Genomic DNA, 54831 nt, shown 5'->3' with positions numbered 1-54831 from the left:
AGGCCGGCACCCACGCCGGCGTGCTTGGCCGACTCCTGCATTTCCTTCTGCGCCAACCGCAGCTCGTCACGAATCAGGCGTGACGTCTGCGAGGACAACTGACCCAACAGCTCCCCGGTGGAGGGCTCGGTCTTCGGTTCCGTCATTTTCGAGGAGTGCCCGCTGCGTCACCGGACAAACCCGGACCCGTACGCCTTCCGGCTCGACGTTTCGGGCCGCCGCCCCGGGGAAGACCGCCGGGATGCAGCAGCAGCTCACGCTACCCCGCCCGCGGCGCAGCCCCGCCGCGTTGGCCGGCGCGTTCCTGGCCGGCCTGGCGACCGGAGCCCTGACGACACGCAAGAGCTCCGACGAGCGGCCGGAGACACCGCGCGCCACCGGTGCCGTGAACGCGACCGGCACCGAACCCGCCGAGCCGCCGCCCGCGCAGACCGTCGAGGACCGGCCCGACGCCGACGATCCCGGCAAGCCCGACTCCCCCACCGAACTGACCCGGCCCTCGCTGCTCTACGTCCTGCGCCAGACCGCCGGCGAATTCACCCGCGACCAGTGCATGGACCTCGCCGCCGCGCTCACCTACTACGCCGTGCTGTCGCTGTTCCCCGCGCTGCTGGTGGTGATGTCGCTGCTGGGCGTCGTCGGCCAGGGCGAGCGCACCGCCGACACCATCCTCGGGATCGTCGACGACGTCAGCCCCGGCGCGGCCGTCGACGTCCTGCGCCAGCCGATCGAGCAGCTCGTCAATGCACCGTCGGCCGGGATCACGCTGGTGGTCGGCATCCTCGGCGCGTTGTGGTCGGCATCGGGTTACGTCGGCGCCTTCGGCCGCGCGATGAACCGCATCTACGAGGTCGAGGAGGGCCGCCCGGCGTGGAAGCTGCGGCTGCAGCAGCTCGCGCTGACCTTCGCCGGGCTGATCGTCGCGGCCATCGCGGCGCTCCTGCTCGCGGTCAGCGGACCGGTCGCGGAGGCGGTGGGCGGCTCCCTCGGCATCGGGGAGACCGGGCTGACGGTGTGGAACATCGCCCGGTGGCCGGTGCTGCTGCTGCTCGTCGTCGTGGGCGTGGCGACGCTGTACTTCACCGGCCCCAACGTCCAGCAGCCGAAGTTCCGCTGGATCAGTGTGGGGGCGGCCATCGCGATCCTCACCTGGATCGTCGCGTCGCTGCTGTTCGGCTTTTACGTCGCCAACTTCGGCGGCTACAACAAGACCTTCGGCACGCTCGCCGGGGTCATCGTGTTCCTGCTGTGGCTGTGGCTGACGAACCTGGCCCTGCTGTTCGGCGCCGAGGTGGACGCCGAACTCGAGCGCGGCCGCCAACTGCAGGCCGGGATCCCCGCCGAGGACGATCTGCAACTGCCGCTGCGCGACACGAAGATGATCGACAAGAACGCCGCCAAGGAGCACACCCAGCGCCAGCGTGGCCGCACGCTGCGGCGCTCCCACGGAAAGCGGGCATGATCGCCCAGGTGAGCGGGTATCCCCGCAGCGGCGCAGGGCCGCACAGGCGTGGGAGGTCACGATGGTCGGGTGGCTGGATCGCTTGCAGCAACGCAGCCGGGCGGCGGGGTTCGCCATCGCCGTGGTCTACAAGTACGTCGACGATCAGGCCGGCTACCTGGCCGCGCTGATCACCTACTACGCGTTCGTCTCGCTGTTCCCGCTGCTGCTGCTGTTGACCACGCTGCTGGGCGTGGTCCTCGCGGGCCGGCCGGAGTGGCGCGAGCAGATCGTCAACGCAGCCATCGACCAGTTCCCGGTGATCAGCGACCAGCTCAGCCGGCCCGAGGCCCTCAGCGGCGGCACCACCGCTGTGATCATCGGTATCGCGGGCGCGCTGTACGGCGGGCTCGGCGTCGGCAACGCCCTGCAGAACGCGATGAACACCGTGTGGGCGGTCCCGCGGTACACGCGACCCGACCCCATCAGAGCGCGCCTGTACAGCCTGGTGCTGCTGATCGTGCTGGGGTCGGCGGTCATCGGGACAACGGTCCTGACCGCCGTCGGCAGGGCCTGGGCCGGCCTGGGATTCCTCGGCACCGTCGGCGTCGTCGTCGCGTCCCTGGCGTTGAACACAGCGGTGTGCGTCGCCGCGTTCCGGGTGACCACCGTGCGTTCGCTGAGCTACCGCGACGTGCTGCCCGGGGCGCTCACGGCCGCCGTGCTCTGGCAGATGCTGCAGTGGTTCGGCGCGGCGTATGTGGCTCACGTGCTGGGCACGGCCAGTGCCACCAACAGTGTGTTCGCGATCGTGCTGGGCCTGCTGGCGTTCCTGTATCTGGTGTCGACGTCGCTGCTGGTCTGCGCCGAGATCAACGCCGTGCGGGTGGACCGGCTGCACCCCCGGGCCCTGTTGACGCCGTTCACCGACAACGTGGAACTGACCGAGGCCGACCGCAAGATGTACGCCGGACAGGCCGAAGCGCAGCAGGCCAAGGGGTTCCAGCGCGTCGACGTCACCTTCCACCAGCCCGAGCCCGACGACGACGCCGGCGTTTGCGGCCCTGACGGCCAGGGTATGGCCGAGGCACATCCACGAAGCGGAGGCCACACTCATGAGCGTCACCACCCGAACGCGGTCGGCGGCCCGCCTGGGCCTGAAGGTCCAACGTAGGGTCGCGCTGGCCCAGATGCTGTTCTGGCCGACGGTGATCACGACGGGCGCGCTGCTCGGCGCGCTCGTGCTCGCGGGACGCCGACGCGGCCGATCGTCGGGTTCTGAGTACGTCCCCGCCGCGGGCGCGGGGGCGGCCGAGGCGCTGCCAGTGCCCGACAGCCCCGCAGCGACGGCGTGATGCGCTAATCCGCGGGTCGCTCGGCCGTCCCCAGTAGGGCGTCGATCATCGCCGGGTCGACCTCCGCGCCGGCCGCCGCGGCGAACACGCCGGCTCGCCCGATCGGGATCCCCTCGAGCATCCGGGCGATGTCGACGCCCTCGGGCATGATCCCCGCGGAGCCGCCGCCGTCCGGCATCGCCGAGGCCATCGCCTCGGCCAGCGCGGGACCGGCCACCGGGTGCGCCATCACCTCGCCGATCGACGACATCCGCGTCAACGGCAGACTCACGTCGTCCCCGGCGACGTCGACGCGCAGCGAGGCGCGCACGTCACGACTCGACGCGGCGACGTCGACGATGTAGGTCCCTTCCTCGACGACCCAGCCGTCGACACGAATGTCCCAGTACGCCAGGTCCTCCCGGCGGATCGTCAAGCTGACCCGGCGCTTCTCACCGGGCTCGAGTGGCACGGAGGCGAACGCCTTGCACTCGCGCGGGGCCCGCGCCACGGCACTGTCACGTAGACCCGTGTAGACCTGCACGATCTCCCGTCCGGCCACCGCACCGGTGTTCGTCACCGACACCTCGACGGTGAGATCGCCGGAATCGTCGACGGTCGCCGACGCGTCGCGGTAGTCGAAGGTGGTGTAGCTCAGCCCGTGGCCGAACGGGAACGCGACATAGAGGTCGCGCGCGTCGTACCACCGGTAGCCGACGAAAAGCCCTTCGCCGTAACGGACATGGCCGTGCTCACCGGGGAAGTCGAGATAGGCCGGGGTGTCCTGCAACCGCAGCGGAATCGTCTCGGTGAGCTTGGCCGACGGATTGACCACACCGAACAGCACGTCGGCGAGGGCGCCGCCGCCGGCCTGGCCGAGCAGCCATCCCTCGAGCAGCGCGGGCACGTCCTCGGCGAACGGCAGCGCCAACACCCCACCGTTGGACAGCACCACCACGGTCCGCGGGTTGGCCGCCAACACCGCGTCGAGGAGCGCCAATTGCTCTGCGGGCAGGTCGATGTCGTCGCGGTCGTATCCCTCGGACTCCGCCGCTTCCGGCAGGCCCAGGAACACGACGGCGACGTCAGCCACCGCAGCGGCGGCGACGGCGTCGTCCTTCGGGTCGCCGGGGTGATAGGTGACCGTTCCGGTGGCCAGGCGACGAATCTCGTCGAGCGCGTTGTCGAGCCGGGTGGGATTGATCTTCGACGAGCCGCCGCCCTGGTAGCGGGGCTCCGCGGCGAAGGCGCCGATGACGGCGACGCTGGTGTCGGAGCGTAGGGGCAACAGGTCACCGTCGTTGCGCAGCAACACGATCGACCGCCCCGCGGCCTCGCGGGCCAGCGCATGGTGGGCGTCGGCGTCCACGGGATCGGCCGATCGGTGGGCCGTCCTCTCGATCAGCTTCAGCACCCGGGCGGCGGCCTCGTCCACCCGCTGCGCGTCGACGGTGCCGGTCTCGACGGCAGCCAGGATCGCCGCATCTCCGGCGCGGGTCGGGCCGGGCATCGCCAGGTCCAGGCCGGCGGCCAGCGACGCCGGGCGGTCGTCGGCAGCGCCCCAGTCCGACACGACGACACCGTCGAACCCCCACTCCTCCCGCAGCACCGTCGTCAGCAGCCACCGATCCTGCGCGGTGTAGACGCCGTTGATGCGGTTGTAGGAGCACATCACCGTCCACGGCCGCGCATCCCGCACGACGTGGGCGAAGGCCCGCAGGTAGATCTCCCGCAGGGGGCGCGGATCGATGTCGGCGCTCACCCGCATCCGGTCGGTCTCCTGGTTGTTGGCAGCGAAGTGCTTCAGCGAGGCACCCACCCCGCGGCTCTGGATGCCGGCGACCATCGCCGCGCTCAGCACGCCCGAGACCACGGGGTCTTCGGAGAAGTACTCGAAGGTGCGCCCGCACAGCGGTGTGCGCTTGATGTTGACGCCGGGACCGAGGAGCACCGCCACGTCCCGCGCGGCGGCTTCGGCACCGAGGGCCGCACCGACCCGCTCCACCAGGACGGGATCCCAGGAGCAGCCGAGTGCGACCGCCGGAGGAAAGCAGGTCGCCGGCTCGCTGTCCCCGATGCCGAGGTGGTCGGCACCGGCGCGTTGCTTGCGTACGCCGTGCGGCCCGTCGGTCAACATGATCGACGGAACCCCAACGCGCGCAATCGCTTCGGTGTACCAGAAGCCGGCGCCACTGGTCAGCGACACCTTCTCTTCGAGCGTGAGGTCGGCCGGGTCCGGCAAGGAGGTCATGCCTCCAGGGTGCCTCAGCCTGATCAGGGGGCGCCGAACTCGATGCGGACGAAGTCGGTGACCACCTCGAAACCGATGCGCTGATAGATCGCGTTCGACACGGGGTTCGCCAGATCGGCGAACAACACCACCTCGCCGGTTCCGCTGCGATGCGCGAGCCCGGCGGCCGCGGCCGTCACCGCGGACCCGAAGCCCTGCCCCCTGGCCGCGATCGGCGTGTACACCGGCCCGATCCGCGAGACGCCCGACGCCGGGGCGCGCAGCATCGCCATGCTCACCGGCTCGTCGTCCCGGGCCCACAGCACGAACCGGTCCCCGATGTCGGCGGCGCGCGCGACGAACCGGGCTCCGGCGGCGTCGTCGCGGGGTTCGTTGAAGGTCTCGACGAAGAAGTTCTCCACCCAGTCGACGAGCACCGCGTGATCGTCTGCGGTCGCGAGACGATCGGCGCCGCGCACACCGGCCGGTGGCGCCAGCGTGCCGAGCCGGTAGAGCCGCTCACCGAGGTCGACGTGCCCGGCCCGGCCGGTGGCCTCCTGCCAGGCCGCGGCAAACCGCGTCGCGGCGCCCCGGACACCGCGGATGCCGTCGAGATCGGGGTGCGTCTCAGCGAGGCGTTCGGCCGCGCACTCTGTCGCAACGCCCCCCAGACCCGTGACCAGTAAGGGATACGGCGGCGTCTGCAGCGCCGCGCCGACCACGGTGTCACCGTCGTGCACCGTCACCATCGTCGACTGGGCGGGTATCCCGGCGCCGAGCGCCGTCAGCTCGATCGTGTGCAGGACGGGATCGCGCCGGTACAGCGGCCCTGCGTGGGCGAGGAACGCCTCGACGTCGTTGTGCAGCTGGACGTCCATCACCTCAGCATGCGGACCGCGCCGGCGGCCGTCGAATGATTAATTCGTGCTCGCTGACCGGTGGGGCGATTACACGCGGGACGGTAGGCGGCAGTCCCACGGTGTCGCGGGCGTCCGCAGATCAGCCTTTGAGTTCCACTTCGACGAAGACCACGGATGCCTCCGAGGAGCTCACGACGTCGTGGTCGGTGCCTGCCGTGCCGCGGTAGGGCGAGGCCGCGTGTTGCGTCATCTCGCGGGTGTCGCCTTCGGCGTCAATGACGGTGAAGGTTCCGCCGGTGACAGGGATGACGACGTAGTCGTATTCGTGTCGGTGAGGGTCGGTGGAATCGCCGGCCTGCTCGAACGTCCATGTCGTGACACGGATGTGTGGGTCGTCGATTGCGACGATTGCTCGCGCGGTGCTCATCGTTGGTCCTCGAGGGTCGGTGTCCCGGGTGCGAACTCTGCGGCGCGGCGCGAGGTCTCGCGCACCATGGCGTCGATGTGACGCTCGTCGGTACCGCAGCAGCCGCCCAGAATGGACAGGTGCGGAAGCCGGTCGAACAGATCGGCCTGCGCCGCGGCGAATTCGCCCGGCGTGCCGTCGTCGCGCGCAATCGCAGCGTCTAGATCCGCGTGGCCGGCGGTGGAGGCGTTCGCGCGGATCCCGGCGATTCGGCGGCTCCAGTCGGCCGGCTCGGAGCCGACTGCACTGGCGATGTGGTTCGGATGCGCGCAGTTGACCAGGAAGTAGTCCGGAGGTGCGGCCTCGTCGACCGCTGTGATCGCCTCCGCCAGGTCGATGCCGCTGAGCAGGCGTCCGTCCGCGTCAACCGTGAACGACACCGCGATCGGCAGTCCCTCGGCCCGGGCGGCGCGCACGATGCCGATGGCCTCGCCGATGTGAGTGATGGTGTAGGCGGTGGCCAGATCGGCAGGACCGGCGGCGAACACGGCCAGCTGCGGTCTGTGATAGTCGAATGCAACGTCCGGGTGCGGCTCCGATGAGGCGGAGTACCCGTCGTGACGCGGCCCGATGGTCCCGCTGACGAGGATGTGGCCGACTGCGTCGACGTGGTCGCGGCGCAGGTCGGCCATGAATTCGATCGCTGCGGAGTTCACCCGCTCGAGATCGCGGGCGTCGTAGCCGAGGAGCCGACCCCAGTCCGGGTTGGCGCGCCAGGTGGGGCTCTCCAGCAGAAGCGGGCGCCCGCTCGCCACCGCGATGGAAACGTATCCCGTGTAGTAATCCCGCAGCGCCGATCGGCCTTCGGCCGTATCCAACAGCACGAACGCCGCGAAGTGCGGCACGTCCACGCCGCGACGGAACATCAGGTCGGTTTCCACGCCGCCGTCGGTGATGCACACCCCCGTGCCCTCGGCCGGACGACCGCTGCGCTGGCCCACCGTGCGCTCCTTCTGCGTTGTCCAATAAGCCCGGCGACGAGGACGGGGTGAGGTCAGGCTATTGAGGGGTGGACCCATCGCCCGGCCGCTCCGTGGGCTCGTAAGAAAAACTAATCCCAGTGAAGAATCATGAGCTGTATTGTTGGCGCCGTCGCTTCTAGCGTAGGTGACATGACCCCCACCGCGCTGATCGTGCTCAGCGGCTTCGCCACCACGATGGCGCTGATCGCGGCGATCGGGGCCCAGAACGCGTTCGTGCTCCGTCAGGGCATCCGGGGCGAGCACGTGCTGCCGGTGGTGGCCGTCTGCACCGTGTCCGACCTGGTGCTCGTCGCCGCCGGCATCGCAGGTTTCGGCGCCCTGGTCAGCGCCCACCCCGACCTCGTGACCGTCGCGACGTACGGCGGCGCCGCGTTCTTACTCGGCTACGGCCTGCTCGCAGCGCGACGGGCGCTGCGGCCGGGCACGCTGACGCCGTCAGACGCGCAACCCGCTCGCCTGGCCGGCGTGCTGGCCACCTGCCTGGCGCTGACGTTTCTCAACCCGCACGTGTACCTCGACACCGTGGTGCTGCTCGGCGCGCTCGCCAACGAGCACCGCGACGGGCGCTGGCTGTTCGGCATCGGTGCGGTGACCGCCAGCGCCGTCTGGTTCACCGGGCTGGGATTCGGCGCCCGACGGTTGCGGCGCTACTTCGAATCGCCGCGAACGTGGCGGCTGCTCGACGGCGGAATCGCGGTGATGATGATCGCGCTGAGTGTGACGCTGGTCCTCACCTGATCCAAACCACGGTTGCCGGCCCTCGACTACGAGACAATCGATGGTATGAAGCCGGGCAACTCCGAAGGGCTCCGGGAACGCAAGAAGCGGCAGACCCGTGAAGCGGTCCGCATCGCTGCGTTTCGGCTCTTCGAGAAGAACGGCTACCCCAACACCACGATCGAGCAGATCGCCGAGGCCGCGGACGTCTCACCGCGCACGTTCTTCCGCTACTTCCCGAACAAGGCCGCGCTGCTGATCCCCGACCAGCTGATGGAACCGATCGTCGCGCTGTTCCTCGCCGCGCCCGCCGAACTGTCTCCGATCGCCGCCTACCGGCACGCCCTCGAGCAGGTCTTCAGCGGGTTCGCCGGCTCGGAGTGGGGCGACGAGATGGCCCGTCAGCGGCTGCTGTACACGCTGCCGGAGGCCGGTGGCGCCCTCTATCACGAGTACATCCACACCATCGAGCTGATCACGAATGCACTCGCCACCCGGCTGGGCCGGCCCGTGGACGATCCGCAGCTGAGGATCACCGCCGGCGCGATGACCGGCGTGATGATGGCTGCGCTGCACGGGACCCCGATGGCTCCCGACGCCCTGTTCGCCGGGCTGGACTTCCTCGACGCCGGCCTGCCGCTCACCGCGGCCGAAAAGTGACGTCCCGCAGCCCGTTTGCGCGCTTCTGTTCGCCCTGATCGCAACCGCTGACATCGGAGCCCGCCGCACCTAGCGTCTGCGGCCATGCCCGAACAGCCCGACGCGCCGCCTCCCGGCCGGCGACTCAACGAGGATTGGCTGGCCGTGATCGTGGGCCTGACCCTGCTGACCCTGGTGCTGATCGGCGCCCTGCCCGGCAGCGTGATCCCGTGACCGGCCCGGCCACCGACGCCCCCACCCGGCCCCGGTCCTCCGGCGTCGGCTACGCCGTCGCCGGTGTCCTGGTCGTGATCGCCCTCGGCGCGGCCACCCGGTTCCTCGAGCAGCAGGTGCCCCGCTGGGCCGACGGAACCGGGTTCGCGGGGGTGGCGAAATCCATCGAGTTCCCCGTCTACGCCATCGCGCTCGGGCTGCTCGGCAACGTCGTGCTGTCCCGGTTGGCGCTGCGGGACGCGTTGTCGGCGGGCTTCCGCACCGAGTTCTTCATCAAGACCGGTCTGGTGCTCCTCGGGGCGTCGATCAACCTGAAAGTCCTCGCAACGGCCGCGGGCCCGGCGATCATCCAGGCGTTGCTGCTCATCAGCATCGTGTTCGGTTTCACGTGGTGGCTCGGCGGGCGGCTCGGCATCGAGGACAAACTGCGGGCACTGCTGGCCTCGGCGGTGTCGATCTGCGGGGTCAGCGCCGCGATCGCCGCCGCCGGCGCGGTGCAGGCCAAACGCGAACAACTCGCGTACGCCGCGTCGCTGGTTATCGTCTTCGCGCTCCCGTCGATCTTCCTGCTGCCCTGGCTGGCAGGTGTTCTCGGGCTGTCCGACGCGGTGGCCGGAGCCTGGATCGGCGGCAACATCGACACCACCGCGGCGGTCGCGGCCTCCGACGCGATCGCCGGAGAGGACGCCCTGCAGATCGCCACCATCGTGAAGACCACGCAGAACGCGCTGATCGGCGTCGTCGCGATCGCGCTGACCGCGTACTTCGCGCTCAAGGTCGAACGTCGCAGCTCCAGCGAGGCCCGCCCGACCATCGGGCAGTTATGGGAGCGTTTCCCCAAGTTCGTCCTCGGCTTCATCGCGGCGTCGGTCATCGGCACGCTGTACCTGCAGTGGGGCGGCGACAAGGCGACCATCACGACCGTCAACGACCTGCGCACCTGGTTCCTGATCTTCGCGTTCGTCGCGATCGGCCTGGAGTTCTCGCTGCGGGGCCTGCGCGAAGCGGGATGGCGACCGATCGTCGTCTTCGCCTCGGCCACCGTCGTCAACATCGTCGTCGCGCTCGGACTGGCCCTCGTGTTGTTCGGAAACTTCACGGTCAGCTAGCTATTCTCGCCGGGTGCCCGAGTTGTGGTCCCGGCGGAACGTCCTGGGGATGGCCGCCGCGGCGGCGTTGCTGACCGCCTGCCGATCCGAGAAACCGGGCGCCGTCGCCTCCGACGGCTCGGTCACCGTCACGCACGCGTTCGGCGAGACGACGATCACCAAGCCGCCCACCCGCGTCGTCAGCGCCGGCCTCACCGACGCCGATTTCCTGCTGTCGGTGGGGGTCGTGCCCGTCGCCGTGACGGACTGGTTCGGCGGCGAACCGTTCGGGGTGTGGCCGTGGGCGCAGGCCCGGCTCGGCGGCGCAACGCCGGCGGTGCTCTCGCTCGCCGACGGTATCCCGGTCAAGGAGATCGCCGCCGCCCGACCGGATCTCATCATCGCCACCAACGCCGGCCTGGACGCGGACACCTACACCGCGCTCAAGGCGCTTGCCCCGACGATCCCCCAGTCCGGCCGCGATGCGTTCTTCGAACCGTGGCGCGATCAGGCCGACCTGATCGGGCAGGCGACCTACCACCACGAGGACATGACCAAGCTCGTCGCCGACGTCGACGCGTCCTTCACGAAGGTCAAAGACGACCATCCCGCATTCGCCGACCGGAAAGTGCTGCTGCTCGACGGCCGGCTGGAGCCCGGCGGCGCCCGGGTCAGCGGGCCGGCCTGGCGGCGTGAATTCCTGACCGCGATGGGCCTCACCCTCGGCGACGCCGACGGGCTGATCCCGCGGGACCGGCTGACCCAGGTGCTAGACGACGCCGACGTGGTGATCTGGACCACCGAGAGCGACGAGGAGCAGGCCGCGCTGCTGGCCGACCCCGCCGTCGCGCAGTCGCGTGTCACCACGCGGAAACGCAACGTCTTCACCGATAAGGAGCTGGCCGGCGCGATCGCCTACGCCTCGACGCTGTCCTACCCGGTGGTGGTCGACAAACTGCCGCCGCTGCTCGCGACCGCGCTGGGCTGATCTAATGGGCCGGTGACCGAGCAGCCCACCGACCTGGATCGACACGCCACCTTCGCCCGCGTGGGCTCGGCCTACTATCCGATCCTCGTCGCCGTGTTCACCGCCCTGGTGATCATCTCCAACGTCACCGCCACCAAGGGCGTCGCCTTCGGGCCGATCATCACCGACGGCGGCTTCATCGTGTTCCCCCTGACCTACGTGATCGGCGACGTGCTCAGCGAGGTGTACGGGTTCAAGGCCGCCCGCCGTGCCATCTTCACCGGCTTCGCCATGAACATCCTTGCCGCCCTTGCCTTCTGGGTGACGATCTACCTCCCCGCGGCCGACTTCTACACCAACCAGGAGCACTTCGAGAACATCGTGCACGCCTACACCCAGCTGATCGTCGCCGGGCTGGCCGGCTTCATCGTCGGGCAGACCCTCAACGCGTGGGTGGTGGTGGCGATCAAGGAGCGCACCAAGGAGAAGCACCTGTGGGCGCGGCTGGTCGGCTCGACGTTCGTCGGCCAGCTCGGCGACACCCTGGTGTTCTGCACGATCGCCGCCAGCGCGATCGGCATCTCCACCTTCCGGGACTTCGCCGTCTACACCGCGCTGGGCTGGTTCTACAAGACCGCCGTCGAGGTGGTCATGCTGCCCGTCACCTACCGGGTGATCGCCGTGATCAAGCGCAACGAGCCGACGTACCAGCTGGTGGGCTAACCCACCTCGATGTGCATGTCGGCCTGCCGGCCCCCGCTGCGGGCGGCCCCGACGCCGGCGATCACGACGACGAAGATCCCGATGATCGCCGAGACGCCCAGGCTCTGGTGCAGGAGCGTGAACCCGACGACGAAGGCCAGCGCCGGCTCGAGGCACATCAGCGTGCCGAACGCTGCCGTGGTCAGCCGGCGCAGCGCCAACAGTTCGAGCACGAACGGCACGACCGGAAGCAGAATCGCCATGCCGAGGCCGACGAGAAGGATGTGCAGCGTCATCCGCTCGAACACCGCCGGGCTGACGGTGAACGTCGCCACCAGACCGGCGACGGGCATCGACACCGCCAATCCGGTCACCCCGGCCACCTGGTCGCCGACGTTCTGGGTCAGCAGGATGTACACCGCCCACGCCGCACCGGCGGTGAGCGCCAACACCACGCCCTTGAGGTCGACGCCGCCGCTGAACGGCTGACTCAGCAGCACCACCCCGACCGCCGCCAGGCCCGGCCACACCAGGCGCGCGCGGCCCGTGCCGTGCGCCGCCGCGACCGTCAGCGGGCCGAGGAACTCCAGCGCGGTGGCGGTGCCCAGCGGCTGCCGGTCCAGCGAGGCCATGAAGAACAGCGACACCGCGGCGCTGACGATGCCGAGCAGGACGCACATGCCGAACGTCTTGCGGGTGAACGCCGACGGACGGGGACGCACGACCACCAGCAGCAGCAGGCCGGCCCACGCCAGCCGCAGCCACGCGGTGCCGTCGGAACCGATGTCCTCGATGAGGTTGACCGCCACCGCCATGCCCAACTGGACCGACATCATCGCGGTCACCGCCATCAGCGCACCGGCGCGCGCCTGCCCCCCACCCATCCGTGCATTCAACCCCGCAGGACCCCTCCGACCGTCGCGACAGGCCGCTCCTCTGAGCCCTTCATAAGGCAGCTCTGGCAAGGTTCACAGAGCTTGCAGCGAGCAGCGGACGGAAAAGCTACTCGACGGTAGCGTTGGCACATGAGCGTGACTGCGGATGCGATGCAAGCAATGCGAACCGGGGGCGCACGCACGATCCACGACTACGGCGATCGGGCGCTCCTCCTCGAATTCGGCAGTACTGCCGAAGTGTTGGCGTGGACCGATGCGCTGCGGGCGGCCGAGCTGCCCGGCGTGGTGGATCTGGTGCCCGCCGCCCAGACCGTGCTGGTCAAGTTGGCCGGCGTCGACTACCAGGCCCCGACGCGCCAGCGGCTGGGTCGGGTGCAGCCGAGTGCGGAGGCGATCGCCGAGTCCGCCGCACCACCCGACGGGCACGCCGACGTGACCCTCGACGTCGTCTACGACGGCGCGGATCTCGACGACGTGGCGCAGCTGACCGGGCTGAGCGTCGACGACGTCATCGCCGCGCACACCGCACGGCCGTGGCGTGTCGGATTCAGCGGGTTCGCCCCGGGATTCGCCTACCTGGTGGGCGGCGACGAGCGGCTCGCCGTGCCCAGACGCGCGGAGCCGCGCACCAAGGTGCCCGTCGGATCCGTCGGGCTCGCGGGCGCATTCAGCGGCGTCTATCCGCGGGAATCGCCCGGCGGGTGGCAGCTGATCGGACGCACCGACGCGGTGCTGTGGGACGTCGAGCGCGAGAATCCCGCGCTGCTGACTCCCGGTCTGTGGGTGCAGTTCCGGGCGGTGCAGTCATGAGCGGGGTGACGCTGGAGATCCTTCAGCCCGGACCGCTCGCGTTGGTCGAGGACCTCGGCCGGCCCGGCCTGTCCCATCTCGGCGTGACGCGGTCGGGGGCAGCCGACCGGCGTTCGCACGCGCTGGCCAACCGGCTCGTCGCCAACCCCGGAGACCGGGCCACCGTCGAGGTGACGCTCGGCGGGTTCGCCGCCCGGGTGCACGGCGGAGACGTCGCGATCGCGGTCACCGGCGCCGACACCGATCCAGCGGTCAGTGGAGTTCCGTTCGGCACCAACAGCATTCACCACGTCCGCGCCGGCGAGGTGATCTCGCTGGGGCCGGCCCGGTCCGGGCTGCGCTCCTACCTGGCGGTGCGCGGCGGGTTCGACGTCTCGCCGGTGCTCGGCTCACGCAGCTACGACGTGATGTCGTCGCTCGGCCCGCTGCCGCTGCGCTCGGGGGATGTGCTGCGCGTCGGCGAGCACACCGACGAGTTCCCCGAACTCGACCAGGCGCCGGTGGCCGCCCTCGGCGACGAGGCGCTCGAGCTGCGGGTGGTCCCGGGACCGCGCGACGACTGGTTCGTCGACCCCGACGTGCTGGTGCGGACGAACTGGCAGGTCACCAATCGCAGCGACCGGGTCGGGATGCGACTGGTGGGGATGCCGCTGGAGTATCGCTGGCCCGACCGGCAGCTGCCCAGCGAGGGCGCCACCCGGGGTGCGATCCAGGTGCCGCCCAACGGTTTTCCGGTGATCCTCGGCCCCGACCATCCCGTCACCGGCGGCTACCCCGTGATCGGCGTCGTGGTCGACGAGGACATCGATGCGATGGCCCAGGCGCGCCCCGGCCAGACCGTGCGGCTGCACTGGTCGCGGCCCCGGGCGCCGTTCGGCCCGCCGGGGGACGGCTCGGCCTGGTAGACACTGGAGGTGTGCGCGCACGCCTCGTTCACACCTCGGACCTCGACGACGAGTCCCGTGAGGACGCCCGCCGGATGGTGATCGAGGCCTTCGGCGGCGAGTTCTCCGACGCCGACTGGGAGCATGCGCTCGGCGGCATGCACGCGGTGATCTGTCAGCGCGGGGCGATGATCGGCCACGCGGCCGTCGTGCAGCGCCGACTGCTCCACCAGGACACCGCACTGCGGTGCGGCTACGTCGAGGCGGTCGCGGTCCGCGAAGACCACCGCGGCCAGGGGTTGGCGCACGCGCTGATGGACGCCGTCGAGCAGGTGATCCGCGGCGGCTACGTCGTCGGTGCCCTCGGGACCAGTGATCTGGGCCGGCCGCTGTACACCGGTCGCGGCTGGGTGCCGTGGCAGGGACCCACCTCGGTGCTCGCACCCAGCGGCATCATCCGCACCCCCGACGACGACGGCGCGGTGTTCGTGCTGCCGGTCTCGGCCACCCTCGACCCCGCGGCGGGCCTCGCCTGCGACTGGCGTGACGGCGACGTCTGGTGAGGCCTCACAGTCGGCAGGTGCCGGCGGTGAGCGGAAATTCACGCCCTGTCCGGCCGTGACACCACCCGGCAACGACCGGGTAACCGGCACGAAACACGGCCTGAATAGACAGTGGGCATGAGTGAGCCGGACTGGTCGCCGCTCACCGGATTCCGGGTCGCGGTGACGTCAGCGCGGCGCGCCGACGAACTCGCCGCGCTGCTCGCCCGTCGCGGCGCGACCGTCACCAGTGCCGCCGCCATCGAGATGGTGCCCCTGCCCGACGACGACGAACTGCGCCAGCGCACGCGCGCACTGATCGACGAACCGCCCGACATCGTCATCGCCACCACCGGCATCGGTTTCCGCGGCTGGGTCGCCGCAGCCGACGGCTGGGGCCTGGCCACCGAACTCACCGGGGCACTGGCCAAGGCCCGCATCGTGTCCCGCGGCCCGAAGGCCACCGGCGCGCTGCGCGCGGCCGGCCTGCCCGAGGAGTGGTCGCCGGAATCGGAGTCCTCCCGCGAGGTGCTGCACTACCTCGTCGAGGGCGGTATCGCCGGCAGCCGGATCGCGGTACAGCTGCACGGCGCCACCGCCGACTGGGATCCGTTCCCCGAGTTCCTCGACGAATTGCGTTCCGCCGGAGCCGATGTGGTGCCGATCCGGGTGTACCGCTGGCATCCGGCGCCCCGCAACGGCGACTTCGACGCGCTGGTCGCCGGCATCGCCGAGGAGCGCTTCGACGCGGTCAGCTTCACGTCCGCGCCCGCGGTCGCGTCGGTGCTGATGCGCGCGCAGGAGATGGGCATCGAGGCTGAGGTGCTCGCAGCGCTGCGGGGCGGGGTGCACGCGATGTGCGTCGGACCCGTCACCGCGCGCCCGCTGGTCCGGCTCGGGGTACCCACGTCAGCGCCGGAGAGGATGCGGTTGGGGGCGTTGGCCCGGCACATCACCGACGAACTGCCGCTGCTGCAGGCGCGCACGGTCCGGGTGGCCGGACACCTGCTGGAGATCCGCGGCAACTGCGTGCTCGTCGACGGTGCGGTGAAGGCGATGTCGCCCGCGGCCATGGCCACGATCCGGGCGCTGGCGCAGCATCCGGGCGCGGTGGTGTCCCGCGCCGATCTGCTGCGGGCGCTGCCCGGCAGCGGCACCGACACCCACGCGGTCGAGACCGCGGTGCTGCGACTGCGGACCGCGCTGGGCGACAAGAAGATGGTGGCCACCGTGGTCAAACGCGGCTACCGACTACCCGTCGACGAGGCCTACGCTTCATGACTCACGTGCTGGTGGCCCACGGCACCCGCAAGCGGCAGGGGGTGTCGCTGATCGGCGACCTCGCGTCCCGGGTGGCGGCAACGCTGGGCCGGCCGGTACACGTCGCGTTCGTCGACGTCGTCGGACCGACGCCGGCCGAGGTGCTCGGCGCCCGGACCGGGGAACCGGCGGTGCTGGTGCCGGCGTTCCTGGCCCGCGGTTACCACGTCAGCAGCGACATCCCGGCCCATGTACGCGACAGCGGCCACGACGACGTCACCGTCACCCGCGCCCTCGGACCCGACCCGCAGCTGGTGCGGGTGCTCGTCGACCGGCTGATCGAAAGTGGCTGGCGGCCTGATGATTCGGTGATCCTCGCGGCCGCGGGCACGTCAGATCTGGCGGCGCTGCGCGACCTGCACACCACCGCGGCGTGGCTGTCGGCGACGCTCGGTTCGCGGGTGGAACTCGCGTTCGCCGCGACCGGGCAGCCCCGGGTGGCCGACGCCGTCGGCGCGCTGCGGGGCCGCGGCAGGCGCGTGGTCGTCGCGTCGTACCTGCTCTCGGAAGGCCTGTTCCAGGACCGGCTGCGCGACAGCGGCGCCGACCTGGTGACCGATCCGCTCGGCACACATCCCGGCATCACCCGGCTGATCGTCAGCCGGTTCCAGCGGGCTCTGGTGTCGGAGCCCGCGGCGTCAGGGGTGCGGGGTCGTTGACGGCGGCCGCGCGGCCACCAGCGGCGTGTCCGCGCCGACACGACCCACCCGGGCCGCGCCGCCGGGATCTCCGAGCGGGGCCTCGCGGCCGGGCAGGACCATGCTGAAGAAGGCCGCGTTGTCCTCGAGCGAGGCGGCTTCTTCGTCGGGCAGGTCGGTCTCGTAGTAGATGGCGTCCACCCGGCACGCGATGCGGCAGGCGCCGCAGTCCACGCACTCGTTCGGGTTGATGTACATCGCCCGGGCGCCCTCGTAGATGCAGTCAGCGGGGCACTCCTGCACACAGGACTTGTCGACGATGTCCACACATGCGCTACCGATCACATACGTCATGCCTACGACGGTAAGTAGTTCTCACGCCGCCGTCGTGGGCCGAAAGTCCCTAGTTCGGTAACAACGGAATAGCATTCCCGGCTGTGATGACGGGCCGGAGAGCAACCAGGAATGCTGTTCCGCGGATCAGGAGCCGACCTGCACGTCGCCGGCGGGGGTGACGCGCGTGGCGTAGACGAGGAGCGCGTAGCCGGGGTCGTCGAGGCAGACACCGTCGTCGAGGGCGAACGCCTGCTTCTTCAACGGCGACTGCACGATCGGCCGGCCGGCGCGGTCGCCGACGATGCCGCGGGAGATCACCGCGGCCCCGGTGAACGGGTCGATGTTGCCCACCGCGTGCAGGGTGCCGTCGTCGAGACGGAACAGCGCGGCCTGCGCGCCGTCGGGCAGCAGTACCCCGACCCCGCGGTTGGGCAGCAGGACATCCAGGCGGCACGCCGTCGTCCACACCGTGACATCGTCGAGAACCGTCACCGCTGAACCACTTTCGGCATACCGATCGGCGTCGGCACCAGCCGTCCCGCAGATCGGGTGAAGGTCACCGTGGGATCGTCGACGCCGGGGGCGTTCACGAACGACACGAACCGCGACAGCTTGTCCGGGTCCTCCAGCACACCCTTCCACTCGCACGCATAGCCCTCGACGTGCCGGGCGACCGCGGCCTCGAATTCGGCTGCCAGGCCCAGCGAGTCGTCACACACCACCTCGCGCACATGCTCGAGACCCTTCTCCTCGACCCACGGCGCGGTGCGCTGCAGCCGGTCGGCGGTCCGGATGTAGAACATCAGGAACCGGTCGACGTAGCGCACCAGCGTCTCGTCGTCGAGGTCGGATGCCAGCAGCTCGGCGTGACGCGGTGTCATGCCGCCGTTGCCGCCGACGTAGAGGTTCCAGCCGTTCTCGGTCGCGATGACGCCGACGTCCTTGCTGCGTGCCTCCGCGCACTCCCGCGCGCACCCGGACACTCCCATCTTGATCTTGTGCGGGGCGCGCAATCCGCGGTAGCGCAACTCGAGGTTCACCGCCATCTGCACCGAATCCTGTTGGCCGTAGCGGCACCAGTCGCTGCCCACGCAGCTCTTCACCGTGCGCAGCGCCTTGCCGTACGCGTGCCCGGACTCCATGCCCCCGTCGACCAGGCGGCGCCAGATCTCGGGCAGCTGGTCGACCCGGGCGCCGAACATGTCGATGCGCTGACCGCCGGTGATCTTGGTGTAGAGGCCGAAGTCCCGGGCGATCTCGCCGATCAGGATCAGGTGCTCGGGCGTGATGTCCCCACCCGGCACCCGCGGCACCACCGAGTAGCTGCCGTTGCGCTGGATGTTGGCCAGGAAGTGGTCGTTGGAGTCCTGCAGCGAGGCCTGTTCTCCGTCGAGGATGTGCCCCGTGCCGGTGGAAGCGAGAATCGATGCCACCACGGGTTTGCAGATGTCGCAACCCTTTCCGGACCCGAACCGCTCGATCAGCCCGGAGAAGGTGCGGATCTCGGTGGCGGTGACGATCTCGAACAGCTCGGCGCGCGACTGCGGGAAGTGTTCGCACAGCGCCGTGGACTGCTCGACCCCCTGGGCGTCGAGCAACTGCTTGAGCAGGGGCACGCACGAACCGCACGACGTGCCGGCCCTGGTGCACGCTTTCAGCCCCGCCACGTCGCAGCAGCCGGCAGCGATGGCATCGGTGACGTCGCCCTTGCTGATGTTGTTGCAGGAGCAGATCTGGGCGGTCGCGGGCAGCGCCCCGACCCCGACGCCGGCCGCGCTGCCGTCTGATCCGGCCGGGGTCAGGAACGCCAGCGGATCACCGGGGAGCTGCTCGCCGACCATCGGGCGCAGCACCCCGTAGGCCGAGGCGTCGCCGACCAGGATGCCGCCGAGCAGCGTCGACGCGTCGTCGGAGAGCACCAGCTTGGCGTAGGTCTGCCGGACCGCATCGTTGACGGCCACCTCCAGGCAGTCCGGGGTGTCGCCCATCGCGTCGCCGAAACTCGCGACGTCAACACCGAGGAGCTTGAGTTTGGTCGACATGTCCGCGATGCCGAATTCCGCTGCGCCGCCCAGCAATCGGTCGGCGACCACCTCGGCGCTGGTGTAGCCGGGTCCGACCAGGCCGTAGCAGCGGCCGTCGATGGCCGCGACCTCGCCGATCGCGTAGATCCGCGGATCTCTTGTGGCGCAGGAGGCGTCGGTGAGCACACCGCCGCGCTCGGCGACCGCCAGTCCGGCGACGCGGGCGAGCTCGTCGCGCGGCCGCACCCCCGCCGCGAACACCACCACGCCCGCGTCCACCGTCTGCCCATCGCTCAGGGTGACCCGCACCCCCGCCTGTGCGGGTTCGATGCGCTCGGTGCCGACCCCGACGTGCACGTCGATGCCCAGCGCGCCGACCATCCGGCCCAGCAGGGCGCCACCGGCCTCGTCGAGTTGCTGGGCCATCAGCCGCGGCGCCATCTCCACCACGTGCGGGGTCAGCCCGAAGCTGCGCAGTGCGTTGGCCGCCTCGAGTCCGAGCAGCCCGCCTCCGATGACGACACCGGCGGCGTCACCGGAGGCGGCAGTCACTGCGCGGGCGGCGTCGGCCCGGATCGCGTCGAGGTCGTCGAGCGTGCGGTACACGTGGCACTGCGGCAGGTCGTGGCCGGGAACCGGCGGCACGAAGGCATACGAGCCGGTGGCCAGCACCAGTGCGTCATAACGGAATTCGGCGCCGTCGGCAGTGGTCACCGTCGTGGCGGCCGAATCGAGCGCGGTGACGCGCCGACCGAGGCGCACGTCGACGAGGTCGTCACCGCCGTACAGATTGCCGGGAAGTGCGAGCCGGGAGCGCTCCCAGTGCTCGGTGTAGCCGGTCAGACCGACCCGGTCATAGGCCGCGTCGAGCTCCTCGGCCAGCACCGTCACGTGCCAGCGGTCCTCGGTGTCGCGGGAACGCAGGGCCTCGATGAAGCGGTGCGCGACCATGCCGTGGCCGACGACCACGACGCGTGAAGTGGGCATGCCGCTCAGGCTAGGAAGCCGATATTGCCACTGTGTCGCGCCGTGTGAAGCGCCCATCACGGTGTGCTCACCGCGGTGCCGGACCCGTTGTGAGACGCGGACCTCAGTCGCGCGCGGCCACGTCCTCGACCGTGACGTCGACCGCCACGCCCGGCCACTCCCGGGACACGGCGGCGCGGACGGCGGCGGCGGTCTCCCGCACGGCAGCGCCCTCCAGCACCGTGATGTGGACGGCGATGGTGTCGTCGCCGAACCGGATCCCGGGCACCCGGCGGCCGGGCAGATAGGTGCCGACCTCACCGAACATGCCGGGATGCAGATCGGCCACACCCGGCACCGCCCGCACGAGTTCGGCGACCGCGTCCGCCCGTTCCTGCCGGGTCATTCGACCCTCGCCGGGCGGTCGTCGCGTTCGGCGTCGTCCTCGTCGGCGACGAAGACGTCGTGGACGGCGATGTTCACCTCGACAACCTCCAGGCCGGTCATCCGCTCGATGGCGGCGATGACGTTACGCCGGATGCCCGACGCCAGATCGGCGATGGCCACGCCGTAGTCGGCGACGATGTCGATGTCGACGGCGGCCTGCTTCTCTCCGACCTCGACCGACACGCCCTGGGCGTGGTTGACCGTGGCGCCCGGGATCCGCTCCCGCAGCGCGCCCACCGCGCGGCTCGCGCTGCCACCCAGCGCGTGCACGCCGGTGACCTCACGCGCGGCCAGCCCGGCGATTTTCGACACCACGGCATCAGCGATCGTGGTCTTGCCCTGATCGGTGCTCATGTCTGCTCCTTTTCGTTGAGTCACCCGGTTGGTCGGTGGACGACGGACGAACCGAATGTCTGACGAATGTGTCACCGACCACATCATCGCCGCGGCTCGTGGCTAGGCTCTCGGCGTCACGCGTTTTCGTTTTCCGGATGCCTCGAGAGGACCGATCGGCCGATGCTTGCCGGCGACCCCACGGTGGATCGCGAGGTCGACGACCGCGAGCTGGCGGCGGCGGCCGCCGCCGGAGATCGATCGGCGTTCGAGACCCTGATCCGCCGGCACGGGCCCGCCCTGCACCGCTATGCGCGCCGGATGACCCGCGACGACGCGGCCGTGCAGGACATCGTGCAGGAGACATTCGTCGCGGCATGGCGCCAGATCGACCGTTTCCGGGGCGAATCCAGCCCGCGGACATGGCTCTTCGCGATCTGCGCCCGCAAGGTCGTCGACTCGCACCGCGTCAAGCGGGCGGTGCCGCTCGATGACCGGCTGCTCGACCCGGCGGACGCGTCGGCCTCGGCCGATCCGTTCGCCAACGTCTCGAACACCGAATTCCTCGGGGCGCTGGAGGAGGCCCTCGCCGAACTGCCACCCCGCCAGCGCGCGGTCTGGCTGTTGCGGGAGGTCGAGGAATTGACCTTCCCCCAGATCGGGACGATCCTGAGTCTGAGCCCGGACGGGGCGCGGGGGCATCATCACCGCGCCCGAACGACACTTCAGCAGAGGCTTCAACGATGGCGATAGGCGACTACGACGTGCTGGCCCGGGCGTCCCGGGACCTGCGCGCGATGCCCGAACGCGGCTGGGTGGCCATCGAAGCCCGCGTGATCGACGCCGTGCGGGCCACCCCCCGCGGCGGCTGGCCCCTCGACGTGGTCGACCCACGCCCGGGCGACGCTGCGGGCCGGATCGCGGTCAGTGACCTGGTGTTGCGGGCCGGCCTGGCCCGCGCGCTGCGCTCGCTGCCGGACCTGACGCTGGTCGACGTCGCCGTCGCCCTGGACGAGAAGACGCTGCGCGCCGTGCGCATCGAGGTCAGCGGCCGGTACGGCGCCGATCTCGCCGCGACCGCGGCACAGGCGCGCACGCTGGCTGCCGCCGTGATCAACGAGGTGATCGGCGTCGAGGGCGTCGACATCGACATCGTCGTGACCGACGTGCACCGCTGATGTCGATCGGCGCCCTCTGGGCCCCGTGAGTGAACAGTTGTACACTCACCGCAATCGAATCACGGGAGGGGCGCATCCATGACGAAGTACTCGACCATCGTCGTCGGCACCGACGGCTCGGAGACCTCGCTGCGGGCGGTCGACAAGGCCGCCGCGCTGGCCGCCGAGTCCGACGCCCGCCTGATCATCGCGTCGGCGTACACACCGGCGCGTCATGACGGCGGCGCACCGGAACCCGATCAGCCGCGCGGCGACGAGTACCGCATCCAGGGCGACGCGCCCGTGTACGGCCTGCTGAACGACGCCGCCGACCGCGCCAGGAAGGCCGGCGCACACAACGTCGAACAGCGCGCCGTCAAGGGCGTGCCCGCCGACGCGCTGGTCGACCTGGCCGACGAGGTGGGTGCCGACCTGCTGGTGGTCGGCAGCGTCGGCATGCGGTCGGTGGTGGGCCGACTCGTCGGGTCGGTGCCGAAGATCGTCAAGCGCCGGGCACACACCGAGGTCCTCGTCGTCGACACCGACTGACGGACTGACGCCCGGTACGACTCAGCGCCAGCGGGCCAGGATCTCCTTCGAACGCTCCGCGAGCGCGGCCTGCCAGAAGGGTCCGAAGCTGATCCGGGCCACCCCGAGCGGACCGTAGGACGCCGGGTCGGCCTTGTCCGGCGCCGCGATCGCGTTGACCGGCAGCGGCAGCTCGGATGTCAAGCGCTGCAACGTCTCCGGGCCGTGCAACCCGACCGGGTAGAGCACGTCGGCGCCTGCGTCGGCCGCCTGCGTCAGCCGGGCGATCGCCCGGTCGACCCGGTCGGACTCGTCGCCGTCCTGCCTCAGGAACAGATCGGTGCGCGCGTTGATCACCACGTGCACCCCGGACGCGTCGGCCGCCGCCCGCAGCGCACCCACGAGATCGGCATGCTCGTCGGCCGACCGCAGCCGGCCGCCCTCGCTGTGCACGGTGTCCTCGATGTTCAGGCCGACCGCCCCGACCGACAGCAGGCCCTCGATGAGCCGTGACGGTGCTTCGCCGTATCCGGACTCGATGTCGACCGACACCGGCAGATCGGTGGCGGCGGTGATCTGGGCGACGCGGGTGATCAGATCGTCGAACGTCATGCCCTCGTTGTCGGGCTTGCCGACCGAGTCCGCCACCGGATGGCTGCCCACGGTCAGCGCCGCGAAGCCGGCGCCGGCGGCCAGCCGGGCCGACCACGCGTCCCACGCCGTCGGCAGGATGACCGGGTCCCCGGGCCGGTGCAGCGCCAGCAACGTCTCGGCGCGGCCCCTCAGAACGTCGTCGGTCATTCTTACCTCCGTGTCATCAAAGTGATCTGTCTCACCCATCAGGTGGGTGATGTGGCTAGCATCAAATGCGTACTGTGATCCATGACACCCTTCAGCCCAAGGAGGTCACTTGTCCAGCAGCACCACCGAGCTCGCCGAGCTTCACGATCTGATCGGAAGCCTTCGGCGTTGCGTGACATCACTGGCGTCGCGATACGGGGACAGCCCGGCTACCCGTCGCATCGTCAATGATGCCGAACGCATCCTCAACGATATCGATCGACTCGACATCGACGCCGAGGAACTGGAACTCGCGCGCGGTCTGTCCCGGCATCACCATGTCGGCGAACGCATCCCGATTCCGGATACCCAGTACGACACCGATTTCTGGCGCGGCGTCGACGACGAGGGGCTGGGCGGAACGCACTGAGCCAGGGAGTGCCCGGTCGGGCACATCGGGCTCGTGCGACAGTCGAGTGCGCGAGTCGAGTTCGTCAAGAAACATTCATCGAGAGGGAAACGTGAGCGCACCCACCGCCGACCGCAAGGCGACCGGCGTCTTCTCCCCGGGCCGAGCCCAGATCGCCCAGCGCACGCTGCGCACCGACAACTGGCTCAAGTCGCCCATCGTCACGGATCTGGGTTTCGCCGCGTTCATCATCTACGCCACGGTGCGGGCGTTCATGCGCGACGACTTCTTCGTCGAGAAGTACCACTACCTCACGCCGTTCTACTCACCCTGCCTGAGTAAGGCCTGCGGCGAGGCCAGCGAGTTCTGGCCGCAGATCCTGCCCACGTCGGGGCCGTTGTCGCTGCTGCCCTACGCGCTGCTGTCGCTGCCGTTCCTCCTGCTGTTTCGAATCACCTGCTACTACTACCGAGGTGCCTACTACCGCTCGGTGTGGCAGTCGCCGACGGCCTGCGCCGTGGCCGAGCCGCACGCGAAATACACCGGAGAGACCCGTTTTCCGCTGATCCTGCAGAACCTGCACCGCTACTTCTTCTATATCGCGGCGCTCATCTCGCTCATCAACACCTGGGACGCGATCAAGGCCTTCCACTCCGAAGACGGTCCGGGCGGCTTCGGCTTCGGGCTGGGCAACGTCATCCTCGTGATCAACGTGGTGATGCTCTGGGTGTACACGATCTCGTGCCACTCCTGCCGGCACGTCGCGGGCGGCCGGCTCAAGCACTTCTCCAAACACCCGGTCCGGTATTGGATGTGGACGCAGATCAGCAAGCTCAACACCCGGCACAAGCTCTACGCCTGGGTCACGCTGGGCACGCTCATGCTGACCGACTTCTACGTCATGCTGGTAGCCGGCGGCACCATCTCCGATCTGCGGTTCATCGGCTGAAACACAAGGCGCACAGAGTTTTTCATTGATCAAGGACGAGTGAGGGTTGATGGCTTCGGACGAAGCAGAAATCGAACGGCACGAATACGACGTCGTCGTGATCGGCGCCGGCGGGGCGGGACTGCGCGCGGTGATCGAGGCCCGGGAACGGGGCCTGCGCGTCGCGGTGGTGACGAAATCGCTGTTCGGCAAAGCCCATACCGTGATGGCCGAAGGCGGCTGCGCCGCGGCCATGCGCAACGTCAACACCAAGGACTCCTGGCAGGTGCACTTCGGTGACACCATGCGCGGCGGGAAGTTCCTGAACAACTGGCGGATGGCCGAACTGCACGCCCAGGAAGCCCCGGACCGGGTGTGGGAGCTCGAGACCTACGGCGCGCTGTTCGACCGCACCAAGGACGGCAAGATCAGCCAGCGCAACTTCGGCGGGCACACCTACCCGCGACTGGCCCACGTCGGTGACCGCACCGGCCTGGAGATCATCCGCACCCTGCAGCAGAAGATCGTGTCGCTGCAGCAGGAGGACAAGCGGGAACTCGGCGACTACGAAGCGCGGATCCGGGTCTTCCACGAGGTCGCGATCACCGAACTGCTGCTCGACAACGGAAAGGTCGCCGGAGCCTTCGGCTACTACCGCGAGACCGGCGACTTCGTGCTGTTCGAGGCGCCCGCGGTGGTGCTGGCCACCGGAGGCATCGGCAAGTCGTACAAGGTGTCGTCGAACTCCTGGGAGTACACCGGCGACGGGCACGCGCTGGCGCTGCGCGCCGGGTCGTCGCTGATCAACATGGAGTTCATCCAGTTCCACCCGACCGGCATGGTCTGGCCGCTGTCGGTGAAGGGGATCCTGGTCACCGAGGGCGTGCGCGGCGACGGCGGAGTGCTGAAGAACTCCGAGGGCAAGCGCTTCATGTTCAATTACATCCCCGACGTCTTCAAGGGTCAGTACGCCGAATCCGAGGAAGAGGCCGACCAGTGGCTCAAGGACAACGACTCCGCGCGCCGCACCCCTGACCTGCTGCCCCGCGACGAGGTGGCCCGGGCGATCAACACCGAGGTCAAGGAAGGCCGCGGCACCCCGCACGGCGGCGTGTACCTCGACATCGCCTCCCGCATGACCCCGGAGGAGATCAAGCGCCGGCTGCCCTCGATGTACCACCAGTTCATCGAGCTGGCCGAGGTCGACATCACCACCGACGAGATGGAGGTCGGACCGACCTGTCACTACGTGATGGGCGGCATCGAGGTCGACCCGGACACCGCCGCCGCCGCGACGCCCGGCCTGTTCGCCGCGGGCGAGTGCGCGGGCGGTATGCACGGCTCCAACCGGCTGGGCGGCAACTCGCTGTCCGACCTGCTGGTCTTCGGCCGGCGCGCCGGGCTCGGCGCCTCGGACTACGTCCGCGCGATGTCGGATCGGCCGGCGGTCACCGAGGACGCCGTGGCCAAGGCCCGGGAGATGGCGCTGGCGGTGTTCGACGGTCCGAGCGACGGCTCGGCGCCGGAGAATCCGTACTCGCTGCAGCTGGACATCCAGGACACCATGAACAACCTGGTGGGCATCATCCGCAAGGCCGACGAGATGCAGGAGGCCCTGGATAAACTGCAGGAACTCCGGGACCGCTACAAGCGGGTCAAGGTCGAGGGCGAGCGCAAGTTCAACCCCGGCTGGCATCTGGCGATGGACCTGCGCAACATGCTGCTGGTCAGCGAATCGGTGGCCAAGTCCGCGATGACCCGCACCGAGAGCCGCGGCGGCCACACCCGCGACGACTACCCGTCGATGAACGCCGGCTGGCGCAACCACCTGCTGGTGGTCCGGTCCGAGGGCGACGACCCGGTGGTTCCCGACGTCAGCGTCTCCAAGGAGCGCCAGCCCACCATGCGGTCCGACCTGCTGGAGACGTTCGAACTCTCCGAGCTCGAGAAGTACTACACCGACGACGAACTCCTCGAACATCCGCAACGGAAGGGCTGACCCATGGGTGCCTACAACGCTCAGATGCGCGTCTGGCGCGGCGACGCCTCCGGCGGGGAACTCAAGGACTACACCGTCGAGGTCAACGAGGGTGAGGTCGTCCTCGACATCATCCACCGGCTGCAGCAGACCCAGACCGGCGACCTGGCGGTGCGCTGGAACTGCAAGGCCGGCAAGTGCGGCTCCTGCTCGGCGGAGATCAACGGCCGCCCCCGGCTGTTGTGCATGACGCGCATGTCCACGTTCGGGGAGGACGAGGTCGTGACCGTCACCCCGCTGCGCACCTTCCCGGTGATGCGGGACCTGGTGACCGACGTGTCCTTCAACTACGAGAAGGCCAGGGAGATCCCGTCCTTCACGCCGCCGAAGGACCTGCAGCCCGGCGAGTACCGGATGCAGCAGGAAGACGTGAACCGCAGCCAGGAGTTCCGCAAGTGCATCGAGTGCTTCCTGTGCCAGAACGTCTGCCACGTCAACCGTGACCACGAGGAGAACAAGCTCGCGTTCTCCGGTCCCCGGTATCTGATGCGGCAGGCCGAGCTGGACATGCATCCGCTCGATGTGCACGGCCACCGCGCCGAGCAGGCCCAGGAGGAGAACGGACTGGGCTACTGCAACATCACCAAGTGCTGCACCGAGGTGTGCCCCGAGCACATCAAGATCACCGACAACGCGCTGATCCCGATGAAGGAACGCGCCGCCGACCGCAAGTACGACCCGGTGGTGTGGCTGGGCAACAAGCTGTTCCGGCGGAAGTAGGGGGAAGTAGCACCATGACCGGCGCGCCGGTGGCGGCGGACAACGTCGCCGTCGCCGGGTCGATCTCGACGTCGGGCAGTGCCGCGGTGGCCGGCTCGATCGGCACCGTCAACAGCGCGGCCGTCGCGGGATCCATCGCCACCGCGGGAAGTGCCGGCGTCGCCGGATCCGTCGCCACCGCGGGCAGTGCGGCGGTGGTGCGCTCGATCGTGACGGCAGGCAGCGCCGGTGTGGCCGGATCCATCGCTACCGCGGGCAGCGCCGCGATCGCCGGGTGCGTGCTGACCGTGCTGTGCATCGCGTGCCGCGGCTGCCTCGCCTGCCTGGGCTGCATCGACTGCGGCCGGTGCCGGGCCTGCGTCGGCTGCGTGAGCTGCGACGACTGCATCGGCTGCGTGGGGTGTGTGAACTGCTCGGGGCTGCGTAACGCCGTGGGTCTGCGCGACGTTCACGCCTGACCGGGGCGAATCGGGCGCGGAAAGCGACGCTCCTCGTTGTTTGGCGCGCCGGATTCGCCGGGGGCGCTAGATTGCCACCCATGACCGCACGCCCCCTGCTGCTCAACCCGCACTCCTTCGATCCGCCGCGGCTCGACGCGGAATCCCGCCGCCAGCTGCGCGCCCTGATCGACTGGTTCGAGCAGCGCGGCAAGGACCGGCTGCTGCGCGACGACCTCGATGCGGCGTGGGTGTCGGACTTCCTGGACTTCGTCAAGCAGGAACGGCTCTTCGCGACGTTCCTGACGCCGTCGGAGTTCTCCGGCGGGGACGCCGACAAGCGCTGGGACACCTCCCGTAACGCGGTGCTCAGCGAGATCCTCGGCTTCTACGGGCTCTCCTACTGGTATGCCGAGCAGGTCACCATCCTCGGGCTGGGACCGATCTGGCAGAGCGACAACGTCAAGGCCAAGGAGAAGGCGGCCGCCCAGCTCGAGGCCGGCGGCGTGATGGCGTTCGCGCTGTCGGAGCGCGAGCACGGCGCCGACATCTACAACACCGACCTGCTACTCACCCCCGCGGAGAACGACAGCGAGGGCGTGCTGTTCCGGGCCTCCGGCGAGAAGTACTACATCGGCAACGGCAACGTGGCCGGCATGGTGTCGGTGTTCTCGCGGCGCACCGACGTCGACGGCGCCGAGGGTTACGTGTGGTTCGTCGCCGACAGCGGCCACGAGAACTACGAGCTGATCGGCAACGTCGTGCACGGCCAGATGTTCGTCAGCACGTTCCGGCTCAACGACTACCCGGTGTACGAGGAGGACATCCTGTGCACCGGGCCGGAGGCCTTCTCGGCGGCGCTGAACACCGTCAACGTCGGCAAGTTCAACCTGTGCAGCGGCTCGATCGGCATGTGCGAGCACGCCTTCTACGAGGCCATCACCCACGCCAACAACCGGATTCTGTACGGCAACCCGGTCACCGTGTTCCCGCACGTGCGCGCGAACTTCGTCGACGCCTACTCGCGGCTGATCGCGATGAAACTGTTCAGCGACCGCGCCATCGACTACTTCCGCAGCGCGAGCCTCGAGGACCGCCGCTACCTGCTGTTCAACCCGGTCACCAAGTCCAAGGTCACCTCCGAGGGCGAGAAGGTGGTCACCCTACTGTGGGATGTGTTGGCCGCCAAGGGTTTCGAGAAGAACACCTACTTCAGCGAGGTGGTCCGGCTGATCGGCGCCCTGCCGCGGTTGGAGGGCACCGTGCACGTCAACGTCGCCCAGATCCTGAAGTTCATGCCGAACTACATGTTCAACCCGGCCGACTACCCGCAGATCGGCACCCGCGACGACGCAGCCGACGACGTCTTCTTCTGGCATCAGGGCCCCGTCGGCGGCGCCTCCAAGGTGCGGTTCGCGGACTGGGCACCGGTCTACGAGCGCAACACCGGCATCCCCAACGTCGGACGGTTCTTCGAGCAGGTCACCGCCTTCAAGGAACTGCTGGCCAGGGCGGCACCCGATCAGGATCAGCGCAGCGACCTGGACTTCGTGCTGGTGATCGGCCACCTGTTCTCACTGGTGGTGTACGGCCAGCTGATCCTCGAGCAGGCCGAACTGACGGGCCTCGACGCCGACCTGACCGACCAGATCTTCGACGTGATGATCCGCGACTTCTCCGCCTACGCGGTCGAGCTGCACGGCAAGCCCAGCTCCACCGCCGACCAGCAGGCGTGGGCGCTGTCGGCCATCCGCAAGCCGGTCACCGACTCCGCCCGGTTCGACCGGGTGTGGCACGAGGTGGCGGGCTACGACGGCGTCTACGAGATGAACCCCTGAGTGACCTGGTTCACTCCGGGGTGTGTCGGGAGTACGCTCGCGAAGAGCACCACTCAGCGACGGAAGGCAGCGCAGTGTCGCTACACCAGCCCTTGAGCACCAACGATATTCGGACCGCCATCCGAGAGATCAGCAGCCGCGCCGAGCTCGCCCGGCGGGAGGGCCGCACGGCCGACGCCAGGGAGCTCGACGAGCGGGTCAGACACTACCGCGACGAACTCGGCTACCGCCCGTAGCTGCTGCTACCTCAGGCCCCGAGCCTGCGGAACGTGCTGCGGTGAAACACGATCGGCGCCACATCGGGGTGCACGGTGATGTTGCTGACCCGCAGCACGACGATCGTGTGGTCCCCGGCGGGCACCTGCTGCTCGATGGCGCTCTCCAACCACACGCTGGTGCCGTGGATGAACACCGCCCCCCGCTCGGTTGACGCCGTCTCCAGCCCCGCGAACCGGTCGCCGGTCTTGGCGGCCAGTGTCCGCGCCGCCTCGTCATGGGACTCGCCGAGGACGCTGATCCCCAGGTAGGGCGCGTCCACCAGCCGCGGCCAGGTGGTCGACGAGTTCTGCACACAGAACGACACCAGGGGCGGGTCCAGCGACACCGGGACGAAAGTGCTTGCCGCCAAGCCGACCCGGGTGCCGTCGACCTCCGCGGCGATCGCGATCACGCCCGTCGGGAAATGCCCGAACGCCTCCCGCAGGGACGACGGGCTCAGGTCGATCTCGGAGTGTGTACCGCTCATCGCCCTCCATCTTCACACGTCGCCCGGCGCGGCCACCATGATGGGAATCCCCGTGAGTACAACGTGCCGTAAGTTGACGCCATCATGTGGTTCCCGCTCATGCTGATGGCCCTCGCGGTGAGCCTGGAGCCGTTCCGGATCGGTATGACGGTGCTGATGCTCAACCGGCCGCGGCCCGCCCTGCATCTGCTGGTGTTCCTCGCCGGAGGTTTCGCGATGGGCACCGTAGTCGGGGTGGTGGTGCTGTTCGTGCTGCGGCCTGCGCTGGGATCGGCGCATTTCACGCTGCCGACCGTGCAGATCGTGGTCGGCGCGGTGGTGCTGCTCAACGCCGCCCTGATCGCGGCGGGGGTGATCGGCCGGGTGAACCCGGACGGGAAGGCGGGCCGCACCCTCGGTCCGCTGATGCGGCGGGGACGGCAGCTGATCGACGGCCGGTCCCTCTGGGCGGCCGGGGCGGCGGGTTTGGGGATCGCGCTGCCGTCGGTCGACTACCTCGCCGCGCTGGCCCTCATCGTCGCCTCCGGCGCCGCGGCGGCCGTGCAGTTCGGCGCGCTCGTGACGTTCAACGTGGTGGCGTTCGCGCTGGTGGAGCTGCCGCTGCTGGCGTACCTGGTCGCGCCGAACCGCACGCGGGCGACGCTGACGGCGTTCTACGACCGGGTGCGTGCGCACGGCCGGCGCGGATTCGCCGCGCTGTTGGCCGCGATCGGTTGCGTGCTGCTCGCCGTCGGGGTCGCCGGGCTGTAGCCGCCGCTACGGGGGATGGTTCAGCACGTACTGCAGACCCGACAGCAGCTGGGACACCGGGTCGGCGGCGCCGCCGAACGCGGCCTGCGTGGCGGGGGCCGTCACCGCGGCGGGGTCGTAACCGTTCACCGGATCCACCGTGACGGGAGCGGTCGCCGGATCGTCGTTGCGGGAGTAGCCGGCGTCGACGTAGGGCTGCAGCACCTTGTCGAGGTCCATCAGCGTGTTCTTGTCCACACCGAGGTATTTGAACGGCAGCACCAGCGGCAGGTGCTCTTCGGGGATCATGAACGTCGTCGTCTTCGCGCCCCGCGAATTCACGGTGGTCCGGATGTTGCGCGGGGGCACCATGTCGGGCTTGGTGAACGCGACGGCGGTGTGGCCGGTCGCGAGGCCGACGATCGCGTTGGCCACCGACAGCCAGTTGTCCGGCCGGTCCGGCCAGTCGGCGATGCTGTCGTAGGCCGAGACGAACTGGTAGGTGTCGTACTGGCTCTCCACCGGCGCCGGTATGCGGTAGTCCAGCGACGGGACCACGCTGCCGACCGGGAAGTTCTGCGTCAGGAAGCTCTCACCGAAGGCGTGCCGGGCCACCGGGTCGCCGTAGGTGGCGAAGCTCAACTGGTCCGGCGGCGGCGCGGCCGGGTCGTAGGCGAGCTTGGCCTGCACGTCATTGAGCACCATCGCGCCCTCGGACAGGCCGATCGCGGTGCCACGGCCCCCGTTGCGGATCGCGTCGATGACATTCGGGGTGCCGACGTCGACCGACTCGCCCACGCTGGGCCCGTCGATGCCCAGCCCGGGCATCGATTCGCCGAGCCGGCCGATCCCGGGGAACAGCCGCTCCAGCGTGTGGCCCTGGACCTGCCCGGCGGGGTAGTCGACGATCTGCCGGTCCAGGCCGGGGAACCAGTCCGCGCCGGTGCGCATGATGTATTCGTCGTACGGGATGCCCAGCACGTGTGCGCCGCCCAGCGCGTAGGCCCGGCCCGGGGTGCCCAGCGGCGGCGGTCCGCCGGCGGGGTTCGGCGGCGGGACCGGCGCCGGCTCGTCGGCCGTGGCGACGCCGGGACCGAAACCGCCTGCCACGCCGAGGGTCATCAGCGCCGTGACCGACGCGAGGAGTCTGCGCATCACCACTCCCGCCGAGGATTCGTGTGTGCGCATCTAGGCATCCAACCGCACGAACTGGTCGGCCCGGTAGTGCTCCACGCAGGCGGCGCGTCGCACCTTGCCGCTGGTGGTCGTCGGGATCGACCCGGGCGGGACCAGCACGAGGTCCTCGACGTTGAGGCCGTGCACGGTGGAGATCGCGGAGGTGACATCGCTCTTCACCTCGTGCAGCCAGCCCATCGGGTCGGCGTTGATGTCGGTGCGTTTCTTGAGTTCGATGACGGTGACCAGCTTTTCGGTGCTGTTCCTACTGGTAGTAGCGTAGCGAAACTGCCCGTACCGGTTTGTCTGGGGTGTCATGTCAAACACCGATGCGTCACGCCCTTTGCGGTCGCTGTCGCGGGGTCAGCAGTGGACGCTGGCGGTGTCGTGCCTAGGGGTGGCGTTGGTCATCGGGTCGATGGCCGCCCTGTATACGTCGTTGTCGGATATCGCCGCCGACACGGGCGCCAGCCAGAGGCAGCTGACCTGGGTCGTCGATGGATACACCCTGGCGATGGCGTGCCTGGTGTTACCAGCGGGCGCGGTCGGTGACCGCTACGGGCGGCGCGCGGTGCTGATCGGTGGCTTGGTGGTGTTTTCCGCGGCGTCGGCGGTGCCGCTGGTCGTCCCGGATCCGGCCTGGTTGATCGGCGCTCGCGCGGCCGCCGGTGTTGGTGCCGCGTTTGTGATGCCCTCGACCCTGTCGATCATGACCGCCGAATTTCCCGCCCACCAGCGCCCCCGTGCCGTGGCGATTTGGGCCGGCGTGGCCGGTTCGGGAGCGATCTTGGGCATCCTAGGCTCGGGGCTGCTGCTGCAATTTTGGTCATGGCAGTCGATCTTCGTCGGGCTGACCGCCGCGGGAGTGGTGTTGCTGATCGCTGCGGCCACGGTCTCCGAGTCACTTGAATACGCCCATCCCGAGATGGATTATGTCGGCTCGCTTGCCGTCGCCGTGGTGATCGGGCTGATCGTCATCGCGCTCACCGAGGCGCCCCGCCGCGGCTGGACAGACCCGCTGGTCCTGGGTCTTTTCGCGGTCGGCGCTGTGGCTTCAGCGGTTTTCGTGGTCGTGGAGTTGCGCCGCGCGCATCCGCTGCTGGACCTGCGGTTGTTCGCCGATCGTGGTTTCGGCAGCGGCACGCTGTCGATCACGTTGCAGTTCCTGGTCCTGTTCGGTGTGTTTTACCTGTTGATCCAGTACCTGCAGCTCATCGTGGGCTACAAACCGTTGGGTTCGGCGTTGGCGCTGACGCCCGTGGTCGTCCCCATCGTGGGCATCTCGCTGCTGGCACCCTGGCTGGCCGAGCGGTTGGGCCTGCGCGTGCTGACCATGCCCGGCATGCTCGCGATCGCCGCGGGAATTTTTCTGGCCAGCCGCCTGCAGGTCGAGTCGAGCTACACCGATTTCTTGTGGGCGCTGTGATCATGGGCACCGGGCTGGGGATATGCATGGCCCCGGCGACGGCCGCGATCGTTGCCGCCACACCGGTGGAGAAGCACGGGGTGGCAGCAGCCGTCAATGACGCCGCGCGTGAAGTCGGCGCGGCCGTCGGCATCGCCATCGCCGGCAGTGTGTTGGCCGCCGGCTACACCGACCGGATCACGCCGGCGCTGCCCGGGCTGCCCGGCCCGGCGCGAGGACCGTTCTCCGACTCCCTGGCCGCCGCGCTGCAGGCCGGCGAGAAGTCCGGACCCGCGCGCGAACAACTCGCCACGATTGCCAAATCGGCGTTCATGCACGGTTACGGGCATGCCGGTGTGGTCTTGTCCGGGATCACCGTGGCCAGTGCGCTCATCTTGGCGATCGGGGCTCCCGGGCGCCGCGACGCGACGCTCGACGGCGCCGAAAACCGTGGCGACAACCCACTTTCCGGGACCACCGCACGACCACACAGCCACACCGGCCATGACATGCCCGATGACCACGACGAGCCGACGTCGGGTTACCAACAGGTGGAAAGGATGGAAAGGTTCGACGACTCACCATGACGACACCGATGCCAGGGCAGCCGCAGCCGGTGACGCTGCCGTCGCATACCGCGACGTGCATGGGGTGCGGCCCGGACAATCCCCACGGGCTGCACCTGAGGGTCTACCGCAGCGGCGATCAGGTCTACAGCGACGTGACCTTCGACGAGCGCCACATCGGTGCAACGGGTTTGGCCCATGGCGGCGCGGTGGCGGCTGCCTGCGACGACCTGCTGGGGTTCACCCTGTGGATTGCCGGCACTCCCGCGGTGACGCGCAGCCTCACTGTCGAGTATCTACGGCCGGTGCCGTTGCATCAGCCCCACCGCATCGTCGCACACATCGTCTCGCGAGATGGCCGCGCCCTCAACGTCATTGGCACCGGAACAGGCAGCGATGGGGTCACCCGGTTCACCGCCAGCGCGGTGTTCATCACGGTCGGCACCGATCACTTCGCCGCCCACGGCGATGTGGCCGGTTTCGGTGACCTGCTCGAGCAGTTCTCCCGCAGCAGCGGCTCCCGGCCCGACTCGTACGACCCACTATCGTGACCGTCTTCGGTACCCGCCTGCACCTCAAACGGCAACAGCCGGGCCGGATTCGGCGCCCGACCTGGCACACACGGCCGACAACTCCACGCTCGCGCGCGTCGACACGTCGCCGCGAGGCGATTCTGGATGCGGCGCTGACCGTGGCCGCGGCCGGTGGCTAAGAGGCCGTCCAGGTTCGGGCGGTCGCCGAGCGCAGCCGCTACCACGAACAGCGGCGCGCCGGGGTGCCCGCCGATCAATCGGCCACCTACGCCACCGCCAGCATCGGGCGGGTCATTCTCGCCGCAGTGGCCACCGTCGCATTCGCTTTCCTGTCAATGGTATTCGCCAAACCCCGTCACGCGCACCCTCGTCGACCTGATGCTGACGGATCCAGTTGCGCTGGGTTTCCGCGGTCATGCCCAGCCGCTTGGACACCGCGGTGATTGCCGCCCACTCGCTCGGATAGTCCTCGCGGTGATCCAGCACCAGACGCACAGCCCTGGCTCGGGTCTCCGGGTCGTACTTACTCCCCACGATATGCACCTTCCCAAGAGCAGAGGTGCGCATCAAACGCGGGAGGCTTCAAACCACGCCTACTGCGGCTGCAACTGGACAGGCAGACATCGGCTGTGGCTGGGAAGTGCGTTCGGTGACGCTCAGGTGCACGCCGAGCAATCGGGGCACATGGTCGCGTTCGACCCGCTACTCGATCTGCGGAGCGCGAACAAGCTATGACGCGGTGCGTAGCAGGATTGTGCGACAAGCGCTTCGAACATCAGGCCGTCTATCGAGTGACGCTCACCTGTCACTGCACCGTCCACTACTGCGTCAGGGCGTTCGTGGCCGCGGTGAAGCGCATCAATCACCGTTGCCCGACGTGCCGACAGCCAGAAGCCACCGTGGCCTCATACGCGCTGCTGAGAGGACGCTAAGGGAGACCACGCACAACGTCCATCGCTACGCATCCAATAGATGTCGGTGCCGCGTGTCTACGATCATGCAATTCCGATTTGTATGAATGTCACGACATGGCGAGTGGGATTGCATATTCGCGAGAATCTCAGCGCTTCCCGAGTCCATAGCGTGTCGTAGCAGACCGGAGGAATGACTCACGTAATTCCTGTCGCCCGTGGGCGATCGGATGCAGCCGCCGCCGCAGCGCCGCCGCAGCGGCCGGTGCACCGCCTCCGCCTCCACAATGGCGGCACCCGGCCAGCACCTTGTCCACGACAGCCCCTCAGCGAACGCCGGAACCAGTTCGATGCCACTGGAAAGCCTCTCTATCGTTCCGAAAGGCGAGAGGGGTCAACTACGACGGCTCGAAGAGGTCGTCCGTTGCGGTCACGATTCGAGCTACCAACCTGCCGCGACGGGAAACCTCGACGGTCTCACCTGCCGCAACCCGTTTAAAGTAGTGCCCTCCGCGGGTTCGCAGTTCGGTGAGTCCGATCCGACCGCCAGCGTCGCGTGACTCGCACTTCGTCGGATTACAACTGGCCTCAGCGGAGGCCGCTACCGCCACAATCCTGGCCACCGACCGGCCGCGCCACACGATTGCGAGCGACTGGCCTGCCGCAACCCGATCGAAGCAGCGGCCTGCGCGAGTACGCAGATCATCGAGCGAAACTGTTCGGTCGGAAGCCTGGTTTAGCCCGACCGGCTTGCCGTCGGATGGTAAATCCGGAACCGCTGTAACTGGCTCGATCCGAGCCACCAACTGACCACGACGAATTATATCAAGCGACTCCCCGAACGTTACCCGCTCAAGATAACCGCATGTGTCGCTGCGAAGTTGACCAAGACCAATCGCTTCGGCCATGGCGATATAGTGCCCATATGTGAGCTTCGAGTCAACGTGGCGCGTTGAAGCCCTTCCGCGTTCGTGGTAGTAAGTTGTGAGAAATGCCCACTGGGCGAGGTGAGGTGAGCCCGTCGTAGTGGTCCAGTCGTTGTGGGACTCTGGTGCCCGGTCTGCGGCAAGGAAGAATCGACAATGACATGGCACGGTTGCGTCCACCAAGGTGGTGTACGAGTCGGGCTTGATCAGGATGTCCGGCGTGTCGTAGCCGAATGATTGAAGGTCATCGCGTGATTCTTCGAGAGACCGACCAAAGTCACTCGAGCAAAGGAATCGACGCGATGACCACCGCCCACGATATCGACTGGCCCGCCGTGCTGGCCGATCGACTCACCACCACCAGCCCCGACGTCCTGCGCGAGCTGCTGGCCACGTTCATCCACACCCTGATGGGCGCCGAAGCCGACGCGCTGTGCGGCGCCGGCTACGGCCCGCGCAGCAGCGAGCGGACCAACTCCCGCAATGGCTATCGGCACCGCCAGTTCGACACCCGCGCAGGCAGCCTGGACCTGGCGATCTGAAGCCTCCCGGGTTTCATGCACCCTCGGGGTTCTGTGAGCCGGCCGGTTGGTCGGTCACGAGTTCGGAATAGTAGCGGGCCTCGGCTTCGGCGGGTGGGATGCGTCCGAGTCGATGCATGAGGCGCTGTTGGTTGAACCAGGCGACATAGTCGGCGGTGAGGTACTCGACATCGCCCAGGGTGTGCAGCGGGCCGCGGCGAAACGGAGAATCCGCTCGGATGCATTCGTTCTTGTAGAGCCCGATGGTGGTCTCGGCCAACGCGTTGTCATACGCATCCCCGACACTGCCGACCGACGGGCGCAATCCCGAAAGGCTAAGTGTTTCACCGAATCTCACGCTCGTGTACTGCGATCCTGCGTCGCTGTGATGGATGCCGTCCTCGATCGGGTGGCCCTGACGACGGCGGAGCGCGGCGGCCTGGCGGATCGCGGACTCGACGAAACGGGTGTGTTTGGAGCCCGAGGCTTCCCAGCCCACAATCGACCCGGCGTAGGCGTCGATGACGAACGCCACGTAGACGAGGATCCCGGTCACCAACTTCACGTAGGTGAAGTCGGCCACCAGCAGCGTGTTGGGAGCAGTCACACCGAACTGTCGGTCCACCAGATCCGGTGGCCGCACCGCGGCCGGGTCCGCGATGGTGGTGCGGACCTTCTGCTGGCGCCGGACGCCCTGCCAGCCATTGGCCCGCATCAGCCGTTCCACGGTGGACTTGGCCACCGGGATGGCCTCACGTTGCACAACCGTGGACCAACAACACGGGTACAGATCAACTGGACCACCAAACGGGTCCCCCTCAGAGGGGCTGTGTCGAAATCGGTCTGGTGTTACGGCTGCTTGTGTCGAATTTACTTTCGGCCTGCGGTCGCTGAGGGAAAGTCTGGAAGGAGATGGATTAGGTGCCGTCCGCCCATCAGTGGCGCGACGCACTGACGGCGTAGACGAATAAGATCATCCCAGCACTGCCACCCACCCTGGGATTGTCGGAACACCGGCGGATCTAAACTTGGTCTGACAGCCCTATATCACTTGGCGACCGTACTTATTGCTGCGGTGTGAGGTCCAGCTTGGTCATGGCGTTCATGCCCGTGATCAACCAGTCGGCGTCGTGACGCTCCATCGTCAGGCGATACGACAGATAACGCAGCGACGGAACGTTCTTGCTGACCGGACTCGTGGACACCGAGTTGGTGTACACCAGCGCCATTGCCTCAGACAGACCCAGCGATTCGACGGCAGTGCCCATCACCTGCGTGGTGTTGGTGACCTGCGCCTGCCTGTTCGGCTCAACGATCGCGTCGATGTAACGGCGGTATTCCGTGGCGAACTCACCGGCTAGGTACTGCGACGAGCGGTCCGGCAGCGACGCCATGTCGTCCGGGGTGTAAGTCCACAGTGTGGTGATCGCGTCCGCGGCGGTCCGCGCGATGTCCAGCTTGGTGTCCACCGCGGCACGGTCCGACAGATATGGCTGCAGCGTGGCTCCGGCGAACGCGCCGGCGGCGACGAACAACATCGATGCGACCGCGGCGGTGATCAGCAGGTGCTTGCCCGCGGGCCGGGCCGAGACGAGCACGAACGGCTCGGGTTCGGGTTCGACGTCCGGTTCGGCTTCACCGTTAAGTCGCGCCGAGTCGTCTTGATGCGCCCGGTCGTCCGGTTGCGCCGAGTCATCAGGTTGCGGGTCGGGCGCCTCGTCCATCTCGGTGGGCGGTTTGTCCTCCGCCCGCGGCTGGGCGGCGGCAACGTCCGGATCCTTCGTTGTTCGGCGCGTCTTTCCGGTCGGGACGCGGCGCTCTGGCGCAGCCTCCACCGGATCCTCCGCGACGCTGTCGTCGGTCGCTTCAGACACACCGGGCGTCGACCGGCGCCATGGCCGGCGCCAGTGACGCCGAGACGCCAGTGCACCGGTTGCGTCCGGTTCCCCGCTCTCCTGGCCCACCGGTTCGTCTGTGTCCTCGCCGGTCGCCCCTTTGGCAGGCGCTTTTTCGGCCGTGGCCTCCGGCTCGGTGACCGCGTCTTCAACGTGCTTCCTCGTCAACGCAGGCCGGTGCCCGCGACGGCCTGCCGCCTGCTGCTCGGTCGAGCCGACAGCGGACTCCGTGGTCAGATCACCTGAATCAGCTGGGAGATCTTCCACTGCTGTCCTTCCTGAATCGCCGTTACCACCCAACGGTTTCCGCTCTCGATCGTCGACTTGCCATCGGGGGTCTTCGCGGTCGTCTTCGTCGCCACTAGGACGTCGGCGCTGCCGTTGTCGTTCCAGCGCTGCACGCCTGCCTCGACCACGGTGCCCTGAGTGGGTTCCGCCCGCGCGACCTGAATGACGATCTCGTTCATCTTCTCGCGGAACATCTTCGCGAAGTCGCCGGTCCCCTGCGCCAGCACCCGGTCGGCGTAGGCGTTCGCGTTGAACGGATCCAACGTGGTGTAGGCGGTCATGAATCCGTGCACGTAGTTCAACGCGGCGGCGTCGCGGAGTTGGGCGCGGCGGTCGGTTTCGTGGGACACCAGCATCAGAGCGCTGGCCGTGATGGCGGCAGGGAGCAGGAGACCGGCCACGGACGAGACGATCGCCAGTCCCCACCGACGCGGCGGTGTGGGCTCGACGGTGAAGTAGTCGCGTTCGTCGGCGTAGGTCCTGCGGCGCGGGCTCACTGGCCGGCCGCCTGCATCAGGGGCGCCTTTAGCACCGTCAGGTTGTTGACCCGCCAGTTGTCGCCGACCTTGTCGAAGTCCACGCGGACGGTCGCGGTAATGAACTTGAGTTCTTCGACCTTGGTGCCGCGCTGGCCCTGCATCGCGAGCAGCATTGCGGCCTTGTCCTTCGACACAAACAGAACGGCGCTGCTGACCGCCCAGTACTCGTTGGTGGACGCGCCGGACTTGCGGACCGCCTCCTGTTGGGCCACTAGCTGGGGCCGGTAGTTGTCAGTCGCCAGCGACTGCGCTCTGCTGAAGTCGTCGTTGAGCGTGTCGACCCCGTAGCTGAGCATCTGCTCGACGATCCGCGGGCCCTCTTCGGTGACCTGAGCGCGCGCCTCGTCGACCACCTGCTCGTGGCGGTAGACCAAGAGATAGCTCAGCCCGACCGAAAGCGCGGTCACCACAACCGCCGCCACCAGAACCTTCGCGGTGAATCGGCGCATGTCCCGGTCGGGCCGCGTGGCGAGATGCACCTCGGTGCGCAGCACCAGATCAGCGAAGGTGCGCCGCCGGCGGTCCCACAGCGGCCAGAGCCACCCGACGAATAGGGCGGCGGTGTCCAGCAGGTGGGCGAGGTCATGCAGGAGCAGTCGCCCGAATCCGGGTGGTCGCCCGTCGCGGCGCACGATCCGGATGCCGACCAGGGCCCGCCCCAGGGTCCAGCCGTGCATGGAGGGCAACAACCAGCGGTTGCCCGCCAGCACGACGACCGCCAGTCCGGTGACCACGACGAACGTCCACCACGCCCACCCGAGCTCGGGTCCGGCCAGCAGCCACGGCGCGGTCGTGGCGAGCACCGCCACCCCGGGGAGCACGTCGACCGCGAACGCGGCCGCGCGGGTGTGCCACGCCGCGACGGGTTCGGCGGGGGTGTCGAGGACGGGGGTGTCCGGAGTCAGGTCAAGCACCGCGGTCACGAGGTGACCTGGTCGAGTTTGGCGACCTTGTAGGTACCGTCGGCTGGCGCCATTTTAACCCGCAACCGGTAGCCCTGCTCCTGGTCGGCGGCCTCGGAGTTGGTGACCTTCACCCGCACCGCGACCAGGACGTCGATCGAGCCGTCGTCGTTGTGGCGCTCGACGGCGGCCCGCATCTCGGAGACCTGCACCTGGACGTTGGCAGAGCGATAGGCGTCGACCAGCATGCCGCTGTAGAGCGCCGCCTGGGCACCGAAGTCACCGGTAGAACACTCGATGATCTTCGCCTGCCCCGTCGTCATCGCCGACGTGTCCGGCGCCTGGGTGGCGGTGACGCACTCCTTGGCCGCTTGCAGCGCCCTGGCCTCCTCGACCTCGGTCGCGGCGCTTTCAGAATGGGCTCGCAGCGCCAGGTAGCCGCCCACCGTGGCGCCCGCGGTCAGCAGCAAGAGGACGGTGCAAATCGTGAGCCAGCAGCCTCGGCCGAGCCGCGACGGGCGGCCTCCGACGGCCGTCGCGGCGGACTCCTCGACAGAGTCCGGCCCCGGCGTGGTCTCGTCGGGGAAGTCGGTGTCGTCCGGGGATACTGCTACCGATTTGTCCGGCGTGTCCTCAGCGTCGGTGGGGTTCAGCTGGCTGGTGCCAGCATCTCCTTCCATTCGTCGTCTCCTGGGTTGCTCGAGTTGCTGACGTTGTACTTGACGCCGTCAGGTCCGACCACCTCGCCGCTGCCTGGGCTGTACACCGCAGTGCGGGGTGGCCCCGGTGCCGGAGTGTAGATGCATGGGTTGGGTTGTTGTCCACTGCACTGGACGCGGCCCTGCCCGGGCGGGCTCAGTGGATCGCTGATCGGCGAGGGCGGCTGTGGCAGCTGGTCGGCCGGCAACGGGTTCATGCCGTTGTTGACCGACGGCGCCGGAATGACCCGGCCGGGATCGACGCCCTGGTCACACCGGGCGCCAGGCGCCGGGCAGGACAGGATCTGGTTCGGGTCGCCGTACCACGGGTTGGTGCCCAGTGGAACATACGGCTCATCGCTACGGCACTCGCGCGGAGTGGCCGCCCGCTTACCCGGCGCGTCAACGCAAGGGAGGTTGCGCGCACCGCGAACCACGTTGCCTTGGAGATCCTTCGGTATCTTGCAGTAAAGGTTCGACGGCACCGGCGCTGCGCTGGTGTCGGCAAACGCCCGCCATTCCGACGCGGGCAGGAAGCCGGTGAGGCACGGCGGCGGCTGGTTGAGCGTCAGGTTGAAATCAATTTTTGCACTGTCGAACGGTGCCACTACGGCTTGAGCGACCGAGGCCCCCTGAGGGAGGATGACAAGGGTCTGTTCGAGGCCTTTGTGGTAGCGCTTGAGCATGTCGGCGACGACCGCCACGTTGGCCAGCGTCTGGGGCAGCGAGTCGCGCACGCCGCTGAACACCGTGTTGAGTTGGTCGGCGGTGGGCGCGGCCTGCTGCAGACCGCTGCGCAGCGCGCCGTCCTGCTCGGCCGACTGCGCGGCGAGGATGTTCAGATTGCGCGACCACCGCGCGATGTTGTCGCCCGAGGTCACCTGGCTCTCCAGGATCGGCGCCGAGTTCGCGATGATGTCGTTGACCGGGTCGATGTTGTCCTTGAAGTCCTGGGCGATGTTGGTGGTCGAGTCGACGAGTCGCTGCAACGCCGGCCCGAGGCCGCCGACCGCCTCGGAGGTCTCGGTCAGCAGCGTGTCGATCTTCTCCTTGGGTAGCACCGCGAGACCGTTGTTTGCGGCGTCGAGCGCCGGGCCGACCTCGGTGGGCACCGTGCTCTTTGTGATGGTCTGGCCATCACGGAAGTACTGCCTTGGATTGCCCGTCGACACCAGGTCGAGATACTGCTCACCGATCGCGGAGACCGAGTGGACGTTGGCGCTCGCATCGACGGGAATTTTGTAGCGGCTGTTAATGCTCATCGTTGCTGTGGCGCCGGTCTCAGTCGGTTCGACGGCGATCACCTTGCCGATTGTGGTGCCGCGGTAGGTGACGTTGGCCGTCGAATAGAGCCCGCCCGAGCGGGGCAGTTCGGCGTTGAGCGTATACTGCCCGATGCCCACCAGACTGGGCACCCGCAGGTAGTACCAGCCCAGCGCGACGAGCGCGATCAGCGTCAGGATCGTGAAGATGATCAGCTGGATCTTGATGAAGCGAGTCAGCACCGTTCACTCACCCCTTTCGACCAGCGGCCCGTTCGGCGCATCGTGCGGGTTCGGCGTGAACCGCACATCTGGGATCATCGTCGCGGGATCGCGGCCCCAAGCCTGCTCTAGCGCCCGCAGCGAACCAGACAGTCCGGTGCCGGTAAGAATTGCGTTGTCAACCATACTCAACGTCAAGTCAATAGTTGCCGACACGTTGACGTAGTCGCCTCTGATCAGGTTGGGGACGGTGTCGATATTGAACGGGACCGTCAGCAAAAGCTTCAGTGCGCCGGTCAGGTATGGCGACGCCTTCGCCAGCTGCTTGAGCGGCCGCTGCAGATTGTTCAGGTTGGCCCGCAGGTCCGCATTGGCGGCCGAAAGCGTTTCGTCGGCCGAGGTGCTGATGCGCCCCAGGGCCACCACCGCGTCGGCGAATAGATCCCGAGTCTCGGCGAAATGCTCGATCAGCGGCGGAAATTCGGTGAGCACCCGGTCGAGCGTATCGTTGCGATTGACCACGATGTTGAGCAGCCGGTTAGTCGAATCGATGGCGCGCGTCAGGTCCTGGCGCTGCTGGTTGAGCTCGTCGGTGAAGACGTCGAGCCGGCCGAGGAAGTCGCGGATCTGCTCTGCCCGTCCTGTCAGCAGGTTGTTGACCTCGGTCTGGATCACCTCAAGGTTCGGGATGCCGCCGCCGGTGAGGATGGTGGCGATGCTGGCCAGCACCCGCTCGGTGGTCGGGAACGCCGAGGCGTTCTCCAGTGGGATAGTATCGCCGTCGCGCAGCTGCTGCGGGGACGGGTCCGGTGGAGCCTCCAGTTCGACGTGCTGGGAGCCCAGCAGGCTCGTCTGCCCGATGCGGGCCAGGGCGTTCGACGGCAGCTCGATGCCGGGCTGGATGCCCAGCGTGAGCGTCGCGACCCAGTTCTTCAGCTCGATGGCCCGCACGGTGCCGACGAACACATCGGCCACCCGGACCCGGCTGTTGACGTTGAGCGCCAACGTGTCCGGCATCTGCACGTAGATGGTCATCGCGTCGCCACCGGTGCCCGGACCGCCGGGCAGCGGGACGTTCGCGATGCCCTTCCAGTTGCCGCAGGACGTGAGCACGACCGCGACTACGGCCAGCGCGGACGCGCGGCGTGCGATCTTGGAGAACCTGCGACTCATCCCTACCTGCTGTTCTTCGCGCACCCGGCTCATCGCGGCGCTCCGGCTTCGGCGGGCAGCGGCGGTCCGGCCGGTGCCGGTGGCGCGGCGCCGGGCCCGGGTATCGGAGCCGTCAGTGGCGATCCCGGATCACCAGGAACAACACCCGGCGCGGGCACCGGCGGCGGACCGGGCTGCGGATACCACGGCGGCGGCAACGGATTGTGCTCATCGAAGGCGTTCGGCGGCCCCGGCAGGTTCCCGCCACGCGTCGTCCCGAACGCCGGCGGCGCGGGCGGGATCGGTGCATCCGGCCCACCCAGCAGGGCAGCCAGCGACTCCGGGGTGAGCATGTTGGCGGTGAACGGCTGCACGTCAACGCCCTGCATCCCGGGCGCGGTGACCCAGCCCGGCTCGTGGTTGCCGTGGGAGAACAACGTGTCCCGGGCGAAGATACCGGGCACGGTGGTGTCCTTATAGCCCGGTGGCGGCTGCAGCCGCGGTTCGGAGTACGCAATCTGCTTCGGCAACGTGGTCGCTGTGTTTATCGGATTCAAGCCGAACGGCAGGAAGTTGAACTTGATCGCATCCATAATCGGTGCCAGATACTGTGCGCACAGCTCCGCCGAGTCCTGGTAGCCGAGCCGGCTGCCTGCCTGAATCGCGCTGCAGATGAATTGCATCGGATTGGCGAACGATGCAATCGCCGGTGCGGCTGAAAGATTGCCGCGTGTCGGTTCGTAGATGTTCACCAGGTTGGCACCGGCGTTCGGAAGCACGTGCAGGGCCGTCTCGAGGCCGTCGCGGGGCTCGGGCTGCAGGATCGCGTTGGTCACGTCGGCCAGGTTATTGACATCGGCGGTCAAGACGTCGCTGTTCTTGTCCAGGAACTGCCGCGTCGTGGTCAGCAGCCCTTTGAGGTCCTGCAGTGCGGTCGCCAGTTCGCGGTCGGTGTTGATGAACGCGTTGGTGAACTGGGCCAGGTCGTCGTTGAGTGCCACGAACTGCTGGTCGCTGCGGTAGAGGGCGTTGACGAACAGCGCGAGGCTCTTGACGACGCTGAAGAAGTCGCCGCGCCCCTCGTTGAGGGTGGTCAGCGCCTCCGACAGGCTGTTCAGGGTGGTGTTAATCTGCTGGCCCTTGCCGGCCAGCCCGCCGCCGAACGACTCGATGATGTCACCGAACGGTCCCTTCGGCTGTTGGGGCGTCGGTCCGAGGTCGGTGAGGATCCGGTTGAGCGAGTCGCGCAGGTCGTCGTACTCGACCGGCACCTGGGTGCGGTCCAGCCCGATGACGGCGCCGTTGTCCATCACCGGTCCGCCGGTGTAGGGCGGGGCCAGCTGGACGGTGCGCGACGCGACCAGGCTCGGGTTGAGGATCGACGCGGTGGCGTTGGCCGGGACCTTGTACTTCTTGTCGTAGTTGAACGTCACCTTCATCTTGTCGCCGTCGGGTTCGATCTTCTCGATCTTTCCGACCTGCACGCCCATGATCTGCACCTTGTCCCCGGGGTACAGCGCCAGAGTCTGGGTGAAGTAGGCGGTGACGGTGTTGGTGGTCAACCGCTGATAGGCCTTCCAGCCCACGAACGCGGCCACGATCGCACCGATCAGCACGATCGTGCCGACCACCAGGGCCGCCCGGGACACGCCGGGCAGCTTGAGGTTTCGCACGTTGAAGATCGTCGACATCTAGCTCTCCCCCCTTAACCTTGTGAACCCGGCGGGACGAACGGTGGATTACCCGGCAGCGGAGCCGAATCCGCCGGCGGCAACTGCGGACCCGGTCCGGGCGGCGGCGGCGGACCGGTCAGCGCCGGCGGCAGCGGCGCGATACCCGGCGTGAAATCGGGCGCCGAGGGCTGCGGCGCCAGCGGAACCGTCCGCGCACCCGGCGGGGCCGGCGGCAACGGCGGCATCGCACCCGGCACGTTCGGCGAGAGCTGACCCGGGATCGCGGCAGCCGGCACACCCGGACCGGGCAGCGGCCCGGTCGGATTCGGCGCCGACGTCGCGACGTTCGGACCCTGGCCCTCGTAGTTCGGGCCGTACGGATTGTCGCCGTAGGGGCCGACCGACAGCCCGGCGCACGGCAGCGGGTTCCCCGGCCGGGGCAGCCCGTCCGCGGGCGGGGTGTACGAGCACGGCGAGCCGGGCACGACGGCCGGACCCGGATTGTCCGGGGTGCCCTCCAGCGGCGTGGGTGCCGGCGGCGGTGCGCCGTTGGTGAAGCCGGTGCCGTTGGGATCCGGGAACCGGAACGCCGGCAGGCCGGCGTTGCGCCAGAACTCCTCCGGGTTGATACCGCGCTTCTTGAACGCGGCATCGACGAACGGCTGCAGGATCTGGTATGGCAGCAAGTTGGACAGGAGCACTTTGAAATAGGGCCCCGAGGCGACGGACTCGCTCAGAGCGGTGAGGAACTTGCGAAGCGTGGTCAGCACGTCGATCAGGTCGAACTTGCGCTCCACCAGGACGTTGGTGATCGTGCGCAGCTGCTCGAGTACCCGGTTGAGGTTCGGGTTGTCGTCGATGAAGCCCTTCACCTGCTCCGAGAACGCCGACACCCGCTCCAGCAGCTGACCGACGGCGTAGCTGCGCTCGTTGATCGCCGACAGCAGCGTCTGCGCATTGACCAGCAGCGCGTTGACCTCGCCGCTGCGCTCACCGAGGACGCCGGCGATCTTGTTGGCGTTGGCAAGAACCTGTTTGATCTGCTCGTCGCGCTTGCCGATGGTGTCGGAGAACCGGGCGACCCCGTTGAGGGCGGCGCTCAGGTGCGGGTAGGTCTGGTCGATCGTCTCCGACAGCACGTTGAGCGATTCGCGGACCGACTTGGTGTCCCAGCCGGACGCCGACTTCGTGACATCGAAGAAGGCGTCGTAGATCTGGTACGGGGTGGTCGTCTGGCCCAGCGGCAGCACTCCGTTGGCCTGCAGCGCCTCCGACCCGCGCGGTTCGATCTCGATGTTCCTGCGGCCGAGGATCGTGTCGGTGCGGATCGCCGCGCGGCTGTCGACGCCGATCTGCGTGCCACCGAGGGTGAAGCCGAGGACAACCTTGTCGCCCTCGATGTCGGTCGTCATGACCTCGCCGACGTCGACGCCGGCGATGCGCACCTTGTCCCCGGGGTTGATGCCGCCGGTATCGCCGAACTGGGCGTAATACTTCGGCTTGGCGAACAGCATCGGCACGCTGGCGAAGCTCTGCCCCACCCCGATCACGATGACGAGCAGGATGATGCCCATCAGCCCGCCGCGGACGCGGTTGGATCCCTCGAGGACTCTCATTTCGGCGTGCACCTACCCGAGGGCTGCGAGGTGACCCTCACCGTGCGCACCGGACCACCGGGCTGCAGACCGTTCAGCTTCAGCGAGATGTCGCACAGGTAGAAGTTGAAGAAGTCGCCGTAGATACCACCGGCGCGGCCGATGATCTTCAACGCTGACGGCAACCGGGTCAGGATGTCATCGAGCTGGTCCTTCTGGTCAACCAGAGGTTGCTGTACGGCGTCGAGGTGGCCGACGGTGCCTTGCAGAAGCGGCCGGTTGTCGGCGAGCAGATCGGCCACCGTGCCCGCGGCGTCGCTGATGTCGGCGACTGACGAGGCGATCGGGTCGGCGCGGTTCTTCAGGCCGGTGATGAGCCTCTCGAAGTTCACCAGCGTCTCGTCGAACTGCTTCTGATGCCGGACTGTTGTATCGAGCACGGTGTTCAGGTTGCGGACCACCTCACCGATCGCCTGGTCACGATCGGCCAGCGCCGAGGTCAGCGACGCCGTCTGGTCAAGGATATCGTTGATGGTGCCGCCCTGACCCTGGAAGACCGTGATGATCGACTGCGCGATGTTGTTGACCTTCTCCGGATCAAGCGCCCGGAACACCGGTCGGAACCCGCCGATCAGTGCGTCCAGGTCCAGCGCCGGCTGGGTGCGCTCGATCGGGATGGTGCCGCCGGCCGGCAGCCGCTTGTTGCTGTCACCGCGCTTGAGCTCCAGGTACCGGTCCCCGATGAGGTTGAGGTAGCGCACCGAAGCGGTGGACTCCTCGAACAGCTCCAGGGACCGGTCGACGTCGAAATCGACGCGCACCTTGGAGCCGCCCTCGATCAGCTTCACGTCCTTGACCTTGCCGACCTCCACACCCGAGGCGCGGACGAACTGTCCGGAGCGCAGCCCGCTGGTGTTGGTGAAGATCGCCGAATAGCCGGTGGTGCGGTCAAAGCGCATCTGACCGAACACCACGACGATGATCGCGGTGAACAGCAGCAGCACCAACGAGAAGGCGCCCAGCTTGATGGCGGTACCGGTGATTCTCATGGGTTGATCGTGTGCTCCCCTACCTGGCGACCCCAAACGTACTCGGTGAGCAGCGGCTGGCCGAGTTCGAAATGGTTGTACGGCGCTATCGACGCACCGGTGTCCATCACCAGGTACGGCGCTGGCCACAGGTCACGCGTGATCGGCTGCCAGCAGCCCGGCCGCCCCTCCGGGCCACCCTTGGCGTTCAGCCGAGGCAAGTTGTCCGGATACACGTACGGGTTCTCGGCGCCGGTGATGGTGGAGTTCGTATCGAGCGAGTAACCGTTGCCGCCGACTCTGGCCGCGACCTCGGGTGCGACGTCGTGGAAGTTGCGGATGGTGCAGAACAACGCCGGGCTGTACTCGTCGAGCAGTTCGCTCGTCGGAATGAGGTCCTCGGCGCCGCGCACCAGATACGGACCGCCGCGCTCCAACACCTGACCGCCGGTGTTGCCGAAACCGACCGCCGCCATCAGCGCCTGATCGAGGGTTCCGCGCTGCTCGTTGAGCGTGCGGGCCGTCGTCACCGCGTGCTCCAGACCGTCGAACAGGTCAGGTGCGGCGTTGGAGTACACCTCGCCGAGGTCGGCCAGTCCCCGCACGTCCCGGCGGATCTGAGGCATCTGCGGGTTGAGGTCGGCCAGGATGGTGTTGCCGTTGATCAGCGATTCGCCGAACCGGTCGCCGAGCCCGTCGAGGGCCTGCGCGGTCGCGGTCAGGGTCTGGTTCAACTTGACCGGGTCCACTTTCTGCGCCAGCTCGACCACGGTTTCGAACAGCGTGTTGAACTCGGTGGTCACGCTGGTCACGTCGATCACGTCGGAGCTCGTGATGCGCTGTTTGGTCGGGTTCTCCGGCGACGAGAACGCCACGTACTTATTGCCGAACACCGTGGTCGCCTTGATCTCGGCATCGACGTTTCGCGGGATCAGGTCGATGTACTTCGGATTCACTTCGAGCTTGATCAGCGCCTGCGGCTCGTCGCCGACCGTAACCGCTTCGATCTGGGAGACCTTGCCGATCTCGACGCCGTTGTAGGTGACCTTGGAGCCCGGGTCCATGACGAGGCCGGCGCGCGCTGCCTTCATGGTCAGCTCCTCGCGCGGCAAGAACTCGCCGCGAAACTGGAACCACACCAGGGCCACGATGACCGCCAGTACCAACAGCAGTACGAGACCGGCCAGCTTGTACGGCGGCCGCTTCGGGCTGTTCACCGGTGCTTGAGGGGACGTCATGACTACACCGTCAGGTTGAAGTTCGGGTCGGTGCCGTACAGCGCCAACGAAGCGAATAGGACAACCAGCACGATCGCGATCAGCGAGGCTCGCATCGACCGGCCGACGGCCTCACCGACGCCGACCGGACCGCCGCTGGCGAAGTAGCCGTAGTAGCAGTGATTGAGCATGACGATCACCGAGATAATGATCGCCTGCACGAACGACCAGGCCACGTCGTCAGGCCGCAGGAACGTCCGGAAGTAGTGCTCGTAGGTGCCGGTGGACTGACCGTAGAACAGCGTCGTGGTGACCTGCGCGGACAGGAAACTCATGATGATCGCCATCGCATACAGCGGAATGATCACGATGAACCCGGCCATGATGCGCGTCGACACCAGATACGAGATCGACTTGATCCCCATCACCTCGAGGGCGTCAATCTCCTCGCTGATGCGCATGGCGCCCAGCTCGGCCGTCGCACCCGCGCCGACGGTCGCCGCCAGCGCCTGACCGGCCACCACGGGTGCCGCGATGCGCACGTTGACCAGGGCGGCGAAGAAGCCCGTGAACGCCTCCACACCGATGTTGCCCAGGGAGGAGAAGCCCTGGATGGCGATCAGTGAACCGCCAGAGAGGGTGACGAAGCCGACGATCGCGACGGTGCCACCGATGACCGCCATCGCCCCGGTGCCCATACCGATCTCGGCGATCAGGCGCAGCACCTCCTTGCGGTAGAAGCGCAGCGCGTGACCGATCGACCCGATCGCCGTGACCACGAACCACGCGACGTGGCCCACGCTGTCCAAACCGCGCGCGGGGGCGCCAACGAGGCGCTCCCCGCGGGCATAGCCCCGCGGAAAGCGTTGCCGGAGAACCGTGCCGGTACCCGGTTTTGTCGCCATATCAGCGCCCCGTTCCGAAGCGGACGCCGATCGTGGTCATCACAACGTTGACGGCGAACAGTGCGATCACGCAGAGAACCAGCGTCTCGTTCACACCGGTGCCGACGCCCTTGGCGCCGCCGGACACCGTGAGACCTCGATAGCAGCCGACCAGACCGGCTATCAAACCGAACACGAGTGCCTTGACAACCGAGATGAGCACCTCGGGCAACCCGGTCACCAGCGTCAGCGTCGACACGTATGCGCCGGCGGAAATGTTCTGGATGTACACGCCAAAGATGAACCCGCCGACCAAGCCGATGGTGATGACCGCGCCATTGAGCAGGAAGGCCACGAACGTGGAGGCGACGACGCGCGGCGCCACCAGGCGGTGGATCGGGTCGATGCCGAGCACCTCGAGGGCGTCGATCTCCTCGCGAATCGTCCGGGCACCGATGTCGGCGCAGATGGCCGTTGACCCCGCGCCCGCGACCACCAGCACCGTCACCAACGGGCCGAGCTGGGTAACGGCGCCGAGCGCCGCGCCGGCCCCGGAGATGTCCGCGGCGCCGAACTCGGCGAGCAGGATGTTGAGCGTGAAGATAATGAGCACGGTCAGCGGGATCGCGACCGCGATGGTGGGCAGGAACGCCACACGCATCAGAAACCAGCTCTGCAGGATGAACTCGCGCCACTGGAACGGACGGAACAGAGCCCTGCCGGTCAGAACGCACATCCGAACGAAGCCGCCGACGGCTTCCAGCCCCGGCCTCACCTGATCAGTTATGAGACCGCCGGATGCGGCGCTCACCGGCGCACTCCCGTGACGGAACCGACTCCGTCGCGGCGCAACGATAATACTTGCCCCACGCACCCCTCCTTGCCCCGTCCCCGTACCGTGATGGCTGCACACCCAAACTGGCAGACAGCAAGAGCAACTACACTGTAGCCGATGCGGGTCAGCCGTGTAACCGAATGGCAATTGTTGCGATCTACACTCGTCCCGGCGCTTCCTTAGATGATGCGCTTACCGTTTCGCCATCGCGGCGGTGGACTCAGTACTGCGGACCCGCCACTTCTATTTTGGGGCTCCGATAGGCAGGGCTACCGCGGGTTTCTTCTTCCGCAAAGCACCTGGGCGCAACGGCTTTCGGCCGCCGATGAAGCAGCAGATGATCGCCGCCTGGCATCACAGACGGGACTGTGGATCTAACGGTGTTTCCGGCCTGACACGCTGAGCGATGCTCGGCGAGAAACGTCGCCGTGATGACGACACTGGATGATGTGGCGAAGAAGAAGCAGGCGGAGTAGTCCGCTGAGCAGAAGGCTGCCGTGGAGCCAGCTAATTCGGCTGGCCCAAGAACGGGGTCTGTCGCTGACGGGGCCCGAGGGGCTGCTCAAACAGCTGAACAAAGCGGTCCTGGAGACCGCACTCAATGAGGAGATGACCGAGCACCTGGGCTATGAGGAACACTATCCGCCCGGCGCGGGGACGACGGGCAACATCCGCAACGGGACTCAGACCAAGACGGTGTTGACCGACACCACCGGTGCTGTCGAGCTCGACGTGCCGCGGGACCGGGCGGCGACGTTCGAACCGCAGATCGTCAAGAAACGTCCGCGTCGACTCTCCGGTGTCGACGAGGTCGTACTGTCGCTGTACGCCAAAGGGCTTACCACGGGCGAGATTTCGGCGCACTTCGCCGAGATCTACGGTGCCTCTGTGTCCAAGAGACGATCAGTCGGATGACCGACAAGGTCATCGAAGAGATGAACGATTGGACGGTTCGCCCGCTGGATCAGAGGCAGCTTCTAGTGATCGTTGCGAATCCTGGTCCGATGGGATTGCCATGCCTCGTTACGCGCCGAACAAGATGCCGCCGAGTATTAAGCGTCGATACTTCGAACTGATCCGCACTGGAATGTCGGGTTCGGAGGCGGCCACGGCGGTGGGAGTGTCGCTCAGCTGTGGGTCGTTGTGGTTCATCGACGCTGGCAGCGTGCGTTTCATCGACAAACCAATAAGTTCTCGTTACCTGACCCAAGACGATCGCATTGAGATCGCAGACGGCCTCGCCGCTGGGGAGCCGGTGAAGGTAATTGCCGAGCGGATCGGCAAGACCTTCCAGGGTGTGTATCGCGAGATCGCAAGGAACCGGAAGCCTGACGGGACCTATCAGCCGTGGTATGCCCACGCCCAGGCCTATCAACGTCGCCGCCGGCCGAAAATGCGTAGATTGGCCATCGATGAGGGACTGCGGGCCGCTGTAGCCAAGAAGCTGGCCAAGAAGTGGTCTCCAGCCCAGATTAGCCGCTGGCTGCGCCACCGGTATCGGCGGCAGCCGAAGTGGCACTTATGCACTGAGACGATCTGCGAGGGTGTCTACCGGGGCCTGGTCGTCGAGTTCGACCAGCACGACCGCAACTCGGGAAAGAGCGCCAACATCCTGCGGACCGGCCGTATCTATCGGCATCGACGCGGGCGTGGACGCTCGCGAGACGGTGCTCTGAAACAACTCACCAAGCTCAGGTCGATCCATGAGCGACCGGCGAGCGTCCAAACCCGCCGACACGCGGGCCACTGGGAAGGTGACCTCATCGTCGGCGCCCAGCAGCGGTCGGCGGTCGCCACCCTGAACCGTCCCGGTTTTGATGCACACCTCGTTTCGTGTGACCGGTGTGCTTCCCGATCTGGTGGTGAGCGTAGTACGCGGCCGTAGACGCTAGGTTCGTCGTCTACGGCCGCGTACTACGCTCGCCACCCTGAACCGTCCCGGTTTTGATGCACACCTCGTTTCGTGTGACCGGTGTGCTTCCCGATCTGGTGGTGAGCGTAGTACGCGGCCGTAGACGCTAGGTTCGGTTCGACGAGTTGGTGTCGTACCAAGCAGCCCAGATCTCGGGGCGGAGCCGGCCGCGGTCGGGTACCGGTAAGCCGGTGCTGCGAGCCCAGGCGCGGACTTCCGCGGTGGATGGTGTCGGCGCCGCGGGTGCCTGGTCGAGGTGGGCGATGTCGACTCTGATCGGTGAGATACGTTGCATGGCAGCGTGTTCGGTGATCGCCCAGGCGTTGGCGGCGGCGAGGAATCGGTAGGTGTATTCCTCGGCGAGCTGGCGGGTCTCGCAGAACACGACGGGCACGTTTGGCCAGCGGATCTGGAGCTCGGCGAGCCCGTCGGCGACCATCGCGGGACGGACGCGGTCAAGCTTGAACAGCTGCGAGTAGGGGTAGGCGAACAAGGCCTTTTCCCGCGGCCAGGTCCCCGACGTGCGGAACAGCAGATCACCGCCAGCGAGCGGGACCCTCAGCAGCAGCCGNGAACACGACGGGCACGTTTGGCCAGCGGATCTGGAGCTCGGCGAGCCCGTCGGCGACCATCGCGGGACGGACGCGGTCAAGCTTGAACAGCTGCGAGTAGCGATCCTCGATCACCACCGCCGCACGCGGGAGCGCGGCCAGCTCGCCGACCTGGTAACGCAGCTTCCCGCCGGTGAGGCTGGCGACCAGATCGACCAGCGACTTGCGCTCCACGCTGGCGACAAGCTGACCATCGACGACGATCCCGTAGTCCCCGCACGACAGCGCCCGCTTCACCGTGGTGACCTGCTGGGTTGTAAACCGGTAGGCGTACTGCTCGTGGCTGTCGACGACGATCTGCAACTCCTCGATGCCGTGGGCGCGGGCGGTCGGGGTGCGCACGTTCGGGCGCGCCTGCTTGCGGGTGCGCGGCGACTGCCAAAACACCACGTCACGGCCACGAGCCTGGGTGAACACGAGCTGGGAGCGGTTGTGCCGGGACCGGTCGGCGATCACGTCGATCGCCGCGCCGCGCCGACGACACGACCGAAGCGGCACTTGTTCGACGATCACCGGATTGTCGGGCCACTCGTCCAGCGGTACCGGGTAGGCGAACAAGGCCTTTTCCCGCGGCCAGGTCCCCGACGTGCGGAACAGCAGATCACCGCCAGCGAGCGGGACCCTCAGCAGCAGCCGNGGGGTAGGCGAACAAGGCCTTTTCCCGCGGCCAGGTCCCCGACGTGCGGAACAGCAGATCACCGCCAGCGAGCGGGACCCTCAGCAGCAGCCGCAGCCGGGAGTCGTCGTCCGGGTTGACCGCGATCAACAACTCCGCCATAAGTCCCGAGTCTGCCATCGGTGTTCGGTGACACCCCCGTCGCGACCCGAGCCTACGGACTGCTGATGGGGTCACCGGCTTGCAGCCGGGCGTAGTACTCGGCCTCGGCTTCGGCTGGCGGGCGGCGGCCAAGGCG

At 68.1% G+C, this 54831-nt stretch carries 55 protein-coding genes and 8 pseudogenes (1 of these 63 only partly in view); 31 read left to right on the top strand and 32 right to left on the bottom strand.

The window, feature by feature from the left end:
- Nucleotides 1-146, bottom strand: partial view of a phage holin family protein gene (locus MCHLDSM_RS06885; RefSeq protein WP_048469476.1) — the 5' portion only. 259 nt of this gene lie to the left of the window's left edge; 146 of the gene's 405 nt are visible here — the first part of the coding sequence; its start codon is at nt 144-146; its stop codon lies off the left edge, out of view.
- A 95-nt stretch (nt 147-241) separates the two neighbouring features.
- Between MCHLDSM_RS06885 and MCHLDSM_RS06880 the strand changes: the two genes are divergently transcribed.
- The 3 genes from MCHLDSM_RS06880 to MCHLDSM_RS37690 all read left to right on the top strand — a co-directional run bounded on the left by MCHLDSM_RS06880 (nt 242) and on the right by MCHLDSM_RS37690 (nt 2796).
- Nucleotides 242-1462 carry a YihY/virulence factor BrkB family protein gene (locus tag MCHLDSM_RS06880; RefSeq protein ID WP_082168779.1) on the top strand — a complete coding sequence of 407 codons (1221 nt, stop codon included), beginning with the start codon at nt 242-244 and terminating at the stop codon, nt 1460-1462.
- 61 nt (nt 1463-1523) lie between these two features.
- Nucleotides 1524-2615 (top strand): YihY/virulence factor BrkB family protein, encoded by a 1092-nt coding sequence (locus tag MCHLDSM_RS06875; RefSeq protein ID WP_082168778.1) that lies wholly within the window; start codon nt 1524-1526, stop codon nt 2613-2615.
- A 16-nt stretch (nt 2616-2631) separates the two neighbouring features.
- The gene (locus MCHLDSM_RS37690; protein WP_156455051.1) at nt 2632-2796 is read left to right on the top strand and encodes a hypothetical protein; all 165 of its coding nucleotides are present in this window, start codon (nt 2632-2634) and stop codon (nt 2794-2796) included.
- A 4-nt stretch (nt 2797-2800) separates the two neighbouring features.
- Here MCHLDSM_RS37690 and MCHLDSM_RS06870 read toward each other — a convergent pair whose 3' ends face one another.
- From MCHLDSM_RS06870 to MCHLDSM_RS06855, 4 genes are all read right to left on the bottom strand, one after another.
- Nucleotides 2801-5026 carry a glycoside hydrolase family 3 C-terminal domain-containing protein gene (locus MCHLDSM_RS06870; RefSeq protein WP_048469475.1) on the bottom strand — a complete coding sequence of 742 codons (2226 nt, stop codon included), beginning with the start codon at nt 5024-5026 and terminating at the stop codon, nt 2801-2803.
- A 23-nt stretch (nt 5027-5049) separates the two neighbouring features.
- On the bottom strand, nt 5050-5883 hold the full coding sequence (locus MCHLDSM_RS06865; RefSeq protein WP_048469474.1) for a GNAT family N-acetyltransferase: 834 nt from the start codon (nt 5881-5883) through the stop codon (nt 5050-5052).
- 121 nt (nt 5884-6004) lie between these two features.
- Entirely contained in the window at nt 6005-6292 is a 288-nt protein-coding gene (locus MCHLDSM_RS06860) for a cupin domain-containing protein (RefSeq protein WP_048469473.1), read from the bottom strand.
- Nucleotides 6289-7272 (bottom strand): homocysteine S-methyltransferase family protein, encoded by a 984-nt coding sequence (locus MCHLDSM_RS06855; protein ID WP_063899037.1) that lies wholly within the window; start codon nt 7270-7272, stop codon nt 6289-6291. The genes MCHLDSM_RS06860 and MCHLDSM_RS06855 overlap by 4 nt, the downstream gene beginning before the upstream one ends.
- A 171-nt stretch (nt 7273-7443) precedes the next feature.
- Between MCHLDSM_RS06855 and lysE the strand changes: the two genes are divergently transcribed.
- The 6 genes from lysE (at nt 7444) to MCHLDSM_RS06830 (ending at nt 11682) form a co-directional block, all read left to right on the top strand.
- Nucleotides 7444-8052: an L-lysine exporter gene (lysE, locus tag MCHLDSM_RS06850; RefSeq protein ID WP_048469472.1), complete on the top strand. Its 609-nt coding sequence runs from the start codon at nt 7444-7446 to the stop codon at nt 8050-8052.
- A 45-nt stretch (nt 8053-8097) separates the two neighbouring features.
- A complete protein-coding gene (locus MCHLDSM_RS06845; protein ID WP_048469471.1) occupies nt 8098-8691 on the top strand; it encodes a TetR/AcrR family transcriptional regulator in 594 nt (197 codons plus the stop codon).
- A gap of 84 nt (nt 8692-8775) precedes the next feature.
- Nucleotides 8776-8904, top strand: a complete 129-nt coding sequence (locus tag MCHLDSM_RS40065) for a hypothetical protein (RefSeq protein WP_109788761.1) — start codon at nt 8776-8778, stop codon at nt 8902-8904.
- Nucleotides 8901-10013 (top strand): YeiH family protein, encoded by a 1113-nt coding sequence (locus MCHLDSM_RS06840; RefSeq protein ID WP_048469470.1) that lies wholly within the window; start codon nt 8901-8903, stop codon nt 10011-10013. Before MCHLDSM_RS40065 ends, MCHLDSM_RS06840 begins: the two co-directional genes overlap by 4 nt.
- A 13-nt stretch (nt 10014-10026) precedes the next feature.
- Nucleotides 10027-10980, top strand: a complete 954-nt coding sequence (locus MCHLDSM_RS06835; protein WP_168440069.1) for an ABC transporter substrate-binding protein — start codon at nt 10027-10029, stop codon at nt 10978-10980.
- A 12-nt stretch (nt 10981-10992) separates the two neighbouring features.
- Nucleotides 10993-11682, top strand: coding sequence for a queuosine precursor transporter (locus MCHLDSM_RS06830; protein ID WP_048469468.1), 690 nt, complete (start codon nt 10993-10995; stop codon nt 11680-11682).
- Here the strand turns inward: MCHLDSM_RS06830 and MCHLDSM_RS06825 are convergent.
- Nucleotides 11679-12545, bottom strand: coding sequence for an EamA family transporter (locus tag MCHLDSM_RS06825; protein WP_048469467.1), 867 nt, complete (start codon nt 12543-12545; stop codon nt 11679-11681). The genes MCHLDSM_RS06830 and MCHLDSM_RS06825 overlap by 4 nt on opposite strands.
- A gap of 141 nt (nt 12546-12686) precedes the next feature.
- Here MCHLDSM_RS06825 and MCHLDSM_RS06820 point away from each other — a divergent pair, with 141 nt between their 5' ends.
- From MCHLDSM_RS06820 to MCHLDSM_RS06800, 5 genes are all read left to right on the top strand, one after another.
- Nucleotides 12687-13367: a 5-oxoprolinase subunit B family protein gene (locus tag MCHLDSM_RS06820; RefSeq protein WP_048469466.1), complete on the top strand. Its 681-nt coding sequence runs from the start codon at nt 12687-12689 to the stop codon at nt 13365-13367.
- A complete protein-coding gene (locus MCHLDSM_RS06815; RefSeq protein ID WP_048469465.1) occupies nt 13364-14272 on the top strand; it encodes a 5-oxoprolinase/urea amidolyase family protein in 909 nt (302 codons plus the stop codon). The genes MCHLDSM_RS06820 and MCHLDSM_RS06815 overlap by 4 nt, the downstream gene beginning before the upstream one ends.
- Nucleotides 14266-14814 (top strand): GNAT family N-acetyltransferase, encoded by a 549-nt coding sequence (locus MCHLDSM_RS06810; RefSeq protein WP_063840614.1) that lies wholly within the window; start codon nt 14266-14268, stop codon nt 14812-14814. The genes MCHLDSM_RS06815 and MCHLDSM_RS06810 overlap by 7 nt, the downstream gene beginning before the upstream one ends.
- A 117-nt stretch (nt 14815-14931) precedes the next feature.
- Nucleotides 14932-16074 carry a uroporphyrinogen-III synthase gene (locus MCHLDSM_RS06805; protein ID WP_048469463.1) on the top strand — a complete coding sequence of 381 codons (1143 nt, stop codon included), beginning with the start codon at nt 14932-14934 and terminating at the stop codon, nt 16072-16074.
- Nucleotides 16071-16772 (top strand): sirohydrochlorin chelatase, encoded by a 702-nt coding sequence (locus MCHLDSM_RS06800; protein WP_048469462.1) that lies wholly within the window; start codon nt 16071-16073, stop codon nt 16770-16772. Before MCHLDSM_RS06805 ends, MCHLDSM_RS06800 begins: the two co-directional genes overlap by 4 nt.
- Here MCHLDSM_RS06800 and fdxA read toward each other — a convergent pair.
- From fdxA to MCHLDSM_RS06775, 5 genes are all read right to left on the bottom strand, one after another.
- Nucleotides 16752-17105 (bottom strand): ferredoxin, encoded by a 354-nt coding sequence (fdxA, locus tag MCHLDSM_RS06795; RefSeq protein WP_048469461.1) that lies wholly within the window; start codon nt 17103-17105, stop codon nt 16752-16754. The genes MCHLDSM_RS06800 and fdxA overlap by 21 nt on opposite strands.
- Nucleotides 17106-17231: 126 nt before the next feature.
- Nucleotides 17232-17579: a nitrite reductase small subunit NirD gene (gene nirD, locus MCHLDSM_RS06790; protein WP_048469460.1), complete on the bottom strand. Its 348-nt coding sequence runs from the start codon at nt 17577-17579 to the stop codon at nt 17232-17234.
- Complete coding sequence (gene nirB, locus MCHLDSM_RS06785) at nt 17576-20098, bottom strand: nitrite reductase large subunit NirB (RefSeq protein WP_048469459.1); 2523 nt, start codon at nt 20096-20098, stop codon at nt 17576-17578. Before nirB ends, nirD begins: the two co-directional genes overlap by 4 nt.
- Before the next feature lie 103 nt (nt 20099-20201).
- Nucleotides 20202-20483, bottom strand: coding sequence for a hypothetical protein (locus tag MCHLDSM_RS06780; protein WP_048469458.1), 282 nt, complete (start codon nt 20481-20483; stop codon nt 20202-20204).
- Nucleotides 20480-20878 (bottom strand): Asp23/Gls24 family envelope stress response protein, encoded by a 399-nt coding sequence (locus MCHLDSM_RS06775; protein ID WP_053081368.1) that lies wholly within the window; start codon nt 20876-20878, stop codon nt 20480-20482. Before MCHLDSM_RS06775 ends, MCHLDSM_RS06780 begins: the two co-directional genes overlap by 4 nt.
- Nucleotides 20879-21040: 162 nt before the next feature.
- Here MCHLDSM_RS06775 and MCHLDSM_RS06770 point away from each other — a divergent pair, with 162 nt between their 5' ends.
- From MCHLDSM_RS06770 to MCHLDSM_RS06760, 3 genes are all read left to right on the top strand, one after another.
- Nucleotides 21041-21610, top strand: coding sequence for an RNA polymerase sigma factor (locus tag MCHLDSM_RS06770; RefSeq protein WP_048469457.1), 570 nt, complete (start codon nt 21041-21043; stop codon nt 21608-21610).
- On the top strand, nt 21601-22035 hold the full coding sequence (locus tag MCHLDSM_RS06765) for a hypothetical protein (protein WP_048469456.1): 435 nt from the start codon (nt 21601-21603) through the stop codon (nt 22033-22035). Before MCHLDSM_RS06770 ends, MCHLDSM_RS06765 begins: the two co-directional genes overlap by 10 nt.
- 78 nt (nt 22036-22113) lie before the next feature.
- Complete coding sequence (locus MCHLDSM_RS06760) at nt 22114-22563, top strand: universal stress protein (RefSeq protein ID WP_048420844.1); 450 nt, start codon at nt 22114-22116, stop codon at nt 22561-22563.
- 21 nt (nt 22564-22584) lie between these two features.
- Here the strand turns inward: MCHLDSM_RS06760 and MCHLDSM_RS06755 are convergent, their stop codons facing one another.
- On the bottom strand, nt 22585-23343 hold the full coding sequence (locus MCHLDSM_RS06755) for an isocitrate lyase/PEP mutase family protein (protein WP_048469455.1): 759 nt from the start codon (nt 23341-23343) through the stop codon (nt 22585-22587).
- A gap of 109 nt (nt 23344-23452) precedes the next feature.
- Here MCHLDSM_RS06755 and MCHLDSM_RS06750 point away from each other — a divergent pair, with 109 nt between their 5' ends.
- From MCHLDSM_RS06750 to MCHLDSM_RS38435, 7 genes are all read left to right on the top strand, one after another.
- Nucleotides 23453-23752: an Rv0250c family protein gene (locus MCHLDSM_RS06750; protein WP_043404111.1), complete on the top strand. Its 300-nt coding sequence runs from the start codon at nt 23453-23455 to the stop codon at nt 23750-23752.
- A 91-nt stretch (nt 23753-23843) separates the two neighbouring features.
- A complete protein-coding gene (locus tag MCHLDSM_RS06745; protein WP_048469454.1) occupies nt 23844-24680 on the top strand; it encodes a succinate dehydrogenase subunit SdhC in 837 nt (278 codons plus the stop codon).
- A gap of 49 nt (nt 24681-24729) precedes the next feature.
- On the top strand, nt 24730-26658 hold the full coding sequence (locus tag MCHLDSM_RS06740) for a fumarate reductase/succinate dehydrogenase flavoprotein subunit (protein ID WP_048469453.1): 1929 nt from the start codon (nt 24730-24732) through the stop codon (nt 26656-26658).
- Between the two features lie 3 nt (nt 26659-26661).
- Nucleotides 26662-27417 (top strand): succinate dehydrogenase/fumarate reductase iron-sulfur subunit, encoded by a 756-nt coding sequence (locus tag MCHLDSM_RS06735; RefSeq protein WP_048469452.1) that lies wholly within the window; start codon nt 26662-26664, stop codon nt 27415-27417.
- 14 nt (nt 27418-27431) lie between these two features.
- Nucleotides 27432-27875 carry a hypothetical protein gene (locus tag MCHLDSM_RS06730; protein ID WP_048469451.1) on the top strand — a complete coding sequence of 148 codons (444 nt, stop codon included), beginning with the start codon at nt 27432-27434 and terminating at the stop codon, nt 27873-27875.
- Between the two features lie 80 nt (nt 27876-27955).
- The gene (locus MCHLDSM_RS06725) at nt 27956-29692 is read left to right on the top strand and encodes an acyl-CoA dehydrogenase family protein (protein WP_048469450.1); all 1737 of its coding nucleotides are present in this window, start codon (nt 27956-27958) and stop codon (nt 29690-29692) included.
- Between the two features lie 92 nt (nt 29693-29784).
- Nucleotides 29785-29928 carry a hypothetical protein gene (locus tag MCHLDSM_RS38435; protein WP_168440066.1) on the top strand — a complete coding sequence of 48 codons (144 nt, stop codon included), beginning with the start codon at nt 29785-29787 and terminating at the stop codon, nt 29926-29928.
- 11 nt (nt 29929-29939) lie between these two features.
- Here MCHLDSM_RS38435 and MCHLDSM_RS06720 read toward each other — a convergent pair whose 3' ends face one another.
- Nucleotides 29940-30437, bottom strand: coding sequence for a flavin reductase family protein (locus MCHLDSM_RS06720; protein ID WP_048469449.1), 498 nt, complete (start codon nt 30435-30437; stop codon nt 29940-29942).
- An 84-nt stretch (nt 30438-30521) separates the two neighbouring features.
- Between MCHLDSM_RS06720 and MCHLDSM_RS06715 the strand changes: the two genes are divergently transcribed.
- Nucleotides 30522-31187: a GAP family protein gene (locus MCHLDSM_RS06715; RefSeq protein WP_048469448.1), complete on the top strand. Its 666-nt coding sequence runs from the start codon at nt 30522-30524 to the stop codon at nt 31185-31187.
- A gap of 6 nt (nt 31188-31193) precedes the next feature.
- Here the strand turns inward: MCHLDSM_RS06715 and pe are convergent, their stop codons facing one another.
- Nucleotides 31194-32321, bottom strand: a complete 1128-nt coding sequence (pe, locus tag MCHLDSM_RS06710; RefSeq protein WP_048469508.1) for an acyltransferase PE — start codon at nt 32319-32321, stop codon at nt 31194-31196.
- A 33-nt stretch (nt 32322-32354) separates the two neighbouring features.
- Nucleotides 32355-32606 (bottom strand): annotated as a pseudogene (locus tag MCHLDSM_RS06705) (acyl-CoA synthetase); the annotation flags it as partial.
- 52 nt (nt 32607-32658) lie between these two features.
- On the opposite strand from MCHLDSM_RS06705, the pseudogene MCHLDSM_RS35810 reads away from it, so the two are divergent.
- The 3 genes and pseudogenes from MCHLDSM_RS35810 to MCHLDSM_RS40315 form a co-directional block, all read left to right on the top strand.
- Nucleotides 32659-34334, top strand: a pseudogene (locus tag MCHLDSM_RS35810) (MFS transporter).
- Complete coding sequence (locus tag MCHLDSM_RS06695; RefSeq protein WP_014805666.1) at nt 34331-34864, top strand: PaaI family thioesterase; 534 nt, start codon at nt 34331-34333, stop codon at nt 34862-34864. Before MCHLDSM_RS35810 ends, MCHLDSM_RS06695 begins: the two are co-directional and overlap by 4 nt.
- Before the next feature lie 194 nt (nt 34865-35058).
- Nucleotides 35059-35196 (top strand): annotated as a pseudogene (locus MCHLDSM_RS40315) (MMPL family transporter); the annotation flags it as partial.
- Here MCHLDSM_RS40315 and MCHLDSM_RS37040 read toward each other — a convergent pair.
- Both MCHLDSM_RS37040 and MCHLDSM_RS35800 read right to left on the bottom strand, forming a co-directional pair.
- Nucleotides 35195-35380, bottom strand: a pseudogene (locus MCHLDSM_RS37040) (transposase); the annotation flags it as partial. The pseudogenes MCHLDSM_RS40315 and MCHLDSM_RS37040 overlap by 2 nt on opposite strands.
- Nucleotides 35381-36155: 775 nt before the next feature.
- The gene (locus MCHLDSM_RS35800) at nt 36156-36665 is read right to left on the bottom strand and encodes a type II toxin-antitoxin system prevent-host-death family antitoxin (RefSeq protein WP_234713905.1); all 510 of its coding nucleotides are present in this window, start codon (nt 36663-36665) and stop codon (nt 36156-36158) included.
- Between the two features lie 320 nt (nt 36666-36985).
- Here MCHLDSM_RS35800 and MCHLDSM_RS35310 point away from each other — a divergent pair.
- A pseudogene (locus MCHLDSM_RS35310) lies at nt 36986-37222 on the top strand (IS256 family transposase); the annotation flags it as partial.
- 16 nt (nt 37223-37238) lie between these two features.
- Here MCHLDSM_RS35310 and MCHLDSM_RS06685 read toward each other — a convergent pair.
- From MCHLDSM_RS06685 to MCHLDSM_RS06625, 13 genes and pseudogenes are all read right to left on the bottom strand, one after another.
- Nucleotides 37239-37967, bottom strand: a pseudogene (locus MCHLDSM_RS06685) (IS3 family transposase); the annotation flags it as partial.
- 301 nt (nt 37968-38268) lie between these two features.
- Nucleotides 38269-39078: a mammalian cell entry protein gene (locus tag MCHLDSM_RS06680; protein WP_234713904.1), complete on the bottom strand. Its 810-nt coding sequence runs from the start codon at nt 39076-39078 to the stop codon at nt 38269-38271.
- Nucleotides 39079-39332: 254 nt separating this feature from the next.
- On the bottom strand, nt 39333-39884 hold the full coding sequence (locus MCHLDSM_RS06675) for an Rv1363c family protein (RefSeq protein WP_014805671.1): 552 nt from the start codon (nt 39882-39884) through the stop codon (nt 39333-39335).
- Entirely contained in the window at nt 39881-40849 is a 969-nt protein-coding gene (locus tag MCHLDSM_RS06670) for an RDD family protein (RefSeq protein WP_014805672.1), read from the bottom strand. The genes MCHLDSM_RS06675 and MCHLDSM_RS06670 overlap by 4 nt, the downstream gene beginning before the upstream one ends.
- Nucleotides 40846-41508 carry an Rv1363c family protein gene (locus tag MCHLDSM_RS06665; protein WP_014805673.1) on the bottom strand — a complete coding sequence of 221 codons (663 nt, stop codon included), beginning with the start codon at nt 41506-41508 and terminating at the stop codon, nt 40846-40848. The genes MCHLDSM_RS06670 and MCHLDSM_RS06665 overlap by 4 nt, the downstream gene beginning before the upstream one ends.
- Nucleotides 41478-43031, bottom strand: coding sequence for an MCE family protein (locus MCHLDSM_RS06660; RefSeq protein WP_048469446.1), 1554 nt, complete (start codon nt 43029-43031; stop codon nt 41478-41480). The genes MCHLDSM_RS06665 and MCHLDSM_RS06660 overlap by 31 nt, the downstream gene beginning before the upstream one ends.
- 3 nt (nt 43032-43034) lie before the next feature.
- Nucleotides 43035-44183: a virulence factor Mce family protein gene (locus MCHLDSM_RS06655; protein WP_041783919.1), complete on the bottom strand. Its 1149-nt coding sequence runs from the start codon at nt 44181-44183 to the stop codon at nt 43035-43037.
- Nucleotides 44184-44212: 29 nt separating this feature from the next.
- Nucleotides 44213-45853, bottom strand: a complete 1641-nt coding sequence (locus MCHLDSM_RS06650) for a virulence factor Mce family protein (RefSeq protein ID WP_048469445.1) — start codon at nt 45851-45853, stop codon at nt 44213-44215.
- A gap of 14 nt (nt 45854-45867) precedes the next feature.
- Nucleotides 45868-47451, bottom strand: coding sequence for a virulence factor Mce family protein (locus tag MCHLDSM_RS06645; RefSeq protein WP_014805677.1), 1584 nt, complete (start codon nt 47449-47451; stop codon nt 45868-45870).
- Nucleotides 47448-48479, bottom strand: coding sequence for a virulence factor Mce family protein (locus MCHLDSM_RS06640; RefSeq protein WP_014805678.1), 1032 nt, complete (start codon nt 48477-48479; stop codon nt 47448-47450). Before MCHLDSM_RS06640 ends, MCHLDSM_RS06645 begins: the two co-directional genes overlap by 4 nt.
- The gene (locus tag MCHLDSM_RS06635) at nt 48476-49696 is read right to left on the bottom strand and encodes an MCE family protein (RefSeq protein ID WP_014805679.1); all 1221 of its coding nucleotides are present in this window, start codon (nt 49694-49696) and stop codon (nt 48476-48478) included. The genes MCHLDSM_RS06640 and MCHLDSM_RS06635 overlap by 4 nt, the downstream gene beginning before the upstream one ends.
- A 2-nt stretch (nt 49697-49698) precedes the next feature.
- Entirely contained in the window at nt 49699-50580 is an 882-nt protein-coding gene (locus tag MCHLDSM_RS06630; RefSeq protein ID WP_014805680.1) for an MlaE family ABC transporter permease, read from the bottom strand.
- 1 nt (nt 50581) lies between these two features.
- On the bottom strand, nt 50582-51370 hold the full coding sequence (locus MCHLDSM_RS06625) for an MlaE family ABC transporter permease (RefSeq protein ID WP_014805681.1): 789 nt from the start codon (nt 51368-51370) through the stop codon (nt 50582-50584).
- Between the two features lie 521 nt (nt 51371-51891).
- Here MCHLDSM_RS06625 and MCHLDSM_RS06620 point away from each other — a divergent pair.
- Together MCHLDSM_RS06620 and MCHLDSM_RS06615 are read left to right on the top strand one after the other, a co-directional pair.
- Nucleotides 51892-52362 (top strand): annotated as a pseudogene (locus MCHLDSM_RS06620) (transposase); the annotation flags it as partial.
- 197 nt (nt 52363-52559) lie between these two features.
- Nucleotides 52560-53279 carry an IS30 family transposase gene (locus MCHLDSM_RS06615; RefSeq protein ID WP_158021564.1) on the top strand — a complete coding sequence of 240 codons (720 nt, stop codon included), beginning with the start codon at nt 52560-52562 and terminating at the stop codon, nt 53277-53279.
- Between the two features lie 133 nt (nt 53280-53412).
- Here MCHLDSM_RS06615 and MCHLDSM_RS37035 read toward each other — a convergent pair.
- Nucleotides 53413-53754, bottom strand: a pseudogene (locus MCHLDSM_RS37035) (Lsr2 family DNA-binding protein); the annotation flags it as partial.
- 124 nt (nt 53755-53878) lie between these two features.
- Nucleotides 53879-54550, bottom strand: a 672-nt coding sequence (locus MCHLDSM_RS37030) for an ERCC4 domain-containing protein (protein ID WP_048469506.1), incomplete at its 3' end; no start/stop codon positions are given.
- Between the last annotated feature and the right edge of the window lie 281 nt (nt 54551-54831).

The organism is Mycolicibacterium chlorophenolicum (assembly GCF_001044235.1).
In the GTDB taxonomy this organism is placed as follows: Bacteria; Actinomycetota; Actinomycetes; order Mycobacteriales; family Mycobacteriaceae; genus Mycobacterium; species Mycobacterium chlorophenolicum.
The sequence above is the reverse complement of the archived record's forward strand: the minus strand, read 5'-3'. Positions and strand labels throughout refer to the sequence as shown.

Coding starts and splice junctions, on each gene's coding strand:
- MCHLDSM_RS06880 (WP_082168779.1), top strand. CDS start 242: ATGCAGCAGCAGCTCACGCTACCCCGCCCGCGGCGCAGCCCCGCCGCG.
- MCHLDSM_RS06875 (WP_082168778.1), top strand. CDS start 1,524: ATGGTCGGGTGGCTGGATCGCTTGCAGCAACGCAGCCGGGCGGCGGGG.
- MCHLDSM_RS37690 (WP_156455051.1), top strand. CDS start 2,632: ATGCTGTTCTGGCCGACGGTGATCACGACGGGCGCGCTGCTCGGCGCG.
- MCHLDSM_RS06870 (WP_048469475.1), bottom strand. CDS start 5,026: ATGACCTCCTTGCCGGACCCGGCCGACCTCACGCTCGAAGAGAAGGTG.
- MCHLDSM_RS06865 (WP_048469474.1), bottom strand. CDS start 5,883: ATGGACGTCCAGCTGCACAACGACGTCGAGGCGTTCCTCGCCCACGCA.
- MCHLDSM_RS06860 (WP_048469473.1), bottom strand. CDS start 6,292: ATGAGCACCGCGCGAGCAATCGTCGCAATCGACGACCCACACATCCGT.
- lysE (WP_048469472.1), top strand. CDS start 7,444: ATGACCCCCACCGCGCTGATCGTGCTCAGCGGCTTCGCCACCACGATG.
- MCHLDSM_RS06845 (WP_048469471.1), top strand. CDS start 8,098: ATGAAGCCGGGCAACTCCGAAGGGCTCCGGGAACGCAAGAAGCGGCAG.
- MCHLDSM_RS40065 (WP_109788761.1), top strand. CDS start 8,776: ATGCCCGAACAGCCCGACGCGCCGCCTCCCGGCCGGCGACTCAACGAG.
- MCHLDSM_RS06825 (WP_048469467.1), bottom strand. CDS start 12,545: ATGGGTGGGGGGCAGGCGCGCGCCGGTGCGCTGATGGCGGTGACCGCG.
- MCHLDSM_RS06820 (WP_048469466.1), top strand. CDS start 12,687: ATGAGCGTGACTGCGGATGCGATGCAAGCAATGCGAACCGGGGGCGCA.
- MCHLDSM_RS06815 (WP_048469465.1), top strand. CDS start 13,364: ATGAGCGGGGTGACGCTGGAGATCCTTCAGCCCGGACCGCTCGCGTTG.
- MCHLDSM_RS06805 (WP_048469463.1), top strand. CDS start 14,932: ATGAGTGAGCCGGACTGGTCGCCGCTCACCGGATTCCGGGTCGCGGTG.
- MCHLDSM_RS06800 (WP_048469462.1), top strand. CDS start 16,071: ATGACTCACGTGCTGGTGGCCCACGGCACCCGCAAGCGGCAGGGGGTG.
- fdxA (WP_048469461.1), bottom strand. CDS start 17,105: ATGACGTATGTGATCGGTAGCGCATGTGTGGACATCGTCGACAAGTCC.
- nirB (WP_048469459.1), bottom strand. CDS start 20,098: ATGCCCACTTCACGCGTCGTGGTCGTCGGCCACGGCATGGTCGCGCAC.
- MCHLDSM_RS06780 (WP_048469458.1), bottom strand. CDS start 20,483: ATGACCCGGCAGGAACGGGCGGACGCGGTCGCCGAACTCGTGCGGGCG.
- MCHLDSM_RS06775 (WP_053081368.1), bottom strand. CDS start 20,878: ATGAGCACCGATCAGGGCAAGACCACGATCGCTGATGCCGTGGTGTCG.
- MCHLDSM_RS06770 (WP_048469457.1), top strand. CDS start 21,041: ATGCTTGCCGGCGACCCCACGGTGGATCGCGAGGTCGACGACCGCGAG.
- MCHLDSM_RS06765 (WP_048469456.1), top strand. CDS start 21,601: ATGGCGATAGGCGACTACGACGTGCTGGCCCGGGCGTCCCGGGACCTG.
- MCHLDSM_RS06760 (WP_048420844.1), top strand. CDS start 22,114: ATGACGAAGTACTCGACCATCGTCGTCGGCACCGACGGCTCGGAGACC.
- MCHLDSM_RS06755 (WP_048469455.1), bottom strand. CDS start 23,343: ATGACCGACGACGTTCTGAGGGGCCGCGCCGAGACGTTGCTGGCGCTG.
- MCHLDSM_RS06740 (WP_048469453.1), top strand. CDS start 24,730: ATGGCTTCGGACGAAGCAGAAATCGAACGGCACGAATACGACGTCGTC.
- MCHLDSM_RS06735 (WP_048469452.1), top strand. CDS start 26,662: ATGGGTGCCTACAACGCTCAGATGCGCGTCTGGCGCGGCGACGCCTCC.
- MCHLDSM_RS06730 (WP_048469451.1), top strand. CDS start 27,432: ATGACCGGCGCGCCGGTGGCGGCGGACAACGTCGCCGTCGCCGGGTCG.
- MCHLDSM_RS06725 (WP_048469450.1), top strand. CDS start 27,956: ATGACCGCACGCCCCCTGCTGCTCAACCCGCACTCCTTCGATCCGCCG.
- MCHLDSM_RS06720 (WP_048469449.1), bottom strand. CDS start 30,437: ATGAGCGGTACACACTCCGAGATCGACCTGAGCCCGTCGTCCCTGCGG.
- MCHLDSM_RS06715 (WP_048469448.1), top strand. CDS start 30,522: ATGTGGTTCCCGCTCATGCTGATGGCCCTCGCGGTGAGCCTGGAGCCG.
- pe (WP_048469508.1), bottom strand. CDS start 32,321: ATGCGCAGACTCCTCGCGTCGGTCACGGCGCTGATGACCCTCGGCGTG.
- MCHLDSM_RS06695 (WP_014805666.1), top strand. CDS start 34,331: ATGACGACACCGATGCCAGGGCAGCCGCAGCCGGTGACGCTGCCGTCG.
- MCHLDSM_RS35800 (WP_234713905.1), bottom strand. CDS start 36,665: ATGGCCGAAGCGATTGGTCTTGGTCAACTTCGCAGCGACACATGCGGT.
- MCHLDSM_RS06665 (WP_014805673.1), bottom strand. CDS start 41,508: ATGGAAGGAGATGCTGGCACCAGCCAGCTGAACCCCACCGACGCTGAG.
- MCHLDSM_RS06655 (WP_041783919.1), bottom strand. CDS start 44,183: ATGAGTCGCAGGTTCTCCAAGATCGCACGCCGCGCGTCCGCGCTGGCC.
- MCHLDSM_RS06650 (WP_048469445.1), bottom strand. CDS start 45,853: ATGTCGACGATCTTCAACGTGCGAAACCTCAAGCTGCCCGGCGTGTCC.
- MCHLDSM_RS06645 (WP_014805677.1), bottom strand. CDS start 47,451: ATGAGAGTCCTCGAGGGATCCAACCGCGTCCGCGGCGGGCTGATGGGC.
- MCHLDSM_RS06640 (WP_014805678.1), bottom strand. CDS start 48,479: ATGAGAATCACCGGTACCGCCATCAAGCTGGGCGCCTTCTCGTTGGTG.
- MCHLDSM_RS06635 (WP_014805679.1), bottom strand. CDS start 49,696: ATGACGTCCCCTCAAGCACCGGTGAACAGCCCGAAGCGGCCGCCGTAC.
- MCHLDSM_RS06630 (WP_014805680.1), bottom strand. CDS start 50,580: ATGGCGACAAAACCGGGTACCGGCACGGTTCTCCGGCAACGCTTTCCG.